Annotated in this window: 45 protein-coding genes (2 of these 45 only partly in view); 20 read left to right on the top strand and 25 right to left on the bottom strand. The window is 64.2% G+C overall.

Features of this window, described 5'->3' with window-relative positions; translation table 11 throughout:
* Window positions 1-331, bottom strand: partial view of a TetR/AcrR family transcriptional regulator gene (locus NEF64_RS08560; protein ID WP_249403404.1) — the 5' portion only. 284 nt of this gene lie to the left of the window's left edge; only the first 331 of its 615 coding nucleotides appear in the window; it begins with the start codon at window positions 329-331; its stop codon lies beyond the left edge, outside the window.
* Window positions 332-388: 57 nt separating this feature from the next.
* On the opposite strand from NEF64_RS08560, the gene NEF64_RS08565 reads away from it, so the two are divergent.
* The gene (locus tag NEF64_RS08565) at window positions 389-844 is read left to right on the top strand and encodes a nuclear transport factor 2 family protein (RefSeq protein WP_235516312.1); all 456 of its coding nucleotides are present in this window, start codon (window positions 389-391) and stop codon (window positions 842-844) included.
* Window positions 837-1,673 carry an NmrA family NAD(P)-binding protein gene (locus NEF64_RS08570; protein ID WP_056405790.1) on the top strand — a complete coding sequence of 279 codons (837 nt, stop codon included), beginning with the start codon at window positions 837-839 and terminating at the stop codon, window positions 1,671-1,673. The genes NEF64_RS08565 and NEF64_RS08570 overlap by 8 nt, the downstream gene beginning before the upstream one ends.
* Window positions 1,674-2,535: 862 nt before the next feature.
* Here NEF64_RS08570 and NEF64_RS08575 read toward each other — a convergent pair.
* From NEF64_RS08575 to NEF64_RS08590, 4 genes are read right to left on the bottom strand one after another with little or no spacing between them, the layout of a single operon-like run.
* Window positions 2,536-3,027 (bottom strand): hypothetical protein, encoded by a 492-nt coding sequence (locus NEF64_RS08575; RefSeq protein ID WP_056405789.1) that lies wholly within the window; start codon window positions 3,025-3,027, stop codon window positions 2,536-2,538.
* Window positions 3,024-3,818 carry a MobA/MobL family protein gene (locus NEF64_RS08580; protein WP_056405788.1) on the bottom strand — a complete coding sequence of 265 codons (795 nt, stop codon included), beginning with the start codon at window positions 3,816-3,818 and terminating at the stop codon, window positions 3,024-3,026. Before NEF64_RS08580 ends, NEF64_RS08575 begins: the two co-directional genes overlap by 4 nt.
* Before the next feature lie 31 nt (window positions 3,819-3,849).
* Window positions 3,850-4,572: a hypothetical protein gene (locus NEF64_RS08585; protein ID WP_252574840.1), complete on the bottom strand. Its 723-nt coding sequence runs from the start codon at window positions 4,570-4,572 to the stop codon at window positions 3,850-3,852.
* On the bottom strand, window positions 4,569-5,576 hold the full coding sequence (locus tag NEF64_RS08590) for a recombinase family protein (RefSeq protein ID WP_252574842.1): 1,008 nt from the start codon (window positions 5,574-5,576) through the stop codon (window positions 4,569-4,571). Before NEF64_RS08590 ends, NEF64_RS08585 begins: the two co-directional genes overlap by 4 nt.
* Before the next feature lie 420 nt (window positions 5,577-5,996).
* Between NEF64_RS08590 and NEF64_RS08595 the strand changes: the two genes are divergently transcribed.
* The 5 genes from NEF64_RS08595 to NEF64_RS08615 all read left to right on the top strand — a co-directional run bounded on the left by NEF64_RS08595 (window position 5,997) and on the right by NEF64_RS08615 (window position 13,396).
* Window positions 5,997-6,338, top strand: a complete 342-nt coding sequence (locus NEF64_RS08595) for a type II toxin-antitoxin system RelE/ParE family toxin (protein ID WP_031393557.1) — start codon at window positions 5,997-5,999, stop codon at window positions 6,336-6,338.
* A complete protein-coding gene (locus NEF64_RS08600; protein WP_031393558.1) occupies window positions 6,335-6,619 on the top strand; it encodes a helix-turn-helix domain-containing protein in 285 nt (94 codons plus the stop codon). The genes NEF64_RS08595 and NEF64_RS08600 overlap by 4 nt, the downstream gene beginning before the upstream one ends.
* Before the next feature lie 99 nt (window positions 6,620-6,718).
* Window positions 6,719-7,834 (top strand): metallophosphoesterase family protein, encoded by a 1,116-nt coding sequence (locus tag NEF64_RS08605; RefSeq protein WP_031393559.1) that lies wholly within the window; start codon window positions 6,719-6,721, stop codon window positions 7,832-7,834.
* Window positions 7,831-10,464, top strand: coding sequence for an AAA family ATPase (locus NEF64_RS08610; protein WP_056405783.1), 2,634 nt, complete (start codon window positions 7,831-7,833; stop codon window positions 10,462-10,464). The genes NEF64_RS08605 and NEF64_RS08610 overlap by 4 nt, the downstream gene beginning before the upstream one ends.
* Before the next feature lie 436 nt (window positions 10,465-10,900).
* The gene (locus tag NEF64_RS08615) at window positions 10,901-13,396 is read left to right on the top strand and encodes an AAA family ATPase (RefSeq protein ID WP_235516311.1); all 2,496 of its coding nucleotides are present in this window, start codon (window positions 10,901-10,903) and stop codon (window positions 13,394-13,396) included.
* A 552-nt stretch (window positions 13,397-13,948) separates the two neighbouring features.
* Here NEF64_RS08615 and NEF64_RS08620 read toward each other — a convergent pair.
* The 6 genes from NEF64_RS08620 to NEF64_RS08645 form a co-directional block, all read right to left on the bottom strand.
* Window positions 13,949-15,373 (bottom strand): DUF885 family protein, encoded by a 1,425-nt coding sequence (locus tag NEF64_RS08620; protein ID WP_056405782.1) that lies wholly within the window; start codon window positions 15,371-15,373, stop codon window positions 13,949-13,951.
* A 171-nt stretch (window positions 15,374-15,544) separates the two neighbouring features.
* Window positions 15,545-19,372 carry a LamG-like jellyroll fold domain-containing protein gene (locus NEF64_RS08625; protein ID WP_056405781.1) on the bottom strand — a complete coding sequence of 1,276 codons (3,828 nt, stop codon included), beginning with the start codon at window positions 19,370-19,372 and terminating at the stop codon, window positions 15,545-15,547.
* Between the two features lie 105 nt (window positions 19,373-19,477).
* Window positions 19,478-20,797, bottom strand: a complete 1,320-nt coding sequence (locus NEF64_RS08630; RefSeq protein WP_031393785.1) for an MFS transporter — start codon at window positions 20,795-20,797, stop codon at window positions 19,478-19,480.
* 24 nt (window positions 20,798-20,821) lie between these two features.
* Window positions 20,822-21,616 carry a 2-keto-4-pentenoate hydratase gene (locus NEF64_RS08635; RefSeq protein ID WP_056405780.1) on the bottom strand — a complete coding sequence of 265 codons (795 nt, stop codon included), beginning with the start codon at window positions 21,614-21,616 and terminating at the stop codon, window positions 20,822-20,824.
* A 73-nt stretch (window positions 21,617-21,689) separates the two neighbouring features.
* Window positions 21,690-23,129, bottom strand: a complete 1,440-nt coding sequence (locus NEF64_RS08640; protein WP_056405779.1) for a mannitol dehydrogenase family protein — start codon at window positions 23,127-23,129, stop codon at window positions 21,690-21,692.
* A complete protein-coding gene (locus NEF64_RS08645) occupies window positions 23,126-24,616 on the bottom strand; it encodes a UxaA family hydrolase (protein ID WP_031393788.1) in 1,491 nt (496 codons plus the stop codon). Before NEF64_RS08645 ends, NEF64_RS08640 begins: the two co-directional genes overlap by 4 nt.
* Before the next feature lie 94 nt (window positions 24,617-24,710).
* Between NEF64_RS08645 and NEF64_RS08650 the strand changes: the two genes are divergently transcribed.
* From NEF64_RS08650 to NEF64_RS08675, 6 genes are all read left to right on the top strand, one after another.
* Window positions 24,711-25,751, top strand: coding sequence for a LacI family DNA-binding transcriptional regulator (locus tag NEF64_RS08650; protein WP_031393789.1), 1,041 nt, complete (start codon window positions 24,711-24,713; stop codon window positions 25,749-25,751).
* A gap of 86 nt (window positions 25,752-25,837) precedes the next feature.
* Entirely contained in the window at window positions 25,838-27,280 is a 1,443-nt protein-coding gene (gene uxaC, locus NEF64_RS08655; protein WP_031393790.1) for a glucuronate isomerase, read from the top strand.
* A gap of 12 nt (window positions 27,281-27,292) precedes the next feature.
* Entirely contained in the window at window positions 27,293-28,135 is an 843-nt protein-coding gene (gene kduI, locus NEF64_RS08660) for a 5-dehydro-4-deoxy-D-glucuronate isomerase (protein WP_031393791.1), read from the top strand.
* Between the two features lie 122 nt (window positions 28,136-28,257).
* Window positions 28,258-29,013: a 2-dehydro-3-deoxy-D-gluconate 5-dehydrogenase KduD gene (gene kduD, locus NEF64_RS08665; protein ID WP_031393792.1), complete on the top strand. Its 756-nt coding sequence runs from the start codon at window positions 28,258-28,260 to the stop codon at window positions 29,011-29,013.
* A 41-nt stretch (window positions 29,014-29,054) separates the two neighbouring features.
* Window positions 29,055-30,062 (top strand): sugar kinase, encoded by a 1,008-nt coding sequence (locus NEF64_RS08670; RefSeq protein WP_031393793.1) that lies wholly within the window; start codon window positions 29,055-29,057, stop codon window positions 30,060-30,062.
* Window positions 30,049-31,629: a carboxylesterase/lipase family protein gene (locus tag NEF64_RS08675; RefSeq protein ID WP_031393794.1), complete on the top strand. Its 1,581-nt coding sequence runs from the start codon at window positions 30,049-30,051 to the stop codon at window positions 31,627-31,629. The genes NEF64_RS08670 and NEF64_RS08675 overlap by 14 nt, the downstream gene beginning before the upstream one ends.
* Window positions 31,630-31,631: 2 nt before the next feature.
* On the opposite strand, the gene NEF64_RS08680 is transcribed toward NEF64_RS08675, so the two are convergent.
* A complete protein-coding gene (locus tag NEF64_RS08680; protein ID WP_156360276.1) occupies window positions 31,632-31,976 on the bottom strand; it encodes a cupin domain-containing protein in 345 nt (114 codons plus the stop codon).
* Window positions 31,977-32,323: 347 nt separating this feature from the next.
* Between NEF64_RS08680 and NEF64_RS08685 the strand changes: the two genes are divergently transcribed.
* Window positions 32,324-35,326, top strand: a complete 3,003-nt coding sequence (locus NEF64_RS08685; RefSeq protein ID WP_244649266.1) for a TonB-dependent receptor — start codon at window positions 32,324-32,326, stop codon at window positions 35,324-35,326.
* Between the two features lie 77 nt (window positions 35,327-35,403).
* Window positions 35,404-36,396 (top strand): alpha/beta hydrolase, encoded by a 993-nt coding sequence (locus tag NEF64_RS08690; protein WP_056405777.1) that lies wholly within the window; start codon window positions 35,404-35,406, stop codon window positions 36,394-36,396.
* A gap of 16 nt (window positions 36,397-36,412) precedes the next feature.
* On the opposite strand, the gene NEF64_RS08695 is transcribed toward NEF64_RS08690, so the two are convergent.
* The gene (locus tag NEF64_RS08695) at window positions 36,413-38,026 is read right to left on the bottom strand and encodes a family 43 glycosylhydrolase (protein WP_056405776.1); all 1,614 of its coding nucleotides are present in this window, start codon (window positions 38,024-38,026) and stop codon (window positions 36,413-36,415) included.
* 113 nt (window positions 38,027-38,139) lie between these two features.
* Complete coding sequence (locus NEF64_RS08700) at window positions 38,140-41,019, bottom strand: TonB-dependent receptor (RefSeq protein WP_192003746.1); 2,880 nt, start codon at window positions 41,017-41,019, stop codon at window positions 38,140-38,142.
* 283 nt (window positions 41,020-41,302) lie between these two features.
* Here NEF64_RS08700 and NEF64_RS08705 point away from each other — a divergent pair, with 283 nt between their 5' ends.
* Complete coding sequence (locus tag NEF64_RS08705; RefSeq protein ID WP_031396690.1) at window positions 41,303-42,655, top strand: MFS transporter; 1,353 nt, start codon at window positions 41,303-41,305, stop codon at window positions 42,653-42,655.
* On the top strand, window positions 42,652-44,487 hold the full coding sequence (locus tag NEF64_RS08710) for a DUF8034 domain-containing protein (RefSeq protein WP_252574844.1): 1,836 nt from the start codon (window positions 42,652-42,654) through the stop codon (window positions 44,485-44,487). The genes NEF64_RS08705 and NEF64_RS08710 overlap by 4 nt, the downstream gene beginning before the upstream one ends.
* On the opposite strand, the gene NEF64_RS08715 is transcribed toward NEF64_RS08710, so the two are convergent.
* The 8 genes from NEF64_RS08715 to NEF64_RS08750 all read right to left on the bottom strand — a co-directional run bounded on the left by NEF64_RS08715 (window position 44,484) and on the right by NEF64_RS08750 (window position 53,403).
* A complete protein-coding gene (locus tag NEF64_RS08715) occupies window positions 44,484-46,046 on the bottom strand; it encodes a carboxylesterase/lipase family protein (RefSeq protein ID WP_056405774.1) in 1,563 nt (520 codons plus the stop codon). The genes NEF64_RS08710 and NEF64_RS08715 overlap by 4 nt on opposite strands.
* Window positions 46,025-46,915: a LysR substrate-binding domain-containing protein gene (locus NEF64_RS08720; RefSeq protein WP_234387677.1), complete on the bottom strand. Its 891-nt coding sequence runs from the start codon at window positions 46,913-46,915 to the stop codon at window positions 46,025-46,027. Before NEF64_RS08720 ends, NEF64_RS08715 begins: the two co-directional genes overlap by 22 nt.
* A gap of 31 nt (window positions 46,916-46,946) precedes the next feature.
* Window positions 46,947-47,885, bottom strand: a complete 939-nt coding sequence (gene kdgD / locus NEF64_RS08725; RefSeq protein ID WP_031395377.1) for a 5-dehydro-4-deoxyglucarate dehydratase — start codon at window positions 47,883-47,885, stop codon at window positions 46,947-46,949.
* Window positions 47,886-48,406: 521 nt separating this feature from the next.
* Window positions 48,407-48,835: a ribosomal maturation YjgA family protein gene (locus tag NEF64_RS08730; RefSeq protein WP_081877687.1), complete on the bottom strand. Its 429-nt coding sequence runs from the start codon at window positions 48,833-48,835 to the stop codon at window positions 48,407-48,409.
* Between the two features lie 36 nt (window positions 48,836-48,871).
* Complete coding sequence (locus NEF64_RS08735) at window positions 48,872-50,455, bottom strand: sensor histidine kinase (protein WP_252574846.1); 1,584 nt, start codon at window positions 50,453-50,455, stop codon at window positions 48,872-48,874.
* On the bottom strand, window positions 50,452-51,153 hold the full coding sequence (locus NEF64_RS08740) for a response regulator transcription factor (protein WP_192191698.1): 702 nt from the start codon (window positions 51,151-51,153) through the stop codon (window positions 50,452-50,454). The genes NEF64_RS08735 and NEF64_RS08740 overlap by 4 nt, the downstream gene beginning before the upstream one ends.
* A 32-nt stretch (window positions 51,154-51,185) precedes the next feature.
* Window positions 51,186-52,628, bottom strand: coding sequence for a DUF4153 domain-containing protein (locus tag NEF64_RS08745; protein ID WP_252574848.1), 1,443 nt, complete (start codon window positions 52,626-52,628; stop codon window positions 51,186-51,188).
* 580 nt (window positions 52,629-53,208) lie between these two features.
* Window positions 53,209-53,403, bottom strand: a complete 195-nt coding sequence (locus tag NEF64_RS08750; RefSeq protein ID WP_082446655.1) for a hypothetical protein — start codon at window positions 53,401-53,403, stop codon at window positions 53,209-53,211.
* Between the two features lie 138 nt (window positions 53,404-53,541).
* Between NEF64_RS08750 and NEF64_RS08755 the strand changes: the two genes are divergently transcribed.
* Window positions 53,542-53,883 carry a hypothetical protein gene (locus NEF64_RS08755; RefSeq protein ID WP_156360268.1) on the top strand — a complete coding sequence of 114 codons (342 nt, stop codon included), beginning with the start codon at window positions 53,542-53,544 and terminating at the stop codon, window positions 53,881-53,883.
* A gap of 115 nt (window positions 53,884-53,998) precedes the next feature.
* Here NEF64_RS08755 and NEF64_RS08760 read toward each other — a convergent pair whose 3' ends face one another.
* Entirely contained in the window at window positions 53,999-54,481 is a 483-nt protein-coding gene (locus tag NEF64_RS08760) for a DUF4142 domain-containing protein (protein WP_056405771.1), read from the bottom strand.
* Window positions 54,482-54,811: 330 nt separating this feature from the next.
* On the opposite strand from NEF64_RS08760, the gene NEF64_RS08765 reads away from it, so the two are divergent.
* Both NEF64_RS08765 and NEF64_RS08770 read left to right on the top strand, forming a co-directional pair.
* Complete coding sequence (locus NEF64_RS08765; RefSeq protein WP_056405770.1) at window positions 54,812-55,315, top strand: GAF domain-containing protein; 504 nt, start codon at window positions 54,812-54,814, stop codon at window positions 55,313-55,315.
* Between the two features lie 146 nt (window positions 55,316-55,461).
* Window positions 55,462-55,710 carry a DUF6894 family protein gene (locus tag NEF64_RS08770; protein ID WP_056405769.1) on the top strand — a complete coding sequence of 83 codons (249 nt, stop codon included), beginning with the start codon at window positions 55,462-55,464 and terminating at the stop codon, window positions 55,708-55,710.
* A gap of 973 nt (window positions 55,711-56,683) precedes the next feature.
* On the opposite strand, the gene NEF64_RS08775 is transcribed toward NEF64_RS08770, so the two are convergent.
* Both NEF64_RS08775 and NEF64_RS08780 read right to left on the bottom strand, forming a co-directional pair.
* Complete coding sequence (locus tag NEF64_RS08775) at window positions 56,684-57,010, bottom strand: DUF4113 domain-containing protein (RefSeq protein WP_031394501.1); 327 nt, start codon at window positions 57,008-57,010, stop codon at window positions 56,684-56,686.
* Between the two features lie 243 nt (window positions 57,011-57,253).
* Window positions 57,254-57,671: the final stretch of a PepSY domain-containing protein gene (locus tag NEF64_RS08780; protein WP_235516310.1), read on the bottom strand. The gene runs 1,055 nt beyond the window's last position; 418 of the gene's 1,473 nt are visible here — the last part of the coding sequence; its start codon lies beyond the right edge, outside the window; the stop codon is at window positions 57,254-57,256.

The raw sequence follows: 57,671 nt of genomic DNA on the forward strand, positions 1-57,671 counted from the left end.
GATGGCGAAGCACTCGGCGAATGGCGAACAGTGCTGCTTTCAGGTCGCCTTCCAGAGACCCCTGTTCCTCGACATCTGTGATCGTCAGGCCCACGCGTGATAGAAGGTCGCTGGCCATTGCAGCCTTGTCAGGCCATCGTCTGTAAAGCGCGGCTTTCCCCACCCCTGCCGATCGCGCGACACGCTCCAGGCTGAGACCTGAATAGCCGGCGCTTGCCCAGTCGTTAAAGAAGGCTCGGGTCAGAGCCTCAGTCACGTCGGTGCGCATGACAGCCGCACCGCTCGGTGAACGGGCACGATCGATTTTATCGTCGGAACGGTTGCGTTCCATCGCGAGGCCTTTATCTATGGATGGAACGGTAGCGTTCCGTCGATCGAGGCATAGTTCATGACCGAAAATATTGAAAGCTTCTCGTCACTGCTCCGTCAGACACTGGGCGACAGGATCGACGCTGACGCCAGCAGCTTCGTCGAAATGATGGCCGAGGACGGGGTAATGGAATTCCCGTACTCGCCAGCTGGGCTTCCGACACGCCTGGAAGGGCGGGCCGCCATTGCCACGCACTTGATGGGATTGAGCGAGATAATCGCCTTTGATCGCATGGGAGCGGCAGTCGTTCATCCATCAACCGATCCCAATGTCGTCATTATCGAGTTTGAGGGTTTCGGACGCGGCGTGGCGACGGGTGAGCCGTACGACCAACGTTATGTCTCTGTGATCCGCACGGCCGGTGGGCGTATCGTTCATTACCGGGATTACTGGAACCCGCTCGTCGTGTTGCGCGCAACCAAAGGTGCTGCGCTAGTGGATGCGCTCACGACCGGGGAGGGCGGGCATGCATGATCGGGTCTTGGTGACTGGCGGCACCGGCAAGACCGGACGGTTAGTCGCGGATAAGCTCACCGATCGTGGCATTGAGGCGCGGATCGCAACCCGGCGACCCTCGTCATCCAATCAGGTCCGGTTCGAATGGACGGACACGACGACCTATGGCGCAGCGCTGGATGGCGTGACGTCCGTGTATCTGGTTGCACCGACAGATCGTGCCGACCACCTCTCCGTCATGCTGCCCTTTCTTGAACAGGCAGTTGCCCGGGTATCAGGGCGATTGCTGCTGCTGAGCGCGTCTTCGCTTGCCGAAGGTGCTCCCATGATGGGTGAGGTACACGCCTGGCTTCATGCCCATGCTCCGCGCTGGACGGTTCTGCGTCCAAGTTGGTTCATGCAGAACCTTACGACCCAGCATCTGCCATCGATCCTGGACAGCGGATGTATCTATTCTGCGACAGCGGATGGGCGCATACCGTTTATCGACGCCGCAGACATCGCTGCCGTCGCGGTCGCAGCGCTGTGCGATCCGACGCTGGTGTCCGGCGATCATGTGCTGACCGGACCCGAGGCGCTTACCTATGACGAGGTGGCACGCGCAATAAGTCAGGTAATCGGTCGGCCGGTGCGGCATTACCGCCTTTCCATGCAGAAATTGACGGCTCGCTATATCGCTTCCGGCCTTCCTCAAGATTATGCGGCGGCACTTGCCGGCATGGACGAACTGATCGCAGGGGGTGCGGAGGATCGCACGACCAGGAACGTTTATGAGTTAACCGGTAGACCTGCGACATCACTTGCGAGTTTCCTTGTTTCGCAGCGCGCCACATTGAAAGGCATTTAGGTCTTTGGGCGGGGTGGATCCGTCGCTTTGGTATACGGATAGTCGGGGCGCAGGCATGCGGCATGACCCGTATTTCTCACATGAATGAATGACCGCAGTTGGGTGAACGAACAGACGTCGCGAATGTCTGCATGTGGGTCGGTTCCGCTGCGTCGTGAACGGTCAGTCGCCCGCTACTTCAGCTTGGGCAGTCATAGTTAGGCAATCTCAGAAAACGGGCGGTGTTGTTTTGTGTAATATCGCGCTTTTGTTGCGGATTTCAGAAGGGCGCGGTTCAAATAGATTCGATTGCTATTGCGATTGCGATGGCGTCTGGCCACACGATCTAGGCGGACCCGAACATGATCCGCCAACCGTAGCCTGCATCGACAAGTCGCTGCAGATAGTGCCAGAACTCCGCGCGCCTCCGGGTATATGATAACAGGCCCAGTTCATATGAGATGAAACCGCAATTCATCGAACCGGCTCAAGGACGACAAGATAATTAAAAGAGCGAACTTTGCCAAAAATACGATAGCAGCCCGAACGTCAATTGACCGATGCGTCATGCGTAAGGTGCATTAACCATGCGCCTACTTTTCCATGCCAGGCACATAGTTGTGCAAATAAGGGAAAGGAAAAATAGGAAGATGAGCGCCGCTCGGCAGCGCGGCCGACAATCCATGGTCGATGTTGCCCGAACGCCGCGTCTGAAAAGAAAATGTGCGGCGGGTCAGGCGCTTAACGGTTTGGTAAGGTCCGGATCGTATCCGCTTTAGCGGAACCCCTTCTTGTTTTCCCTTCCATTTTACACTTCGCTCTTTCTGATCTGCTGAAAGGGTGCGCCGGCGTGTAGCCGGCGCAGGTGAGGCAGGCGTGACTTTCAGGCGCGCAGGATAGCGCGCGTGTTGCGCTCGGTTCCGTCTACCGAGACCGTGCGTGCTCGAGCGATGAGCCGCTTGCGCGCGCGTTGGATGCCGGGCTGCAGGTCGGCGGCGCGACTGCCCTTGTGGAAGGCGAGTTCGCCGCCCGCGAACGCTTGATAGCCACTGTGGTCATCGGCACCGACGAGCGCGCAACGCCCGCTGCCGAGCGGGGCCCACAGCTCGCCCGCCGGGCAGATGACGATGACGTTGCGGCGCGGGACGATCGACTGGAAGGTGAGCGGTCCGTCGTCGAGATCGGCCCCGAAGTGCAGATAGACCAGCTCCTGCTGGCTTTCGCGCACGAAGGCGCAGAGCGGCTGAAGCTGCTGTTCGTCGAGCAGCGGACCGCCGCTGAAGTTGAGCATGGGCGCGGTGACATCGCCGACGAGCAGGTCGCGTGCGGCGCGGAGATAGTGCTGGAGGGTGAGCATGATGGTGCCTTTCTTCATTTTCCCTTCCCTTCGAAGGGACACTTCCGCTCCTCTCTGATCCTGCGGCTGGGCCGGCGCCGGATGCGCCGGGCGATGGGTTTTTTGGTCGTGGGGGCCGTGTTGCCGAACAGCTCGGCGAGCGCAGCGCAGTCGGGATGCGCGGGCGTGTAGGTGCCGGCGCGGTAGGGCGTGATCGCCGCAGCGCGCATCGCGTCCGGCAGTAGCGCCAGCCAGTCGGCGTGAAGCCGCGCCTGCATGGCGGGGCCACACCAGCTCGGCACGGTGTGGCCGTGGCGGGCGTCGTGGCGCCACACGCGGGTGGTCATGACGAGATGCGCGTGCGGCGGGACGCAACAGCCACCGTCGCCGTCAGGTTTGGCGTGGATCGCCCATGCGATGGCGGGACCATGCGCGGCAATGGTGGTCCGCGCGTAATTACGCACCATCGCGATCCAGTCGTCGGTATCGCAGGTCTTCGGCAGCGAGACGACGACGTGCCAGGCGCGCACCGCGTCAGGGGCGAGGCCGGCAGTCGCCGCGTCAGCCTCACGCCAGATGCGGCCGTCCTCCTCGGCCCAGCGCGGATGGTTGGCAGACAACTCGAGCCCGTGCGCGATAAGATCGTCACGGTGCCGGAAGTCGAGCGGGCCGAGCGCATCGCATCCGGCCTGACGTGTGACATACAGGTAGTTGGCGGTGACCGTCGCGTGGGTGGCGCGACGATCGGTGTCGAAGAGGCGGAAGCCCTTGGCGGAGATCGGACGGATGCTGACCGCACGGCGGGCGTGCAGCGTGGTGATGGCGTTCATGGGTGATGTTCCTTGGAGATGGTGGAGGAGATCAGGCATCGCCGGCGCCAGCGGCGCGGTCTGCCAGCGCCTGCAGCGCGACGCGCGCGGGGTGGTCGTGCCCGGTCCAGGCGGCATGCTGCTCGGCCCAGCGCTTCCACGTCGCCTGCGCGACGCGGATCAGCCCGGCCTCGGTTTCGTCAGGATCGGGGAGGAAGAACGCGGGCAGCTGGAGCAAGCAGTCCTCGCCCGCGCGGCACAGGCACGGCATGCCGAGCGCCGGCAGCGCCGCCACATGGCGCATCGCCGCGTCCGGCACGACGCGCACGCGTTCCGCACCATCGCGCACGAGTGCTGCCACGCGGGGATGGCCGACGCGGCGGTAAATACAGACGCCTTCGCGGCGCTGCCACTCATAGCCCGCGACCGGAACGCCCGCGGCGGCATGGTCGCCGGACGACGCGACCACCATCGGCACCGCAAGGCCGAGTGCCTGCGGGACAGACGGGGCGCTCGCGCCTGCGCACCATGCGTCGTAGGAGGGGAAGCGAGCCGCGGCATCGAGCGCGGCCAGTGCCGGTGCGGTCGCCGCCATCAGCTCCCGTTCGATTCCGGCGAAGTGCATCCCGAACAGCTTGCGCGTCGCGTTCAGCTGGTCGCCGCGCCCGCGCCAGTTGCCGGCGTTGATCTCGGCGGCGAAGCTCCGCCGCCACGCGATGATCGTCGCACGTGCCTGCGCGCGCTGCGCGCCGAGCTGTTCGCGTGCGACGGTCACTGCGCCTGCGTGCGCAGCGCGCGCTGCCTCATAGCCGGGACGTCGTTCCTGACCCGGCAGGTAGCGCGGTTTGCGCGTGACGATCTGCTCGGGCTTGCCCGGCCTGAAGGCGCCGAGCCGGTCGGCCCGCTGAAGCTGCGTGAGCGCCGCGCCGCGTGCGGCAATGCTCGCCGAGATCGCACGTTCGCCCATCGTGATCCGCGCGCCGTTGGTACCGTACCGGTATCGGGATTCTTGCGGTACGTCTGGCGGGCGTAAGCGCGTCTACCGACATAAAGTTGGTTGTTGAGAATGCCAGTACCACGCTCAGCGTTGCCGGTCAGCGTGTTGGGCGTCCATGCAGGTGGATTGCTCGACGTTGCCCGATCACGTCGACCGCTGCGCGGGGGCGGTACGCCTTCCTCGTTAAGGCGGCGGACTATGCTGCCGGGCGATATGCCAGCAGCATAGTCTTCGAAGATCCGTACGACGATAGCGGCTTGCGCCGGCACGATCTGCTGCAGACCCCTGGTACGTTCGCCGTACAGGTCGTAGGCGATGCGGTTCTCATAGCCATAGGCAGTGCCGCCGGGATTCTTTCCCATTGCGTGCCGCTTGATTAGAGCATCGCGAGTTTTCAAGCTGGTCGCGGCAATCTGTTCGGCGTTGATCGTTCCCATCATGCCGATTTGCAGCGCCCCGACCTCGCCTTCCTTGCGTGTGACAAGGAGGATGCCGCGGAACTTCAGTCTTTCGTACAGCGAAGCAATGTCCGCCTGGCTTCGCGACACCCGGTCCATCGCATCTGCGAACACTACGTCAACGCCCCCGGTTCCTACCGCGGCAAGTAACGCCTGTAGCCCGGCCCGGTAGATTGTTGCGCCGGACTTTGCACCATCTGTGTAGCATCCGACCTCGGTCCATTTTCGCTGTGCAAGTTCGCGACGGCACATCGTCAACTGCGTGTCGATCGATAGCGGATCTTGGAGATCCGTTGAATAGCGTGCATACAGCACTACGCGCATCAGCTTTCCTCAACCTCGTTTCGCTGAACGTTCCCGTCTACATTATAGCCTTCTGCTGTCCTGTTCAGAGCAGCTCGTCTTCGGAACTCGGTTCGTGCAAGATCGCGCGCCAGCAGCTTTGACAGCTCGATGGCCAAGCTGCTGGAGCAGCGGAGTGGGGGCGTCGGTCGCACATCACCTACATAGCCGCCAGCAAGATTGGCCTTCCCGTCCTACTCCCCTAGAGAAGAATCTGCCGCTAACCCGTCGCGGAGATTAGTGAAAACTGGTGGATAGCGGCCCGGCCGTTTTCGGGCGGCGATTGCGGTAAACAGACGTTCGTTCAGACTGTGGGGCAGGGGGCTACCGCCCGCGTTCTGGTGCCTCCCAACCAAATGCTACCCACTTGACTAACTACGGGTATCCCGTACATGCTGTCGTATGCAGTCCGTCATCGAAACCAGTGCCTACCTTGCGGCCGCGAAGGACGTTGGCATGAGTGCCGAGGAGCAGCAGATGGTGGTCGATCTGATCGCTGCCAATCCGGAAGCCGGTGAGATCATGCCGGGGTGCGGCGGGGCTCGGAAGTTAAGGGTAGCGCGACCGGGCGGCGGTAAATCTGGCGGATATCGGGTGATCACCTACTATGCGGGCATGAATGTACCGACGTTCCTGCTGACCGTCTTCGGGAAGAACGAAAAAGCTAACCTGACCAAGGGCGAGCGTAATGCTCTTGCCACTTTTACCAAGACGCTGACCGACAGCCTTAGGAGGAAAAAATGAAGAGTGCCTTCGACAAGATCGCAGCCGGCCTCAGTGACGCTATCGCTCATGCCAACGGGGAAACGGGTCACGCAAGGGTAGCGGCACCCATCGATGTGGCGGCGATCCGCAAACGTACGGGTAAGACACAGGATCAGTTTGCCCGCGCATACCATCTCCCGCTGGGTACAGTGCGGGACTGGGAGCAAAGCCGCAGCCAGCCAGATGCGCCGGCGCGAGTCCTATTGTCGCTGATCAAAGCCGAACCAGAGACCATCGAGCAACTCGTTCAGCGGGCGTAGCGTCCTGAACAAGAACGCAATGACGATGATGTTTGCCAGCAGAACGGCAAAGTGGCGGCAGCGTTCGGCACGTAGGCCAGAAGTTACCGAAAGAGCCCTATGCTACGCCTAATCCACACCGCAGACTGGCAGCTAGGTAAGCCGTACGGTCGCTTTGATAGTGATGTCCGCGCAGCACTTAGCGAAGCGCGCTTCGATGCGATCGATGCGATCGGCAAGGCCGCGGCCGAGCATGACGCTGCGCATGTCTTGGTCGCTGGCGACGTCTTCGATACCGAGGGTCCAGAAGATCGCGTCATTGTGCAGGCAGTGTCACGGATGCAGCGATATGCCTGCACGTGGTGGCTGCTCCCCGGCAATCACGACTTCGCCCGCAACAGCGGTCTTTGGGACCGTGTCCGCGCCAAAGGGGCGGCGAACATCCGCGTCATCACCGAGCCCGTGCCATGCGAGCTGGAACCTGGACACTGGCTTTTGCCGGCACCACTCACGCACCGGCACAATCTTGATGACCCGACGGCCTTGTTCGACACGATGGAGACGCCGGGCGCGACACTGCGCATTGGCTTGGCCCATGGTTCGATCCGTGATTTTTCGTCGCGCGGTGAGGCGCAAAACCAGATCGCTCCCGATCGCGCACAGCGCTCCAGCCTAGACTATCTGGCGCTCGGTGACTGGCACGGAGCGCTGCGGGTCGATTCACGAACCTGGTATTCCGGCACACCGGAAAAAGATCGGTTCCAGCGAGACGAACCGGGATATGCCTTGCTCGTGGCGCTGGAGCAAGGCGTGGAGCCGATCGTGTCACCGATCCGCACGGGCAAGTTCCAATGGCTGATGCGGAATTGGACGATCCCTGACGCGGACGGCTTTGCCGCCGAGTGCGATCGGCTGCTTGGCCCGATCGAACCGTCGGCAACGCTCCTGCAGCTGTCGCTTGCCGGCATCGTCAGCCTGTCCGACCGGATCACGATCCTTGGCAAGCTGGACAATGACCTACGCCATCGCCTTCGGCATCTGGCGGTTGCGGCAGACGACCTGGTGGGTCGGCCAAGCGAGCAGGACCTGGCGGATCTGCAGGTAGAGGGGATGATCGGAACGGCTGCCGCAAAGCTGATGCGCATGATCGAGGCCGGCGGTACCGACGGGGTCACGGCCAAGCGGGCGCTCGAGCGCCTCTTCGTGGAATATCAGCGCGGACAGGACGCAGCATGAGCCTCAAGATCCGGCGCATCGCGCTGGCCAACTTCCGTAAGTTCCGTGAGCCGTTCGTCCTCGACGGGCTCACTGACGGCTTGAACGTCATCATCGAGCCCAACGAGACCGGCAAGTCGACACTGCTGGAAGCCATGCGCGCGGCCTTCTTCATTCGGCACAACACAGCCAACCGGCTGGCGCGGAGCTATGCGCCGCACGGCGAGGCCGTCGCCCCGCAGATCGAGGTCGGCTTCGAGGCGCGAGGCGAGGACTGGCAGGTTAATAAGCGCTTCCTGAAAGGTGCGTCGGTCGAGGTGCGTGGACCAAACGGCCGTGCACAAGGCGAAGATGCTGAAGCTCAGCTGCAGGCATTGCTCGGCGCGCGCCGTGACACGAGCCAAGCCGGCGACGCGGCCGCTCACGGTGCGCTGGGGCTGCTTTGGGTAGGGCAGGCGCAGGCGCTCGAAGTCACGGCCCCGGGCGATATCGTCCGCGATAGCGTGCGTGCGACGCTAGAGGCTGAGGTTGGCACGATCATGGGCGGCGCAGCCTACCAGCGTGTCCGGCCCCGGATCGACAGCCAGTTCGCAGACTATTGGACTAACACCGGCCGGCCTAGCGGTCGCCAGACGACGGCACGTACCGAGCATGACGCTGCCGAGAGCGTTGCGACCGAGGCGGCCGCCCGGCTCGCCGCCCTTGAACAAGAGTTCTCCGATCTCGAGGCCGCTTGGGCTAGGCTGAAAGTGTTGGACCGTGATCTTGCCGATACGACGGACGCAGATCGGCGAAAGGCTCTCGTTGGTCAGATCGACGTGGCGCGGTCTGCTGCGCAGTTGCGCGATACTAGGCTGGCCGAGCGAGGCCGCCTTGCTGATCAGGTTAGGGGACTGGAGGACCTCACCGCGCGTCTCGCTGATGCTCGGAAGGCTGTCAGTGACACGGCCGCAGCACTTGGCAAGGCGCGTGAGAAACGATCCGGCCTGGAAGAGGAATTGACCAGCACGCGTGAGCAAGCGGGTACGGCGCGTGATAGGCTGGCGACGGCCCGCGACGATAGGCGCAAGGCGCATGCCGCACTTGATGCTGGCAACAAATGCGTTGCGGCGCGAGCACGTCAAATTGAGATCACGCAGGTACGCCAGCGGCATGCTGAGCTGCTGCCCCTCGAAGCCGAACTGGAGGCAGCGCGCGAACTCGGTACGACCGTGATCCCCTCCAGCGTCATCAAGACGCTGGAGGAACGCGAACGTGCCGTCGACAAGGCGCGCGCGGCAGTCGAGGCGGGCGCGACCCGGATCGAGTTCGCGGGCGATGTCAGCGGTGTTCGGATCGACGGAATGCCGGTCGAGCGCGGTGACCAGACGCTATCGCGTGAGACGCGCATCCAGCTTGGCGAGGCTGAGTTAATCATCCGACCGCCAGCTGGGCTGCAAAGCGCCGAAACGGCGCTCGCCAACGCCCGCGATGACCTGGGCGCCGCGTTGGCCGACTACGGGGTGACAAGTGTCGCTGACGCGCGGTCACGTAATGAGGTCGCACGTGATGCTGTCGCCAACGTGCGGACGCTTGAAGCGCAGATATCTGGAATCACGCCGGCCGTGGCGCTGCTCGGTCTCGACGCCGGTGCTTCGGCCCTGAAGACCTTCATGGCAGGATTGCCGGAAAGCACTGAAGGGGAGGGCAGTGAGAAAGGACCGGACGTCGACGAGTTGAGCGTGATCGCGGCGGAGGCGGATTGCGCGCTCGCAAGGGCGGAGGGCGTCGATGAGGCGGCGTCTGCGCAACTGCGCGAGCTGGAAGCGCGCAATGCGCCGCTGATGGTTCAGGCGGCTAGCGCAGAGCGTGATGCTGCCAACGCCGTAGCGCAGCTGGCTGCTTTGGAAGGCAAGCCTGAGGTAGATCGTCTGGATGAGGCTATGCTGGAGGCACGTCAGCGAGAAGCTGCTGCGCTGGTTCGTCTGCAGGATGCCGAACGTGCTGCGACAGCGCATGATGTAGCGGTGATCGAACGCCAGATCGGGGTGTTGGACAAACGTATCGAGGTCGCCCGGACGCAGCGGATCGATCTGGAGAAGGTGGTCGCCGGGCTCGAGGCCCGGATTGAGGCGGAAGGCGGCAAGGGACTGGCGGACCGCGCTGCTGCTGCGCGAGAAGAAGCGGATGCTGCGGCCGCCAACCTGGCGCGCGTGACGCAGGAGGCGGAAACGCTGAAGCTGCTTCGCGACACGCTGGAAGGTGCGCGTGCAGAGACCTCACGGACGTTCGTCGGGCCCGTCGCCCGGCGGGCGCGTCGGCACATCGAGCGGCTCCTGCCCGGCTGCGATCCTAGCTTTGGGGATGATCTAGGCCTGACATCAATCATGCGTAGCGGGCTAGGTGAAAATTGCGGTGACCTTTCCCGTGGCACCCAGGAGCAGCTTTCGGTGCTCACTCGGCTGGCCTTCGCGGACATGCTGCTGGAGCAGGGTTTACCAGTGTCGCTGATCCTCGACGACCCGCTCGTCTATTCGGACGATGCCCGCCTCGATCTGATGACCGAGATCCTGACCGACGCGGCGTCGCGAATGCAGGTGATTCTGCTGACCTGCCGTGACCGCGCGTTCCGACATCTTGGAAACAGGGTAAACCTAATCGGAGCTCGGTGAAAACGACGACTGGAAGCCCGGTGGTAGAGATTGAAGCGTCCGCTTTCCGGCAGCGATCGTGCTAAGCGGACGTCTGTTCAGACGGGGCCACCGTTACATTTTCGAGCGCTAATGGTAGATGGCAACGACTGCTTTTGAGCACGAACCGGCACACTCGGTGGTTTGCTCAAACTCCTTTGCTCGAGGCGCCAGTCCATCGGATCGATTTAGTTGAAACCTCACTTGCTTCGGCCACGGGACGCAATCATTCTGGCCGTACAGGGGAGGAGAAATGGCCAAGGATCTGATGAGTTGGGCTGCGGAGCAGCCTGACTGGGTAAATGACAGCCTTCGTCGGATCGCTGCGGCGGCAGATCATTCTATTGCGCAGACGGATGCCGACTGCATCCTCGACAACGTGCGTGCTGCGGCCGGTGCCAGCTCTTCACCCCACCCCATGACTGCAATCGACGCCTCGCAACTCGGTGGCCCCTCGGGCGAGACGCGGCGGACGGTGCTTGCGCAGCTAGGTCCCGTGCAGAACATAGACCGCCTAGCCGGTGGTCAGAAGTTGCGCATGGCCGGTGTGGGCATCACTCTAGTGTATGGGGAAAACGGGAGCGGGAAAAGCGGCTACACCCGCATAGCCAAGCGGCTGTGCCGGAGCCTAACGTCGGATCAGCTGAGGGGGAATGTCTTCGACGCCGGCGGCGGACCTATGCGGGTGCATGTGCGCTACCAGGTCGGCGACGATGCGGTGACCGAGCTCGAGTGGGATCCCGCGACACCGCCTCCATCACAACTCCGCCAGATCTCTGTGTTCGACAGTCATAACGCCCGGCTCTACGTCGATAGCGGCAACAGGATCGCCTATCTGCCCCGCGAGCTCGCAATCCTCGAACACCACGGCGAGCTGTGCCAGCGGATGGCCGCGAAATTTTTGGCGGACGAGAAGGTGCTCACGCCGCGGCTGCGCGTCGGGCTGCCGGCCGGATACACCCCGGGTAGCGTAGTCGCATTAACCCTCGCCAAGCTGGACTCCAGGGCCCCCTCGCTGCCCACCGAGGACGAGATCCGCAGACTGTCCGAGTTGAGCCAGCCGGACCTCGCTGAGCTTGCCCGCCTCGAAGCCGAGCTCGCCGCAGATCCGGTGGCGCTGGCGGCGACGCGTCGCCGCGCCGTCACTGTGCTAACGCGCGTAGGCCAGGTGCTGGCGACCCTCCAAGACGGACTCTCGGAGACGGTGGGCGAGACGCTCGCGTCGGCCCGGCGCGAGCTGGGCCAAGCGGTGGAGGCAGAGAGGATCGCAGCGACTGTTAGTTTTGGGGACGAACCTGTCGCGAATGTCGGCGGCGAGTCTTGGCGCATCCTGTTTGAGGCAGCCCGCGAGTTCGCTGCGGCTGGCGTGGAGATACCGCCAGAGCGCCTGCCCGAGACGACCGGCGACCTGTGCCTCCTGTGTCTCGAGCCGCTAACCCCGCCGGGCGCTGCGCGGCTCGCCCGGTTCAATGACTTCGTGAGCGGCGAAGCTACGAAGCGCGCCGACGGCGCGCGCGATACCCTGAAGAAGCTCTTGGCGCAGGTCGAGCAGGTCAAGGTGCCTGAGGCAACCGTCGTCGAAGAGACCCTGTCTGGATACGGACAGCTCGACGCGACCAGGGCTGCGGCCGTGGTCGACCTCCTCAAGGGGCTGGCCGGATTTGAGGCAAGGCGCGCTGCACTTCTGAACGAGACGGCGACGCCGGCACCTACGCCGGATGTTACTGGCCTCGTAGATACAGTCGCGGCGGAACTCACACGCCTCGAGGCCGAGGCTGCGTCGCTCCAGCGGAGCGCTTCGCACACCGAGGCGCTTGACGCCATGCGGACACGGCTGGCCGAACTCCAAGATCGGGCCAAGCTCGGGAATGACCTCGAGACGGTGCTCCAGCGACTGCGTGACGTCTCGGAGCAGAAGTTGCTGACGGTTTGTCAGGCGCGGGTAGCCACGCGGTCGATCTCGACGCAGATCACCGCCCTACGCAAGCAGCTCGTGACCGAGGAGCTCGAACGAAGGATCGCAGAGGAGATCGCCGCGCTCGGCCTGACCCACCTCCCGTTCAAGGTTAGCGACTCCAGCTCCGGTGGGAAGAGCCTCTTCTCAGTTGGCCTGCACGGCGCCGGCGCGGTGAAGAACAACCAGGTGCTGTCAGAAGGCGAGCAGCGGGCGCTGGCGCTCGCGTGCTTCTTAGCCGAGATCGGAGGCGACGACGCGCGCTACGGAATTCTTGTAGATGATCCCGTCTCTTCGCTTGACCATCTGCGTATTCGCAAAGTCGCGCACCGTCTCGTGACCGAAGCGAAGAAGGGACGGCAGGTGATCATCTTCACGCACAACCTGGTGTTCTTTAACGAGGTGGTATCGGAGGCCGCCAGAGCAGGAGACGGCGCACCGCTGGTTAAGTCAGTCGTCGCTAAGACCCAATCCGAGGGCTTCGGCGTGATCCGGGAGAACCGCGAGCCCTGGGTTGCCGACCTCGGCGCGCGGATCGAGACGCTGAGGCTACGCGCGAAGAAGCTTAAATCCCTGACCGACTTTGACACGGACGAATACCGGCGGCAGGCGAAGGACTTCTACTCTGATCTGCGCGAATCTTGGGAACGGGCGGTCGAGGAGGTGGTCTTCGCGAAGACGGTTGTAAGGTTCGTGCCGGACGTGATGACGGGTAGGCTTAAGGAGGTGACCGTCACTGACGAAGACTACCGGACGATCTTCTTCGCGATGAAGCGGGCCTCGGAACGTTCAGGCCACGACATGTCAGCCGGCCGCGACATCCCGCAGCCGTCCCCGGACGAGATGGAGGCCGACCTTACGGTGCTCGACAATTTCAGAATCGAGCTCGGCAAGCGGCGGAAGGCGACGTTTGCAACGCGTTCCGCTCTCGAGAATCCTGTAGGCGCGACGCTGCTATAGGTGAGGCACTTGTCCGCTGGAGTTATAGTCATCAGGACGGCGGGTTTTGCCACTCTGGTCTGAAATTTTGAATAAAAACAATCGCGGAGTGATTTGTGGCGACGCGCCCGAACTTGGCAAATTTGCGCGCAAGCTCGTAAGTGCGCGCCTACTGCCTACGTGTGAGGCTGGCGATGAATTTTCCAAGACGTCGCTCGATCCGAACTCAGCGTAGAGGACGCTTTGCGCATCCGTTAATCAGCGAACGAAACCCGCTGAATCGATTGCAGGAGTTTGCGGCGCCCAAATCACTACCTTGAACGAATGTCTGTTTTGGGCCGCACAAGTAGGCCCTGAATGATTGGGAATGGGGCCTGGCGCCTCGCCAGCAACGCTAACGCTTGGTGGATAGCGGCCTGCCCGCTTTCGAGCGGCCCGTTGCGGTAAGCTGCCATTCGTTCAGGCGGCCGGGCAGGGGCGCGAACGGCGGCTTCCTGGTAGAGAGCGGAATAACGTTCTCAGTTGGGACCTACAGCAGAGCGGATGTGTATTTTCTAATCTAGATCGCAAATTTCAACTTACGATAGTTAAGTTAACGCGCTTCCGTCCCGATAGCAGTAGGCTGCGATGATAGGCGGTAGCCCGTTTACGGCGGCCGTCGTCGGCAATTGCGAGCCAAGCCATCGCCTCAGCAACGCGAGTGCCCGGCTCGAGGGGAATCCGCGCCAACTCAATGTCGAACGGTGCAAAATAGGCGGGTTGACCTTGCCATTCGGTAAGGCGGTGCCTTGCTTGCTCGATCGACCAACCGTAAAGGTGGATACCAAGATCGACGAGCGCGCGGGCGACGCGGAAAAGGAGCCAGTGGGTGTGCCCGAGCGCATCGTGAGGATCGCCGTATGTGCCGGCTTTCTCCGCGAGTTGCTCAGCGTAGATGCCCCAGCCTTCGACAAAGGATGACGCGTATTCGATGCGGAGCGGGTGGGGCGGGGTGATACCTTCCAGACCCAGTTGGATCATATGGCCCGGCAGCAATTCGTGTGCCACGACGCTGGGGAACGTCCAGCGCGGGCGACGGCAAATATCCTTTAGATCGACGACATATGCGCCGGCGCGAGTCGGAGTTGGGATCTCTCGATAGCCGCCGCGGCCAGCGGCGATCTCCTCTGTGGATAACGCGCGGGCGCTGGCGTTCAGGCACCAGGGAGGGAGCTCGCCGAACGCCGTCGGGATTTTTGCTCGCGCGGTGGCGAGCATGCTGTTCATGTCGCCAATTGCGTCGGCACGGCCAGCGTTAGTGTCCGGATAGAGAAAGCGCTCGTTCTGCCAGAGTTTGGCATAGCGCGCCGCGACCGTCCCTTTGGGCGCGCCAATCCGATCGAACAGGTACGTGGCACGGGCGTGGAGGCGGTTCAGCTCGACAAAGAGTCGACGTTCCGCATAGGCTGGCGTCATGGTGCCGAGCGAGCGTTGCAGTTGTAGCGCGTACCAGTCCGCGCCGCCCTTGAACCGTCCGACCCCGGGAGCGGATGGTGCGATGTCGCGGAGACTTTCGAGCGCGGCGATCTGTCGTTCGATCGCGGGATCTGGGAGCGCCGCCCGGAGAGCGTCGACCGTGCGATCGAGAGACAGGCGGGGAGCGACGATGCCTGCTTTGGCGTCGGCGAGGATTGCGGTGGTGTCTGCGTCAATCCTGGCTTGAACCGGACGTGCCGCCTTCCAGGCGCCGGTCGTAGGGGTGACGCGGTAAGGGCTGCGTCCGGTGCGGCCGAACGTGGACCGCGCGATGGCGGCGTCGACCGCCAAACCGGCTCGCGTTGTGATCAGATCAAGGCGGCCACCGGGCTGCAAGGCGTGTGGGTCGAAGGGGGCGAGAAGACGGAGTGCTTCGTCTGGATCGGTCGCCGCGGCCGCGTCGAGCGCTTGGCGTAGAGACGAGGCGGTCTGGGCGTGCACGTTAGAAGGGAAGAACACTGATGACGCCAGCCCAGCGAGCATATTCCTGCGGTTTGGCGTCATCCCACATACTCGCGTTCGCCGTGAGCCAAGTCGAATGGCGTGACCCAAGGGAGGTGTGCTTCGACTTCGCTCAGCGCGAACGGGGTGGGAGCGGTCACGCTACCGACGGAGCAGGCGTCGGGAAATTGGCGAAGCGTCATGGAGTGCGCATCATCGGGTCAATGCCACGCTGTTGTTGGCTTGGGTGATCTCGGGCTCGTCTCCGGTAAGCGCGACGCGGATGGCCAGCGTCGCGGGATCGAGGCGGGACGGGACCGCAAGTTTCACAGTCGCGGTTTTGGGCTTGAGATCGAGCGGTGCGGCTAGCGGGGGGATGCGCGTGGTGGCGACGACCTTGCCCGTCGCGTCGATCAATTCCGCATGGCCGCCTTTTGTGTCCTTCGCGCCAAGGCTGTGGACGGTGATCGCTGCGCTCCGACCCCTCATGACCACGTCGTCCGTGCCGATGCCGAGGTCCGCGCGCTCGTCTACTGGAGTGCCCGGCTCGATCAGCGCGAAGTCGAACACCGTGGTGCCGGGCGCGAACGTCACGTCAGTGCTGGCGCTGCGTTCGAGCGTCATGGTCTGCGCAGCGCCGATCGGTGTGAGCGTCTTGCCGCCGTCGCCGCTGGTCGACGCCTGCATCGACCAGCGGCCGGCGGTGACGGTCCAAGTCGACATCGTCGCGCGCTGGGCGTGATCGGTGGTGTTGTAGCCGATCACCCGGAACCTGGTCGGTGTCGCGTCCGGGAGCAGGAGCGCAACGCGTGTTGCGGCGCCTAGCTCGGCGAAGCGCCAGCTTACGGTGTTGCCTGGCCAGCTCTGGTTGCGGCGCAGCGCGATGCCTCCGAGGCGCTCGCGTTGGAGGATCTCGCTTGGCTGGTCGACGCGGTCGCTCCACCAATGGCCTTCGGTGTACATGTCCATGTGCTGCGACTTGTCGGCGATCGCATCTGCGTGGAGTGCTTCCAGGGGGGCGGTGTCGCCGGTCGCGGCCCAGGCAGTGTAGCGGGCGAACGGGTCTTGCGATTTGGTGGCGGCTAACTTGGCACGGGCCGCGGCGCCACCGGGAAGTGCGTCGAACGCGTTCTCGTTGAACTCGGCGAGTGCCCCCGCACCCGCCTTGGCGAGGCGTGCTTCGATCGGACGCAGGTATTTCGCATCGCCGGTGTAGCGCCATGCGGCCCAGGTCGCCTGGAGCGAGGTGGTGATGCCGCCGCCGTCGCCGGTGCGCTCGGCGTCGGTGCGCCAGTTGATCTCGTTGGGATAGCTCCAGCTGCTGTCCGGACCCTGTTTGCCATGCGCCATCCAGCCGTCGATCACGCCGGTGACGAGCCCGCGTGCGAGCGGATTGGCGTTGTAGAGGCCGACCAGCATCGGGCCGTGCATAACGGTGAAGGCATAGGGCTTCTGCCATTCCCATGCGCCTTCGCGGTACATCTTCCGCCCGCCATACCAGTTGCTGGCGAAGTGCATGTGCCCGGCGGGGTTCTTGAGTATCACCGTCTGGAGGGCACGCGTGGTGTCCATCAGCCGCTCGATCGCCTTGGGTTCGCCCCAGTTCAGATAGAGGCGTTCGGCGTTGCTGTTCAGGCCCTCCTCGTACGCGTGGAGTTCGTCGGCTGTGATGTAGCCGAGGCCGTTAACGATCATGCCGTTCTTGTAGACCGCATCCGACAGCGCGCGGAGCGAGGCGTTGATCTTGTCGGGCTCGACACCCATCAACGCAAGGCCGGGCCATTGCTGCGTCAGGTCGGTGTCGTCAGAGAGGCCGCCGCCGAAATCACCGTAGGGGACTTGCCGTTCGTCGATCCACCACATGACGAACTCGCGGACACGCTTGAGGTCTTCGAGCTGTCGGAAGGCCCATAGGGGTACACCTGCGGGGGCCACTGGCTGAACGAAGGCGGGAAGGTTTTCTGGCCGATAATTGATGTCCGCCCAATAGGTGCGGGCGCGCGCGTTATCAGGGTCGACGCGAAGCAGGTCGGAGATGTCGGCGAAGAGGCGCTGGTAGAGGCCGGCGCGCTTCGACGCGGTGTGTTCCTCGACGAGAAAACCCCAATTGTCCTTCACTTGCGTCATCCGGTCGGCAACGTGTTCGGTAAGGGCGGCGGCGCGAGGTTTGAAGACGAGGCGGATCTTCGCGCCGTTCAGCGCGGCGGCATCGAAGCCCGGCTCAGCGCTGGCTATCGTCAGATACATGCTGTCGTTGGGCAGGATGCGGTCGCGCAGGTCGAGCCAGAGCGTACGTGCTTCGTTCGGGCGGACCGAGACGGAGAGGTCGATCACGTCGCGGCCCGGCCAGATCGGGTCCTTCACGCGGACGTTGAGCGCGATCAGGCCGGCGGCGTTGGGCTCGGCTTTCAGCGCGGGGATGTCGATCGCGAGGCCGTCGAGGCCGTCGTTGAGGTTCTGCCAGCCATAGTCGAACGCGCGTGCCAGCGGGCGGTCGGGAAGCGCGTCGCCGAAGCTCGCCGGGATGAGGATGTGGACGATCGGCGCGGCGTCCTTGCGGCGTACGGGGGCGCCGGATGCGCCGCCGGTGCCTGCGCCGACCGCGGCTTTGAGGCCGACGGAGGGCATCGCGACGACGGTGCTGCGCTCGTCCGAAGCGAAGCGGCCCGCGATGTAGGCGTTGAGGGGCGCGAGGGCGGCAAGGTTGGGAGAGGCGGTTGCGTCGACGGTGTAGGAGAGCTTGAAGCTACCTGCGGGTTCTGCGCCCGCGCCGATGTCGTAGGCCCAGAACTCCTGGATCGGTTGCTCCTGCATCGTGTTGGTGAAGCTGAGCGTGCCGCCGGTGCGGGGGGCGAACTGGTTTACGCTGCGGACCGTGCCTGGAGCACGGGCGCCGATCAAGGCAGTCTTGGTTCCGTCGCCCCAGTCGAGTCGGCCGTACGCGGATCCGCGGATCTCGACGCGGTTGACGCGCTCGCCAGGGGGGATCGTCAGATCGTAGCGCTTGCCGCCTTCGACATAGGTGTTCCAGTCGGGCAGCTCGAAATAATCGTCGCGGCCGGGCAGGCGGGATCGGTTGTAGACGCCGGGCCAGGTCGTCTCGGCGATGCCGTCTACGCCCTTCCACATCCATTGCTTCAGGTCCTTCGCGTCGACGAACTCGACCTTTCGGACGCGCGTTACGTCGGCATCGAGAACGGGCGGTGTGGTCTTGTCCCAGCCGTAGCGGTGAAGCCAAGCCGTGCGTCTGGCGGCGGGGCCGGTCGCCGGGGCGGGGGACGGTTCGCGCTTGTCGGCGAGCGCGGCGACGTCGGAGGCTGTGAGCATGTGGTCGTAGACGCGGATCTCGTCGAGGTCGGAACCGCGCATGAAATTGTAGCGGCTCTGCACTTGGTGCGGCGACATTACCCGACCGGCGAGACCGAACTGGTCGAGGCCGCTGTCGAGGTCGGCCTTCTGGTCCTTCCGCGCGACGAGCTTGCCATCGACGAAGAGCTGCACGCCGACCGTCTCGTCCCAGGCGAACGAGACATGCGACCAGGCGTCGGCGGCGAGCGCTTGCGGTATCGTCCAAGCGACCCGGACTTGTGAAAGGTTGGCGTCGGTGACGAAGGCGTCGAATCCGTGGCCGTTCCAGTCGATCCGCAAGAACGCCATGTCCCAGCTTGAATGGTCCGCGAACCCGGCGCGGAAGATCACGAATGGGGCTTTGCCCACGGGGGTGCGGGCGCGCCAGAAGAACGCGAGCGTGCCGCGGTCGGCGCGGATGTTGCCGGGTGCCTTCCACGCGACGTAACCGTCGTCCGCCCATCGCGCGGCGCCGCCGATCGCGCCATCCGGGGTGACGTCGACGCCGCTGCGGAAATTGGGGACGGGATCACCGGTCGCGTAGTCGGCGGTGAGGCTCTTGTCGGCGGACGCGCGGAAGAGGAGGCCGGTTGCGTCCTGTGCAGCCGCAGTCGTGACGCTGGCGACAGCTAGTGCGAGGACGGACGCCGTGGTGGAACGCTTCACTGCTCTCTCCTTGCAGCCAATCGGCATTGAGCGATCTGGCTAAATCTCACTGCGTCGCAAATGCGCCCCCGCGAACGCGAGGACCCATGCTCGGTCCCGTCCTTGCGTAAGAACAGGAGGGCGGGACAACCCTCAGTCGGCGTTCACTCTCGCCAAGCGCGGCGAGAGCAGGTGCACGACGGTGATCGCGATCAGATACGTGCTGCCCGCGACGGCGAAGATCAGCGTGTAACTGCCTGTGGTCTGGAGGACGTACCCCGTGAACTTGGCCATCATCATGCCCCCGATCGCGCCGACCGTGCCCCCGATCCCGACCACCGACCCGACTGCGCCACGCGGGAACATGTCCGAAGGAATCGTATAGAGGTTGGCTGAGAACGCCTGGTGCGCCGCCGTCGCCAGACCGACGATCCCGACCGCGAGCCAGAGATTGTCGACATATTGGGCGAAGAAGATAGGCATCACCAGGAACGCGCAGGCCAGCATCGTGATCTTCCGCGCGAAGTTGGCGGAATAACCGCGTTTCATCAGCTTCGACGAAGACCACCCGCCGGCCACGCTGCCGAGGTCGGAGAGCAGGTAGATCGCGACTAGCGGCGGTCCGAAGCTCTTGAGATCGAGATTATAGGTCTTGGCGAGAAAGTCCGGCGTCCAGAACAGGAACAGCCACCAGATCGGATCGATCAGGAACTTGCCGAGTGCGTACGCCCACGTCTCACGGTAGCCGAGCAGCTTGATCCAGCCGATCTTCTTCGCCGGGTCAGCCGGATCGCTCTCGATATGCGCCAGTTCCGCCGGCGACAGCTTGGCCACTTCGCGGGGGCGGCGGTAGATCGCGATCCAGGCGACGAGCCAGACCAGGCTGATCGCGCCGGTGATGATGAACGCCATCCGCCAGCCGAACGCGATCGTGATGATGGGCACGATCAGCGGCGTGATCACTGCGCCGATGTTCGCGCCTGCGTTGAAGACGCCGGTCGCGAAGGCTCGCTCCTTGGCGGGAAACCACTCCGACACGGCCTTGATGCCTGCCGGAAAATTGCCTGCCTCCCCTAGACCAAGCACGACGCGGGCGGCCGAGAACTGGAACGCGTTGCCGGCGAATCCACACAGCGTGTGGCCGAGCGTCCAGATCACGAAGGCGACTGAATAGCCGATCCGCGCGCCGAGCACGTCGACGATCCGTCCAAAACTAAGATATCCGATCGCATACGCGGCCTGGAACCAGAAGATGACGTCGGCATAGGTCGTCTCGTTCCAGCCGAGTTCGGCGGAGATGGTCGGCTTCAGCACGCCGATCATCTGTCGGTCGACATAGTTGATCGCGGTCGCAGCGAACAACAGGCTGCAGATCAGCCAGCGATAGCGGCCGATCTTGCCGCCTACTCCTGCGTCACCGATCGCGCCGTTCGCGTCGGGCGCGCCCACCTCCGGCATGTTCATGCTCGCCATTGGCTTCTCTCCTAAAGACAGCCTCTAGCGGGCCTTGATGGTGCAGTGGACGGCGAACCGTCCGTCGAAGCGCGCCTCGACCCGGTCGCCGATCGCGACCGGATGGACGCCGGTGACCGCGCCGGTCGAGACCCATTGTCCCGGCGACAATGCGATTCCGCGGGCGGCCAAGTGTTCGAGCAGATAGCGGACCGCGCCGAACGGCCCGTCTAGCATCGTCGCACTCGTCGCGGCACCGATCAAGGCGTCGTTGATCCACAGCTCGACCGGCCATGCGTTGACGTCGCCCTCGCGCCACCCCTCGGCATCGGCGCCGACGACCAGCCCGTTATTGTTGCCGAAATCGGACACGGTGACGGTCGGCCCGAGCGCGTTGATGCCGGGGAAAGGCGAACTCGCGATCTCGATCCCGACATGCACCGCGTCGACCATCGCGCGGGCTTCGTCGATCGTGTAGGTCGACTTGGCAGGGTAGGATGCGGTGCCGATCCTGAGCAGGAATTCGGCTTCTGCCGCGGCAAACCCTTGCGCGAACACCGGCATAGCGACCGGATCGGCGCTGGCCATGACGATTTGATCGGCGAAGATTGGGCCGGTCAGGCGGTCGATCCCGTCGAGCGGCGGGTTGATCCGTCCGACCTTCCAGCCCGCCACGACGCCGTCCGCGAGCAGCAGTGCCGCGTCCTGCACGGCATAGCCCTCATCGAGCGTGACCGGCACGTCGCCGGGAAACTCGAAAACGACGCCGCCGTCGCGGCGCGCGTCCACGAAGGTCTGGGCGATCCGTGTCGTGTTGGTCGTGTTCGGCTGTGCCGCCAAGAACCCCTCCTGTAATGTCGTTCGATTTTTTCGAAGCGTATGGGAAACCGGTGTCATTGACAAGTCGACTTGCTCAGCCCGCGAACAACGACGTCCAGTCTTCGTTGTGAGCGTCGTTCGCGGCGCGGCCGAGCGCGGCCATAAGCGCAGCGTCCTCAAGCACTTCGCGAGGGATGCCAAGGCCTTCGTCCGTCAAGCGCGCGACGATTTCCGCCGGGCTGCCCTCGAATGCGAGTATGGCCAGCCTGTTGCCGGCGGGGTCGACGATCGGCTGTCCACTGCGCGATCGGCGGATCAGGAACGCGGTCCAGGCGCCGAATGCCGCGACGACGTGCGTCGGCATGCGTCCGGCGCGGCGGTTGGCGATCAGCGTGTCGCCGAGGCGATAGGGCAGCTTCTGCAAACCGTCCTGTGCGATCTGGTCGAGCCGGTGGACGATTACCGGGTTGCGGAAGCGCTGCAGGACGGCTGCGCGATAGTCCTGGATGTCGAGCCCGTGGACGGGGGGCAGCATCGGGATGATGTCGCGGACGATCATCGCGTCGACGAACGCGGCGAGTTCCGGGTCACGCATCGCGTCGACGACGCTGCTCGATCCGCGCAACAGGCCGGCATAGGCGAGCGTGGAATGCGCGCCGTTGAGGATTCGCAACTTGGCCTTTTCATAGCCGCCGACATCGGTGGTGACGGCCGCGCCGACGCTGGCGAGGTCGGGGCCGAGCTGGCACCCGATGTCTTCGATGACCCATTGTGTGAACGATTCACGCTGGACCGCGGCGCGATCCTCGACGCCGAGCGTCGAGGCAATGTCGCCGTAGAGCGCGGCGTCGCTCGCTGGGGTGATCGAATCGACCATCGTCGAGGGTATTCGCACCTCGCCCGCGATCCAGTCCGCCAGCGAGGGGTCGGTTCGGGTCGCGAAAGCCACAAGTGCTGCGTGCAGCTTGGCGCCGTTGCTCGCCAGATTATCGCACGGCATCGGCACGAACGGGACGGTCCCGGCGGCCCGGCGCGCGGCGAGGCCGGCGACGATCCAGCCGACGACGCTGCGCGGAACCGTGGTTCCGGCCAGGTCGTGGACGATATCGGGATGGCCCATGTCGAGCGTGCCATCGCCCCCGAGACAATAGCCCTTTTCGGTCACGGTGGTCGTCACCAGCGCGACCGCCGGGTCGGCAAGCAGCGAGTGGGTCTCCGCCGCGTCCTCAGGCCCGAGGAAGCGGCGGTGCGCGCCGATCACGCGCATCGACGGATCGGCGTCGCGGATCGCAAGCGTATAGAGCCCGTCCTGCTCCGCGAGTGCGTCGATCGTACCGCGCGTCCGCATCGATACCGCCGCGATCCCCCAGCGAGGATCGTGCGTAAGCAGGTCGTCGACATAGGCCGCCTGATGCGCGCGGTGAAATGCGCCGGGGCCGAAATGGACGATGCCGACGCCGCCCGCTGACCGTGCCTCTGGGCTTTGTATGGATGCGGGCAGGGTGGAGAGGTTTGCAAACGACAACCGGTTCACAGCGTCACGCCTCGTTTCCAGATCGCGATCTCGCGTTCGCCGTTGCGTTCGGCGGCGGTCTCGGCGCCCGACGCGACGTCCACGATGCGCGCGAGCAGCGCTTCTTCGGTCGCCGGAAAGCCATCCTCCAGGACGGCGCCCGCATCGAAGTCTATCCAGCCCGGCTTGCGCGTGGCGAGATCGGTATTGGACGCGATCTTGATCGTCGGCACGGGGAAGCCGAGCGGCGTGCCTCGGCCGGTCGTGAACAGGATCGCTGTCGCCCCCGCCGCCGCCAGCGCGGTCGAGGAGACGGCGTCATTGCCGGGCGCCTCCAGCAGCGTGAGCCCATCGACCCGGATGCGCCCGCCATAGTCGATCACGTCCGAGATCGCAGCGCGCCCGGCTTTCTGGACGGCGCCGAGGGACTTTTCCTCGAGCGTGGTGATGCCGCCGACGACGTTGCCGGGCGAGGGATTCTCCGACACCGTCTCGCCGTGATCGAGGAAGTAGCGTTTGAAATCGTTGACGACTGCGACGATCCGGTCGAACACGGGCTCGCTGGCAGCGCGGTTCATCAGCATCTGTTCCGCGCCGAAGATCTCGGGGATTTCAGTCACGAGGACGCGGCCGCCTGCCGAGGTGACACGGTCGCTCATTCGACCGACCAATGGGTTCGCGGTGAGGCCCGACAGGCCATCCGACCCCCCGCATTTGACGCCGAGGACGAGCTTGTCGACACCCACGGTCTGGCGCGATGCCTTCGCCAGCGCAGCGAGTTCGGCGACCAGCGCGCAGCCCTCCGCGATCTCGTCGCCACTGGCCTGCGTCGTCAGCGTTCGGATCATGCCGCGGCGGGCCTCCGGGATCGTCGCGAGCAGCGCCCTGATCTGGTTCTCCTCGCAGCCCAGCCCGACGATCAGCACGCCGCCGGCATTGGGATGACAGGCGAGGCTTGCCATGATGGTCCGCGTGCCTTCCAGGTCCTGACCGAGCTGCGAGCAGCCGTGCGGATGCGTGAAGGCGTGGACGCCGTCGACCGTATTACCGACCAGTGCTGCGGCCTTCGCGGCGATACGCTCCGCGGTGCGCGCGACGCAACCGACGGTCGACAGGATCCAGATTTCGTTACGCGTGCCGACAACGCCGTCGGCGCGGACATAGCCTTCGAATGTCGCAGTAGATGCGACCGGCGGCGATGCAGAGTCGACCGGATCGAACCGGTAGGCGAGCGTGCCTTCGAGCCCGGTCTTGAGATTGTGCGAGTGGACGCACGCGCCGGGGGCTATCGGCTGCGTCGCGGTGCCGATCGGAAAGCCGTACTTGACCACCGGATCGCCCACTGCGATCGGAGCGAGCGCAACTTTGTGGCCACGCCCGATGTCGGCGGTCAGGATCAGGCTAGCGGCGTCGACGCCCTCGCCGACCGTCACGATCTCGCCCGCCAAGGCATCGTCAAGCAGTGTCGCGACGCCGTCGCGCGGATCGACCCTCAGAGCAGTCGCCATCGCATCCTCTTCTATCGGTAACCGGTGTCAGCATTATGCGACGGCCCAGGCTTTTCCGCAAGACGGCTGGGTCGGGTCGCGCTATGTCGTCTAGATGCAGAAAACCGGACAGCCGACGATCAACGACGTTGCCCGGATCGCCGGGGTTTCCAAGAAGACGGTGAGCCGGGTGATCAACCGATCGCCGCTGCTCAACGACGATACGCGCAAGCGGGTAGAGGACGTGATCGGCGAGTTGGGCTACATTCCCAACCCGCAGGCACGGGCGCTGGCGCTTCGGCGAAATTTCCTGATCGGACTCGTTCACGACAACCCAAACGCTCAGACCGTGCTGAACGTGCAGCAGGGGATGCTCGAGGCGTTGCAGGGGACCGAGTTCGAGATGGTTGTACGACCGCTCGATCGCGGATCGGCGACGATGCTCGACGACCTCCGCCACTTCCTCGAACGGCAGCGACTTTTCGGGGTGCTGTTGATGCCACCGGTCAGCGAGAATGATTCCGTCGCCAAGCTCTGCGACTCAATCGGCTGTCGGTATGTCCGGATGGGCTCTGCGGTGATCGACGATACCGATCACATGGTCGCGTCGAACGACCGTGAGGCGGTGCGCATCGCGACCGAGTATCTGATCGAACAAGGGCATCGCCGGATTGGTCTGGTCGCCGGACCGCATGGATTTCGCTCGGCGCGCGAACGACGCCTGGGGTTCGAGGACGCCTTGGCTGCAGCGGGGATCTCCCTGCCGCGCAGCATGATCGCGGACGGCAACTACACGTTCGAGTCGGGACTGGTCGCGGCGGAGCGGTTGCTTGACGTGATGCCCCGACCGACTGCGATCTTCTCGTCCAACGACGAGATGGCGGCGGGGATCATTCACGCTGCGCGGCAACGTGGGCTCGACATTCCAGGCGACCTGTCGATCATCGGCTTCGATGATACGCCGATCGCCGCGCACGTCTGGCCGCCCCTGACCACCGTGCGTTGGCCGATAGCATCGATGGCACGCTCGGCCGCTTTGAAGTTGATCGCAGGGGTCGGTGACGGCAGCGATCTGGTCGAAGAGCCGTCGCTGTTCCTCTCGACACTGATCCGGCGCGCCTCGGTTTCACCGCCGGCCGGCACCGAGACCCGATGAACTGACGGGATTGAATGTTGCGCAATCTGCTGACACCGGTTACCAAGTTGGGTGAGGATCGCGCGAAGCGGCAGGGAGGATGGACGATGACAAGGGCTCTGGAACTGCATCCGGACCGCCTTTTTCCGGTGGAGCCTGCGATGCGTGCGATTGCGCGGGCGTTGTACGCCGAAGTGGCGACGTTGCCGATCATCAGTCCGCACGGCCATACCGATCCGACGTGGTTCGCGGACAACGTCAACTGGACCGACGCGACCTCGCTGCTGCTCGCGCCCGATCATTATCTCTACCGGATGCTCTACAGTCAGGGCGTCGAACTGGATGCGCTGGCGATCCCGCGGTTGAACGGCACGCCCGCGACCGATCCGCGTGCGGCGTGGAAGCTGTTCGCCCAGCATTATGCGCTGTTTCGCGGCACGCCGTCGCGGTTGTGGCTCGATCACGTGTTCGCAGACGTGTTCGGGATCGACGTCGCGCTCGAAGCGTCGACCGCGGACCGGTATTTCGACATCATCAGCGAGAAGCTTGCGTCCGACGCTTTCCGTCCTCGCGAGCTGTTCGACCGGTTCGGGATCGAGTTCCTCGCGACCACCGAGGGCGCGCATGACGATCTCGCCGCGCATCGCCGCATCCGGCAGTCGGGCTGGGACGGGCGGGTGGTCACGACCTATCGCCCCGACGGCGTGATCGACGTCGAGCATGAGGCGTTCAAGCCGGCGATGGCGCGGTTCGCAGAACTGACCGGCGAGGACGTGTACGACTGGAAGGGCTATCTCGCTGCGCACCGCAAGCGCCGGGCCGACTTCCGTGCAGCGGGTGCCACTGCCACCGATCACGGGCATCCGACCGCCGCGACCGCGAACCTATCGAACAGCGAGGCGGAGGCACTGTTCGCCAAAGTGACGCGCGGCGATTGGACGTCGGCCGACGCTGAACTCTTCCGCGCACAGATGCTGACCGAGATGGCGGCGATGTCGGTCGAGGACGGCATGGTGATGCAGATCCATCCCGGATCATCGCGCGACCATAATGCCGGGCTGTTCGCGAGCCATGGCCGCGACAAGGGCGCCGACATCCCGACGCGGACAGATTACGTCCATGCGTTGAAGCCGTTGCTAGACCGTTTCGGCACCAGCACGCGGCTGTCGATCATCCTCTTCACGCTCGACGAAAGTACGTATGCACGAGAGCTGGCGCCGCTTGCCGGGCATTATCCGTGCCTCAAGCTCGGGCCGTCGTGGTGGTTTCACGACAGTCCTGAGGGGATGCGTCGGTTCCGCGAGATGACGACCGAGACCGCCGGGTTCTACAACACCGTCGGGTTCAACGATGACACGCGGGCGTTCCTTTCGATCCCGGCGCGGCACGATGTCGCGCGGCGGATCGATTGCGGATTCCTAGCGCGACTGGTCGCCGAGCACCGCCTTGCCGACTGGGAAGCCGCAGAACTCGCGCATGAGTTGACCAGCGGCCTCGTGCGTCGTGCCTACCGTCTCGACGAACCTCTTTTCGCTGCGCAAGCGGCCTGACCGGAGTCCCTTATGTACGACCGCACCTACTACGCCACGCATCCCGACATGATGGAGTGCGTCTCCAACGACGAACTGCGCGACCGCTACCTGATCCAGGACCTGTTCCGCGATGGCGAGTGCGTACTGAACTACACGCATGCCGAGCGCTTCGTGATCGGCGGCGTCGCCGTTGCGAGCGGTAGCGTGAAGCTGCCCGACCAGGCCGAGCCGGCGTCTGCGGCAGGACACCCGTTCCTCGAGCGGCGCGAACTCGCCGTCGTCAACGTCGGCAAGGTCGGCGGCACCGTCACGGTCGACGGCGAGACGTTTACGCTCGGCAACAAGGACTGCCTGTACGTGACGATGGGCGCGAAGGACGTCCAGTTCTCGGGCGACGGCGCGCGCTTCTATCTGGCGTCGTGCCCGGCGCACAAGGCATTCACGACGCGTGTGATCTCGGTTGGCGATGCCACCACGCTGGAGCGGGGCAGCCTCGAGGACTCGAATGAGCGGACGATCTATCAGATGGTCATCCCCGGGATCTGCGACAGCGCGCAGCTCGTCATGGGGCTGACGGTCCTGAAGCCCGGCTCGGTTTGGAACACGATGCCGCCGCACATCCACGAGCGTCGCAGCGAGATCTATTTCTACTTCGAGCTCGACGATCTCGAGAAGGACCGCGTGTTCCATTACATGGGCGAGGGCGAGGCGACCCGGCACATCGTGATGGCGAACGAGGAAGCGGTGATCAGCCCGCCCTGGTCGATCCACATGGGCTCGGGCACCAAGGCCTATGCGTTCATCTGGGCGATGGCGGGCGAGAACCAGGATTATACCGACATGAACGTGCTGGATATCTGCCAGCTGGCGTAATGAATTCCCCCTCCTGCGTGCGGGAGGGGGCTGGGGGTGGGTGCCCACTCACCACCATCGATCCGCTTAAGGAAAGCGCGAGCCCACCCCGGCCCCCCTGTAAGCGGGGGGAGGAGAAGAGCATGACGAATCCCTTCGATCTGACCGGCACGGTCGCCGTCGTCACCGGTGCGAACACCGGCATCGGCCAGGCCATCGCGGTTGCCCTTGCAGCCGCAGGCGCCGACGTGGCGTGTGTCGGACGCACGCCTGCCGAGGATACCGTCGCGCAGATCCGCGCGCTGGGGCGCAAGGCCGAGATCGTGTCCGCGGACCTTTCGACGATCGAGCCTGTCCAACGCGTCGTCGACGAGACGGTGAGCAAGCTTGGCAGGCTCGACATCCTCATCAACAACGCCGGGATCATCCGTCGCGCTGACGCAGTCGATTTCACCGAGGCGGACTGGGACGCGGTGATCGACACCAACCTGAAATCGGTGTTCTTCCTCTGTCAGGCGGCGGGGCGACACATGGTCGCGAATGGCGGGGGCAAGATCGTCAACATTGCGTCGATGCTGACGTTCCAGGGCGGCATCCGCGTACCGAGCTATACCGCCTCCAAGTCGGGCATCGGCGGTCTCACCAAGCTGTTGGCGAACGAATGGGCGAGCAAGGGCATCAACGTCAACGCGATCGCGCCGGGCTACATCGCCACGAACAACACGGCCGCTTTGCAGGCCGACGAGGAGCGCAACGCGTCGATCCTGGGGCGCATCCCGGCGGGCAAATGGGGCGACGCGTCCGACCTCGGCGGGGCGGCGGTGTTCCTTTCATCGGCCGCGGCGAAGTATGTCCAGGGTCATATCCTGGCGGTCGATGGCGGCTGGCTGGCGCGCTGAAGATCCTCCCCGGTACTGGGAGGATTAGGTGAAGGGGTGATATGAGCAAGTTTCTGGCGTTCGGCGAGATCATGCTGCGGTTGTCGCCACCGGGGCGCGAACTGCTGCTCCAGACGCCCAAGCTCGACGTGTGGGTTGCCGGCGCCGAGGCCAATATCGTCACGCAGCTAGCGCGGCTCGGCCACGATGTCGGCATGGCGACGATGGTTCCCGACAACGACCTTGGGCGTGCTGCGATCACCACGTTGCGGGGACACGGGGTCGACACGTCGACGGTGACGCTCGGCGGCGAACGGATGGGGCTGTATTTCGTGACCTCGGGCGCAGGGTTGCGCGCGACCGAAGTGATCTACGACCGTGCCTGGTCGTCATTTGCCGAAGCACCGGTGAGCGCCTGGGCCTGGAACACGCTGCTGGCCGGCGTCGATCGCTTCCACTTGTCCGGTATCACGCCGGCGCTTGGCCCCGTCCCTGCGGAAAGCGCGCTCGCTGCCGTCGAGGCCGCGACCGAACGCGGCATTCCGGTGTCGTTCGACGGAAATTGGCGTGGGAAATTGTGGGAGCGGTGGGATTCCGATCCGCGCGCGATCCTGACCAAGCTTGTCGAGCATGCCGACCTGATGTTCGGCAATCACCGCGACATCGCGCTGCTGCTCGGACGCGATTTTTCGGGCGACGCGGAGGATCGGCGACGCGAGGCGGCGGTGGCGGCATTCGAGGCCTTTCCGCGGTTGCAGACGATCGCGTCGACCGCGCGGCATGTCGAGCATGTCGACCTCCACCGGTTGTCTGCCCGCATCGATACGCGTGCAGAGCATGTCCAGACTGACGAGGTCGTGCTGGCCGGCATCGTCGACCGGATCGGTGGCGGCGACGCGTTCGCGGCGGGCGTGCTGCACGGGCTGCGCACCGGTGCGGACATCGGCGAGGTTGCGCGGATCGGCCTTGCGCTCGCGGCGCTGAAGCATTCGCTACCTGGGGACGCCAGCCTGTTCCGGCAGGCGGATATCGATGCGTATCTCGCTGGTGGCCTCGATGTCCGCCGTTGACGGCTGGACGCGGCGCTCGGCGCTTGGTGCGGGCGCGGCGACTTTGATCGCGGGCGCCGTGCAAGCCACGGTGCCGCTTGCGCCCGTCGAGGTACGATGCGCTGCCGGCGCGTTCGTCGGGATGCCACTCGGGCCGGGGAGCGACGGCGTCACGGCGTTCAAGGGCATTCGCTACGGTCGCGCCAAGCGGTTCCGCGCGCCCGAACCGATCCCGCGCGCCAGCGAGCCGGTATCCGCCTTTGCGTTCGGTGCGGTATGTCCGCAGTCAGGACCGTACGGGCCGCAATCCGAGGACTGCCTCTTCCTCAACATCTGGACCGCCGCCGCCGACCCGCGCGCGAAGAACCCGGTGATGGTCTATATCCACGGCGGTGCCTATTCTAACGGTAGCGTCACCGATCCGCAGAACGACGGGCAGGCGCTGGCGGCACGAGGCGACGTGGTCGTGGTGACGGTCAACCACCGCCTTAACGCGCTCGGCTATCTGTATCTCGCGCGGCTCGATTCCCGGTTTCCTGATAGCGGCAATGCGGGGCAGCTCGATCTGATCCTCGCGCTCAAATGGGTGCGCGACAACATCGCGGCATTCGGCGGCGATCCAAGCCGGGTGATGGTGTTCGGTCAGTCGGGCGGGGGCGCGAAGATCGCGACGATGATGGGCATGCCCGCCGCTGCCGGCCTGTTCCACCGCGCGGCAACGATGAGCGGCCAGCAGGTGACCGTATCGGGTCCGCTCAACGCGACGGCCCGTGCGCGCGCATATCTGGCGAAGCTGGGCGTAGCCGAGACCGATCTGTCGCCATTGCTGACACTGCCGGTCGAGAAGGTGGTGGAGGCGCTGGGCGCTACCGATCCGATCATGGGCGGAGGGGTGTATTTCGGCCCGGTGCTGGACATGACCTGGCTGACCCGCCACCCATTCTGGCCCGACGCGAACCCGCTCGGCAACCGCATTCCTATGCTGCTCGGCAATACGCATGACGAGACACGTGCGTTCATCGGCATCGATTCGCCAAAGGTTCGCGGGCTCGACTGGAGCAACGTCGCGACGCGAATGGCACCCGAGCTACGGATCGACATCCTGCCCGAATGGGTGGTGGCTCAGTACCGCGCGCAGTATCCGGATTGGTCGCCGACCGACGTCTTCTACGGAGCGACGACCGCCGGCCGCAGCTGGCGCGGCCAGGTCATCGAAGCCGAGGCTCGCGCCGACGCGAAGGCGCCGGCCTGGGTCTACCAAGTGGATTTCGCATCGCGGACCGAGCCTCGACGCGGGGCGATGCACACGATGGACATCCCCCTGGTGTTCGGCACGCTGGGTGCAGAGGGATCGCAGACGGGCACGGCAGCGGATGCGCGCGCGGCATCGAAGGCAATGCAGGACAGCTTCGTCGCGTTTGCGGTCACCGGGAATCCCAACCATGCGGGTGCGCCGAAATGGCCGATCTACGATCGTGCAGCGCGATCGACGATGATCTTCGACGCGCGGTCTCGGGTCGAGGCCGATCCACGCTGTTGGGAACGCGAGCTGTTTGCGCGCGTGCCGTACATACAGCCGGGGACCTGACGCTATTTGCGGGGGATCGGATAGGCGATGATCAGGACGAGCGGACCGGCGCCGGTTTGGCGGATGCCGACCGTCTCGCCATCGAACAGATAGGCCGTCATGCCAGTCCGCAGGTCTTGCGTAGCCCCGCCGGAAGAGACCGCGCCGGCGCCAGATACGACATAGTAGACCTCGTCGTGCGCGATCCGGTGCAGTCCGATCGCGCTGCCTGAGTGCAGGATGCGTTTGCGGAACTCCATCGTCCGGCCGGTCACTCCGTCGCTGATCCGGTAGGCGGTGCTGAATCCGATTGCACCGTGTGGCGTGGGCTCCTCGCGCATCGTTGCCGCCTCGTCGACGATGACCATCGCGCGGGACGCAGGTTTCTGGGCAGCACTCGCCGCGCAGAGGAAAGCGCTGATCGCGATGGCTGTGATTGCTGCCCGTGACATCCATGCATCTCCTGTTTCGTACGATGTGGGACGCGGCATGTTGACACGTCAAAATTCATGCGACATTGTTCTGACACCGGTTACCTAGGCACGCAAGGGACGGGGGAAGGACCTGCAAGAGCTGGCCTTTCGGGAGAGGATCGGGTGTCCCCGTCGCACGATACGGGTCCAACTCTCCAAAACAGTCAGGTCGGCGGCGCAATGACGACACGTCGACCGCGCAACCGGTGTCATCGGCAACGGCCGAATGGGGAGTGGAAGCAATGGAAGTTCAAGCATCGGCAGCGATTCGGCGAATGGGCTGGCTTGGCGGCGTGTCCGCCGGCAGTTTGGTCCTCGCGCTCGTACTGCCTTCGATCGCATCGGCGCAGGCCGCACAGATTCCCAACAGCGTGACGCCAGGAACGCCTGCACAGGTCGATCCGTCGCCCGCGCAGACCGCGGTCGTGCCACAGGGCGACGTAGCCGATCCCGCAGCAACGACTGCACCGCAGACCGGACCTGAAACGGTGCCCGCCGAAGGCCAGACCGCCGAGATTGTCGTCACGGGCTTTCGCAAATCGCTCGACGCGGCGCTCAACGTGAAGCGCCAATCGGTTTCGGCGGTCGACGCAATCGTCGCCGAGGACATTGCCAAGTTTCCCGACCAGAACCTCGCTGAATCACTGCAGCGCATTCCCGGCATCTCGATCCAGCGTGACGCGGGCGAGGGGCGCGCGATCACCGTTCGCGGCCTGGGCGCTCAGTTCACTCGCGTTCGGGTCAACGGCATGGAGACGGTCGCCACCTCGACCGACGGCGCGAGTTCGAATCGCGATCGTGCGTTCGATTTCAACGTTTTCGCGTCCGAGCTGTTCAATTCGATCGTGGTGCACAAGACCGCCGAGGCCTCGCTCGACGAAGGCTCACTCGGCGCGGTGGTCGATCTGAACACGGGCAACCCGCTCGGCGGCAAGATCGGCTTCACCGCGGTCGGCTCCGCGCAGGCGAGCTACAATGATCTCAGCAAGAATTTCGGACCGCGCCTCGCTGGGTTGCTGTCGTGGAAGTCGGCTGACGGGACGTTCGGCGTTTCGGCGTCGGCAGCGTATTCGAAGACAAACAATTTTCAGCTCGGTAACAACAGCGTGCGCTGGGCGCAGGGCGTGTTCGACTCGGTCGACGGAACGCGCTGCTTCACCACACCGAACCGCGGCGGCGTCTATGTTCCGAGCGCCGCCTGCACGAGCGCCGCGCTCGCCTTCCATCCGCGCATCCCACGCTACGGGACGATCCGCCACGAGCGCGAGCGGCTGGGGATCACCGGCAGCGTGCAATGGTCGCCGACCGATGCCACCAAGATCTCGATCGACGGCCTCTATTCGCGGTTCAAGGAAACCCGCGAGGAGAAGTGGGGCGAAGTCCTGCTGCGCTCCAACGAGCGCTCGATCGACATCAGCAACTACGCGATTGATGCGAACAACAACCTGATCAAGGCGACGCTAAACGACGCTTGGGTCCGCACCGAGCATTATGTGCGCGATTCCAAGACAGAATTCTACCAGATCGGCGGCAGCTGGGATCAGGATGTCAGCGACACTTTCCGCTTCACGCTGATGGGCGGCGTTTCGAAGTCGGATGCGACGATCCCCGTCGAGACGACGTTCGTCTTCGACGACCGCGACGCGCAGGGCTATAGCTACGACTATACCGACATGAAGCGGCCGACGCTCACCTTCGGCACCAGCGTCACCGATCCGGCCAATTTCCAGCTCGCCGAAATCCGCGATCGTCCATCGCAGACGATCAACAAGTTCCGCACCGCGCAGTTGCGGACCGAATGGGACGTGACCGAGGGGTTCCAGATCAAGGCGGGTGGGCTGTACCGCAAATTCACCTTCGATACGGAGGGCTTCTCGCGGGACACGGTCGTCTGCCCGAATGCCGGCGGACGCGATCTGGTGCTGGGAACGCTGACCTGCTCGCCCTCCACGCAGTTCGGGCCTACCGCGGTGTACGGCTTTCCGGCGGGGAATCTCGGCGAGCTGTTCAACATCGGCAATTCTGGCCAGCCCGCGGGCACTACGACCAGCTTCCTGATCCCCGATATCGATAAGGCAGCGGCGTTTACTGGTCTGTACGGGCGGACTCCGACCGTGCTCGTCGGCGATACGCGCAGCGTGTCCGAGCAGGTGACCGGCGGCTACACCGAGTTCAACGTGAAGGGCGACATGTTCGGCCTGCGCTACGCCGCAAATGCGGGCGTGCGCTATGTCCGCACCAAGCAGCGCTCGACCGGGCTGTCGTCGGCGACCGCCGCCGGCGTCACCGTGAACACGCCGGTGACGGTCGGGCGGAGCTATGACGATTGGCTGCCCGCGATCAACGTGGCGCTGTTCCCAACGGAAGACGTGATCATCCGCGGGGCGATCTCGAAGGTGCTGACGCGGCCGAGCCTGGGCAGCCTGACCCCGGGTGGGTCGGTCGACGGCTTCAACTACCGCGTGACCTTCGGCAATCCGCAGCTTGATCCGTTCCGCGCGACCGCGTTCGACATCTCGGCCGAATGGTATTTCGCGCCGCAGTCGATCTTCTCGGTCGCGTTGTTCAAGAAGAATGTCGAGAGCTTCCCCGTCACGCAGACGCGGAGCGGGACGTTCGCGTCGACGGGCCTGCCGCTTTCGGTGATCCCGGCAAGCTCGCCAGCCGCGCAGCAGCCCGAATTCCAGGAATGGCAGATCAACTCGCCCGTCAACGGCACGGGCGCATCGCTCAAGGGCATGGAGATTGCCCTTCAGTCGACGTTCCGCTTCCTGCCCGGGTTCCTAAAGAATTTCGGCGTGCTGGCGAATGCGACGTTCGTGGATTCGAGTGCCAGCTACTCCCAGGGCGGTCCGGCGACGACGATCACGCAGCCGGGCGGCGCGCTCGGCTCATTGCCAAATACGACCCGCACCGCGACGCTCTATGGCCTTTCCAAGCGCGCCTATAACGGCACGCTGTATTACGAGGATGCCAAGTTCAGCGCGCGCGGATCGATCAGCTATCGTAGCCCATATATCGATGGGGCATCGGCGACTGGGAACCTGTTCGAGGGGTATAATTCGTCGCTGAACGTCGATGCGTCGATGCGCTACAAGCTGACCCCGGCGTTGGAGCTGTCGGTCGAGGGCACCAACCTGACCGACAATTTTCGCAGCCGGTATACTGATCTCGACGCAAACCGGAATTACGAGAACAATCACTTCGGCCGTACCTTCCTCGTCGGCGCACGCTTCAAAATGTAAGCCGCGCCGGGCATGGTCTCTTCTCTCCTCGGGCGCATTCCTCACGGAGTGCGCCCTTTTTTAATGGGCCGAAGCGTATGATCGATCGTCGGAGTGCAATCCTGGGTTCGCTGGCCGTCGGTCTGTCGGCCAGCGGCGATGCGCAGACTCCGCCGCCCGCCCAAGTCGGTGGCCGGGGGCCGCGGCAGCCGGACCCGACCGAAACGATCGACCTCTGGCCAGCCGGAGCGCCGGGTGCGCCGCGGAACTTGCCGGTCGAGATCGTCGAGGACCGGGCGACCGGTGCCGCGGCTACCGATCGCGCCGTCCACGGTATCGCCCGCCCGCGCATGGTCGTGTTCCGGCCCGCCAAGCCGAACGGATCGGCGGTGCTGGTGATGCCGGGCGGCGGTTATGTCCGGATCGTCGTCGACCGCGAGGGATACGAGATCGCACGCCGGCTGGCGGATCGTGGCTGGACGGTGTTCGTACTGTTCTATCGGTTACCCGGCGATGGCTGGGCGGCTGGGCCGGACGTTGCCTTGTCCGATGCGCAACGGGCGATGCGGCTGATCCGCGCACGCGCCGGCACATACGGGATCAAATCAGATCGTGTCGCAGCGATGGGGTTCTCGGCGGGAGGCCATGTCTGCGGTGACTTGGCGACGAGGTTCGCGCAGCCAACCTACACGCCCATCGACGCTGCGGATCGAACCAGCGCACGGCCCGATGTCGCGGCGCTCATGTATGCGGTGCAATCGATGACGCTGCCGCTCGCGCATCCCGGATCGCGCGCGCTGTTGCTCGGAGCCTCACCCACGCCGGCCCTGGAGAACGCGCATTCGACCGCCTCGAACGTGACGTCGGCGACGCCGCCCTGCTTACTAGTCCACGCCGAAGACGACCGGAGTGTCGTCGTCGAGAATACGTTGGCGTTTCGAGCGGCTGCGATCAAGGCCGGCGTGGCGGTCGAAACACACCTGTTCGCGACCGGGGGGCATGGCTTCGGCTTGAGCAGGGCGGTCGGCAAGTCAGTCGCGCTATGGCCGACGCTGTTCGAGGAATGGGCGTGCGCGCAAGGCCTTGGGTGAGCGAAGCGCGCCGAGGTCAGAGCGCCTCGTACCGGAAGTCGCGAAAGCGCGCCTCGCCGCTGCCGGCCGAATACAGCCCGGGGCGCAGCATCAGGAACCCGCCACGGACATTATGGTGATAACCCGACACCTCCATGCCGCGATCGAACCGGTGCCAGCTCTTGCCCGCATCGCCGCTGGTATGGATTGCGACGATGTGACGAGTATTCGTGATGCGGATCCGCATGCGGCGTCCGTGCGGATTGGCTGGCCGCCCACGCTCGTTGCCATATTGATGCGTGACGAACCGCCGTTCGTCGAAGCCAAGCCCGCAATACAGCCTATCGTCGTAGAACAGCACGAGCCCCGCCGTGCCACCGGGCGCGGTCTCGACGTCGCATTCGAACCGATACGCCTGATCTCCTGCGATCAGCATCAAAGGCGATGAATCGACTGGCGCCGTGCCGGTGGCCTGGAGAATCAGCGCACCGCCCTCGACACGGGCTCGACCGCGTTCGGCCGGGCCGGGCCGGAAGAAATTCCATTTACTGCCGACTTGCAGCCTGCGAAAATCGTCCGAAAGCGGTTGGCCGTGGGGCACCGCTGCGCCCCCCTTCGGCTTGGCCAGAGGCTTTGACAGATCCCCGCCGGTCATCGCGAACCAGCCATTGGCGGTCCAGCGGATCGGATCGAGCAGCGCCTGCCGGCCGAGCGTCCAATAGCCGTTTTCGAAACCGTGATAGATCGACCACCAGCTGCCGTCGGGCGCCTCGACGAGGCTGGCATGACCGCGCGACCACCATTTCTCGTCTGTGCTGACGGTTCGCACGACCGGGTTGGCGGGGTCGTTGGTCCAGGGCCCGTGAATCGAGCGCGAACGTGCGACGATCACCATGTGCCCGGTCGGTGGTCCGGCGGTGCCGCCGACCGCGGTGATCATGTAGAACCAGCCGCCGTGACGGACGATCTTCGGCCCCTCGGGACTGAAGCCCTCGACGTCCCATGTGTCCGGATACCGCCACGGATCATAGACATGCTCGACCTTGCCGACCGTCGACAGACCGTCGTCGGCGAGCCGGATGCGGTCGCCCCCGGAAAGGAACAACCAACGCGATCCGTCCTCGCCGACCGCGTGGCAGGGATCGATATGGTCGGGCAGCCCGAGGTCTATCGGGTCGGACCAGGGGCCGTCGATATGATCGGCCCAGATGACGTGGATCGCGTTCGGCTTGGCCTTGACCGGGATATACAGGAAATACCGACCGTCATGCTTCTCGAGACTGACCGCCCAGACCGAGCCGATGTTCTTCGTCAGCGCGGCCTTGCGCGGTTGCCAGTTCACCAGGTCGCGGCTGTGCCAGATCGTCAGCCCCGGATAGGAATCGAAGCTGGAGAAGGTCATGTAATAATCCGCGCCATCTTTCAGGATGGCGGGATCGGGATGGTCGCCGGCGATCAACGGATTGAGGAAGCGGCCATCCCCGAGGTCGGCTACGCGCTGGCCTTCGAAACCGCGCCGCCAACCGTCGTCGAAGCGCGACACGCACGCGCCCTGCTTGGGCAGTTCCGCAACGGCGGGCGTAGTCGGAACGAGCGCAGCCGTACCGCCCGCCAATGCCAGTCCAAACGTCTCGCGGCGATTATAGGTCATGCGCTCGTCCTGTTCTGATTTGGCGTCGTGACATGAATGTCGAGACCGGTCGTTCCAGCATGATGCTGCCCAGGTCGATGGTTGTCACCATCCAGCCGGACAGCACCGAACCATCAGAACGAGAAACGCATTCCCGCCGTGAACTGACGGCCGCTATGCGTCAGCACATTCAGGCGGTTGGTCTCGTCGACGAACTGATCGTTGACCTGATCGGTGAGGTTGATCGCCTCGATGCTGAACTTGAGGTTGTCGGTCAGGTTGTACGACATTTGCGCGTCGACGTTGGTCGTGCCGCTCGTGCCGTTATACGCGTTGCCCTCGGTGCCAGGCACCGCAGTCAGATAGCGCGATCGATAGGCGATCGAGCCGCGGATCTGGAATTTTGCGGTTTCGAAATACAGCGTGCCGTTAGCGGCATGCCTCGAAAGCCCGATCAACGGCGCGATCACCGATGCACCACCGGTCGCCGACGTCAGGTATTGGATGTTCGACGTCACGTGCGTGTAGTTCGCCAGCACGCCGAAGTTGGACAGGAAGCCCGGCAGGAAGCTGAAGGGCTGTTGCACGTTGACCTCGAAGCCCTTGAGCCGGCCACCGCTCGAGTTGACCGGCTGGCTGACGATAAACAGATCGGTCGGTGATGCGCTCGTACCGGCCAGGAGCGAGTCCGGCAGGCCCAGGCTGCTGAACGGAACGGTGGTGCTCAGCGACTGTACGAAGGTGCCGATGTCCTTCTGGAACGCCGACACCGCATAGATCGCGCCGCGCGTCGGATACCATTCGACCGAAACGTCGAGATTGTCCGATTCCGTCGGCGTCAAATCGGGGTTGCCGCTGCTGAACGTACGGTTGCCGCCCGAAACGCTGAGGTTGCCACCCGGTGCGATCGCCGAGATTCCGGCGCGCGCGAGCGTCTTTGCCGCTGCGAGGCGCACCAGCAACGTATCGGTGACGTCCATCACCAGGTTCCCTGACGGCAACCAGCGATGATAGCTCCGGTCCGCGACGACGAGGTTGGTCGCGACGCCCTGTCCTGCGTAGCCGGTCGAGCGCTGGTCGGTGTTGGCGTAGCGCACGCCGACATCGCCGCGGATCGGCAGCCCGCGATCGGCGAAGTTGAACTCCGCCATGCCCCAGCCGCCGATATCGTCCTCACGCACCGTGATGAACGATCCGCGTGCGCTGGCATTGTTCACCCCACCGGTCGCGTAGAGTGGGTTCGAGTAGATCCCGTAGAGCTCGGCGAACTTGGCGAGATCGGGGACGACCCATGCCGTCGGCGTACCGGCTGGTGTGTCGAGCCCCTTGCCGAAGCCTGAGAAGAGCGTCGTCGCCGCGGCGAGCTGTGCGGGCGTCAGCGTCTGCACGACCGACTCGCCCGACAGACGCCGCTGCTCGGTCGAGCTGTAGTCGAACCGGCGCCAGTCGACGCCGACCTTCAGCTTTAGCAAAGGATTGACCGTCCACTCGGCAAACGTCTTGGCGTTGGTGAAGCTGTTGTTGACGGTCTGCGGACGGATGCGAACTTCCGACGTGCCGTTGACGAAGGCGAAGCTGTTCGGGTTGGTCAGGTCCACGCCGGGCTTGATCGTCGGAAACCGCGTGCGGAAATCGTAGAAGAAATTGGGCGTGTTGGCCGCATCGATCGTCACGGTCGACTGGATCGGGTTGCTGAACGCCGAATCCGCATAGCCGACGACCGCACCGATCTTGAAATTCTCGCCGAACTTCTGGTCGAGCGTACCGGTGACCTGGTAAAAATCGGTGACCAGCTTGTCGTAGCGCGACTGGGTGCGCAGATCGACGTTGTCGAACGTGCCGCTGATGATGTTGTTGTCGCCGTCCACCACGCCGTCGCGGATGACCGTCTGTGGCTTGCCAGTGCCCGACCGGCTGAAGCTGATCGCCTGCAGCTGCGATTCCTTGCGCGTGCCGTCGAGCCGCGAATAGAGCGCGTCGAGCGAGATCAGCGTCTTGGGGGTAGGCTGGAACTGGACCGATCCTGCCGCACCCAGCCGCTTCTGGAAGATGTCGTAGCTGACGAGGCCGGGAATACGCGGATGGTACAGCCCGGTTACGGGGTTCGGATCGTTGATCTGTGCGAGCGTCTTGCCCGGCAACCGCGACGCGGCGTTGAACCCGGCGTTGAACCCGCCATACGTCCAGCGCGTGATGTTCGCGCCTTCCTCCTTGATCGCACGCTCTTCATACGCGACCGACAGCAGGACGCCGAACCGGCCGTCATCCGACGTCTTGGTGATCAGTCCCGAAATCTTTGGCGTCACCTTCTCGCGCAGGTCGTTGTAGCTGGCGCTCGCCGAGATGACCGCGGTGGCCTTCTTGTAGTCGAACGGGCGCGACGACTGCAGGTCGACGGTGCCGCCGAGCGAACCCTCCTCGACGTCGGCGGTGGCGGTCTTGCGGACCGCGATGCTGTTGAACAGGTCGGACGAGAAGATGTTGAAATCGAACCCGCGGCCACGGTTCACGCCGCCCGAATTATCGGTACCGCCGGTGGTGCCGATCGCCTCCATGCCGTTGATCCGGACACGCGTATAGTCGGGGCCGAGGCCCCGCACTGAGATGTTGCGGCCTTCGCCGTTGACGCGGCTGATCGAGACGCCGGGGATGCGCTGCAACGATTCCGCCAGGTTGAGGTCGGGAAACTCGGCGATGTCTTCCGCCTTGATGACGTCGACGGTCGCGGTCTGCGTGCGCTTGATGTTGATCGCGCTGTTCAGGCTCGCGCGGAACCCGGTCACGACGATATCCGGCGCATCCGCAGCGAGCGGCGCACCGGTCACGTTCTGCTCGGGCGGCAGGGCAGGGGAAGCGGGGGGAGTGTCGGTATCGGTGGTGTTGCCAGCGGCGCGCGCTTCCTTCTGCGCGGTCGTTTCCGGCACGCTCTGGGCGTGGCCCATCGTCGCCAGAGAGCAGGCGACGATCGCGCTCGACATGGCCAACACGGATTTGAAGCTGCGGATCCCAGTCATACTCACTCCCCTAACTCCGGCACGATGTGCCCGCTGCCGGCTTCGTTGGAGCCGGTCTGTCGCAATCTGTGTTAGGCCGGGTGCGGTCGCCTAAGCCAATCTCATTCCGACATCGATCGATGCGAACGATGCACTGATCGAAGACCCGCATAACGCTTCGTTCTCGGATCAAGTCATGGGTTGGCTCGATCAACCCGTTTTAGGACTTGGACCGACCCCATTCTGGTCGATACACCGAACTCGAACACTCGCGCAGATCGAGTGCTGGACTGGAGAGCGAAGCATGACGATCGCCGCATCATCCCCCGCCGAAGATGCGGTCGCAGGAGGCGTGACCGGGCGTCCGACCGCGGTGCGATACCGCGTGATCGCGCTCATCTTCCTGATCACGTCGATCAACTATGCCGACCGTGCGACCTTCTCGATCGCGGGGTCTGCTGCATCGACCGAACTCGGGCTGTCGTCGGTACAGACCGGCTTTATCCTGTCCGCCTTCGCCTGGGCCTATGTCCTCGCGCAGATCCCCGGCGGGCTGCTGCTCGACAAGTTCGGTACGAAGCGCGTCTATGCTGGTGCAATCCTCGCTTGGTCGCTGTTCACGGCCACACAGGGGCTGACCGGGGTGATCGCGGGCGTGTCCGCAGTTGCCATGCTGTTTGTGCTGCGGTTTCTCGTCGGCCTTGCCGAGGCGCCGTCGTTTCCTGGCAACGCCCGCCTCGTCGCCGCCTGGTTTCCCGGTGCCGAGCGTGGCACCGCGTCGGCGATCTTCAATTCGGCGCAGTATTTCTCGCTCGTCGCCTTCGCCCCGCTGATGGGCTGGCTGGTGCACAGCTATGGCTGGCGCGCGGTGTTCTGGGTGATGGGCGCGATCGGCCTGGCTGCGACGGCACTGTTCGTCCGCTACATCCACAGCCCGGTCCGCCATCCGAAGATCAACGCCGCCGAACTCGCGCATATCGAGGCGGGCGGCGGGCTGATCCGGATGGAGGATGCTGCCAATCGCCCGCAGGCCTTCTCGTGGACGAACCTGCGCCAGCTGCTCGCGAACCGGATGCTGCTCGGCATCTATCTCGGCCAGTATTGCATCAACGTGCTGACCTATTTCTTCGTCACCTGGTTCCCGATCTACCTGGTCAAGGAACGCGGGCTGAACATCATGGAAGCCGGCTTCGCCGCCGCCGCACCAGCGCTGTGCGGCTTCGTCGGCGGGCTCGTCGGTGGCTACACGTCCGACCTGCTGCTCAAGCGCACCGGCTCGATCGACATCGCGCGCAAAGTGCCGCTGGTGTTCGGGATGCTGCTGGCGACGCTGATCATCGCCTGCGTGTTCGTCGAGGGGGAATGGCTGGTCGTCACGCTGATGGCGGTTGCGTTCTTCGGCAAGGGCGTCGCGTCGCTCGGTTGGGCAGTGATGTCGGACGTCGCGCCAAAGCAGCTCGCCGGGCTGACCAGCGGGGTGTTCAACATGTTCGGCAACGTCGCCGGGATCGTCACGCCGATCGTCATCGGCTTTATCGTCGGCGCTACGGGCTCGTTCGATTGGGCGCTGGTGTTCGTTGGCGCGCATTGCCTGCTCACGATCTTCTCGTTCCTGGTGATCGTCGGTCCGATCCGCCGTGTCGAGCTGGCCGCATGACCGTCGATCGACGTACGCTGCTCGGGGGTGCCGCGGCCGCACTCGCCACATTGCCTGCCGCCGTTCGTGCGGCGCCAGCGACGTTGCGGGTTACAACGCCTATGGCAGCGCCGGAATGGGCCGTCCTGCAACGCCGCTTGCTCACTGCCAATGCCGAAGCCTGCGAAGCGTTCTACGCAAAGTATATCGACAGTCGCGGCTGGCTGCGCGTGTTCGAGCGCTGGGGTGCGAACGATGGTCCCGACGATGCGGCGGAAGCAACGAACGACTGGGCGATCCTGCACGCGCTGGGCGGTCCCGATCGTATCCGCGACCTGTACGCACGGGCGTGGGAGGGTCACCTCAAGCAGTTCACCGCCGCGCGCACGGTCGACGTGCCGATCGCACGCAAGGGGATGTATTTTCGCGAGTTTCCTGTCCAGATGGACTGGCAGCACAATGCGGAAGGGCTGACGACCTTCAACATGATGGGGCTGTCCGGCCCGCGCGACCTGAAGCTGATCGAGCGCACGCGTCGCTACGCCGACTTCTACACCGGCCGCGATCCGACCACACGCAACTACGACCCCAAGCTGCGGATCATGCGCAGCCTGATGAACGGAAGTCGGGGGCCGATGCTGCGCCGCGCGACCGAGCTCGACTGGGCGGGCGATCCGTTCGCCGCCGGCGAACGCTTCCACATGGAACACGGCGAGACGACGTACGCGCAGACGCTCGCGCATTATGCCGACTATGGCGACGTCGTCGGCGACAATCCGCTCAACCTTCAGGCGACGACGATAGGGCTCAACGCGTATGCGCTGGGGGCAGGGGATCGATACCGGACCTGGGCGCTCGACTATCTCGACGCGTGGGTTGGCCGGGCAAAAGCGAACGGCGACATCATCCCCAGCCGCGTCGGTCTGGATGGCATCGTCCCGCGCGACTGGTGGAGTGGCGTCTATGGCTGGGGCTTCTCGCCGATCGTGCCGCAGACCGGCAAGCGCGAGAACCGCAACCGCATACCCCGTTCGATCACCGCGTTCATGACCGGCACGCTGCTGACCGGCGATCAGCGCTATATCGACGTCTGGCGCCGCCAGACCGCGCGGATCAATGCACAGGCCAAGACGATCGGCGGTGTGCTGTCTACGCCGACGATGCACGGTGCGGACGGCTGGTATGGCTGGCAACCTGGTCCGTTCAAGACCAACGGCTTCGAGATATGGTACATTTCGCAGGCGCCCGCCGACCGCGCGGCTGCCGGCGATCATCCGTGGGTGAGCTTCCTCGAAGGCAAGAACCCGAGCTACGCCGTAACCGCGTTGCGCGCGGACCTGAAGGCCGTCGCCGACCGGGTCGCTGCGCGCGTGTCCGATCCGACGACGCCGGAAACCCGGCTCGCAGACTGGCCGATCGACATTAACCCGGCCAACGTCACCAGCCTAGTCCAGCTGATGACCGGCGGCCTGCACATTGCCCGCCCGTCCTGGTCGAAGACTTCGCCATCGCAAGGCGGCGTCCCGCTCCACTGCCGGCTCCGCTATTTCGACGCGGATCGCAAACGCGCCGGCGTGCCGGAGGACGTCACTGCGCTCGTGCATACGCTGGGCGACACGACGACCGATGTGACGCTGGTAAACCTGAGCAACAGCCAGCCGCGGACGGTGGTGGTGCAAGGCGGCGCCTATGCCGAGCACCGGATAGACGCTGTGACGATCGACGGCCGCACGACCGACGTCGCCGGCGCCGCGGTCACGATCCGGCTCGAGCCCGGCGCCGGTGCGCGCTTGAGCCTGCGCATGCGCCGCTACGCCAACCGCCCGACGCTCGCCTTTCCGTGGGACCGCTAGCCGCCCGGCTTGATATACGGCGCAACCGCGAACAGCAGGCGTTCCTCGCGCCGGGGATCGTCTTCCATCCGCACTGCCCGATCGAAGATCATCGTCGAGCGTCGCACCAGATCATAGTGACGCCAGATCGGCACGCTCGCACAGTTCGGATCGCCGGTCCGCGCCATCGCGATGAACGCATCCGCCATCCGCCCGGCCAGCCGTCTCGCCTCCGGCCCATCACCCGTCCGCGCGCTCGGCTGCTGCGTATTGTCGAACACTAGGCCGATATCGAGCGTATGGAACGCGCCGAGCACGCCGCCCGCCTCCGGCGAAGGAAAGTCGAGCTGATACATCCAGGTCGGCGCACCGATCTTCGCGCGTTCCTCGGCCTGGATCAGATGCCCGGGCCAGGACCGACCCGCGGTCGATGCCGCCAGCAGGATCTGCCCCGGCGTCCGATCGGGATAGAGGTCGCGGTAGCGCGCGATGACGTGATCGGGGGCGAGGTCCTTGGTCATCTCCCGCACCAACCGCGCGGGTAGGTTCTCCCAACTCGTGTCGCCGCGCTTCAGGATTTCCCCAATCCACAACCCGGTCTCGTCATGCGTATTGCCGACGATCAGCGGGATATGCGCCGCCTCGCGCGGGGCGTCGGGAAAGAACGGATGACGCGTCAGCACATGATGATCGAGCGTTGAGGTAAAGCTGATCTCACCCTTGCCTTCGATCGGATCGGTCGTCGCCATCGCCTCGACCAGCCGATTGATCGGCAGCACCTTCAGCGTCGGAAAGTCGCTCGCGCCCGCCTTCGCCATGAACGCCCGCGACCGGATCGTCGCGTGGTTCGGCCCGGCCGCCGTAACGTGCTGGCCGCTCATCGTCGCGGCGGCGTGAAACAGCGGGCGCGCCTCCGCCATCGCCATCAGCGTGACGATCTTGGCGCCACCACCCGATTGGCCAAACAGCATCACTCGCCCCGGATCGCCGCCGAACGCCGTGATGTTGTCGCGCACCCATTGCAGCGCGAGGACGATGTCGAGATTGCCGACGTTCCCCGACTCCGCCGGCCCGCCAAGCTGCGCGAGATACGCGTAGCCGAGCGCCGCCAGCCGGTGGTTCAAGGTAACGACCACCACGTCGCCGCGCCGCACAAGATTGCCGCCATCGTACAGCGGATCGGACCCGGACCCGTGCGCATGCGCGCCGCCGTGGATATAGACCATGACCGGCCGGCGCGACGCGTCGAGCGCAGGCGTCCAGACGTTGAGGAACAGGCAATCCTCGCTGGTCGCCTCGGTCGCCTTGGTCTGTGGCGAGGCTGCGCCGTAGTGCGTCGCGTCGGCAATGTCGTTCCACGGCGTCGGCGGCACCGCATGCGCAAACCGCCGCGCCCGCGTATCCGCGCCGTAGCGCACCCCGCGAAAGACCAGCACGTCCCGGTCGACCGTCCCGCGCACCCGCCCGTATCGCGTCGTCGCGACGGGGCTCGCCGGTGTACGCGCAGCAACCAGCGCCGGTGTCGCTACGAGCCCGGCGAGCACCGCGCGCCGGTCGATCACGCCGCGGTTTCGGCGCACAGTCGCCGCATCGGCTCCAGCGCCGGGTTACCGTTGTCGCGCCGCCACGCCATGTGCAGCTCGACCGGCTTCTCGGGCTCGGTCGCAAGCCGGCGGAACTGCACGTCGTTCATGTGCAGCCCCGATGCGGATTCCGGCACGATTGCCGCGGCGAGGCCGGCATGGACGAGCCCCAGCATCGAATGGATCTGCGTCACGTGCTGGACATAGTGCGGCGACACGCCGGCCGCGTCGAACAGCCCGATAAGCATCTGGTGGAAATACCCCGCGCCCTGCCGCGCATACATGATCAGCGGCAGGCCATCGAAATCACCCAGTTCGAGCACCGCCTTCGCCTGTCGCGGATCCCCCGCGGGTAGCGCGACGACGAGCGGCTCGACCTGTACGCAGACGGTGTCGAACTCGTGACGATCGAGCGGCGGCCGCACGAAGCCGATGTCGATCAGCCCGGTCAGCAGCGCATCGACTTGGTCGGTCGTCACCATCTCGCGCAGTTCGAGGTCGATATTGGGCAGGCTCGCTCTCGCTTGCGCGACGATCTGCGGCACCAGATTATACCCCGACACCGCGGTGAAGCCGATCGCTACGCGTCCCGCATCGCCCTTCGCCACGCGCCGCGCCGACAGCGCCGCACTCTCCGACAGCCGGACGATCCGCCGCGCCTCGATCAGGAACACGCGACCGGCGGGCGTCAGGCTCACCTGCCGGCTGGTGCGTTCGAGCAGCGTCACGTCGAGGATCCGCTCGAGCAGCTGGATTTGTCGGCTGAGCGGCGATTGCGTCATGTTCAGGCGCTGTGCCGCGCGCCCGAAATGGAGTTCCTCGGCGGCGGCGACGAAGCAGCGAAGCTGGCTGAGTTCGAACATCATCGCCGCACTATCCGTCGGTTTTCGCCCGCTGTCACGCCGCCTTGGCAAGAGCGGTGGGGGCGACCTTCTCGATCAGCACGCGGAGCCGCTCGTCCTCGGCTGCGGACAAATCGGTCAGCGGCGAGCGCACCGGCCCGGCATCGCGGCCGACGACACGCATGCCCGCCTTGACGATTGACACCGCATAACCGCGGCCCTGGTTGCGCAGCGTGATGTAGGGCAGCACGAAATCGCGCAGCTGGTTCAGCACCTCGACCCGGTCGTCGGCGCGCACGGCCTTGTAGAACGCCAGCGCCCATTCGGGCAGGAAGTTGAAGATCGCCGACGAATAGGTCGTGACGCCCATCGTTAGATACGGCGTCGCGAACGTTTCGGCGGTCGGCAAGCCGCCGATATAGGTCAGCCGGTCGCCCATTCGCGCATAGACGCGCGTCATCAGCTCGATGTCGCCGACGCCGTCCTTGAAGCCGACGAGGTTGGGATTGCGGTCGCACAGCCCGGCCAGCGTATCGTCGTCGAGGATCGCATTGTCGCGGTTGTAGACGATCACGCCTAGCCCGGTCGCCTTGCAGACCGCCTCGACATGCGCGGCAAGCCCCTCCTGCTTCGATCCGACCAGATAGGGGGGCAGCAGCAACAGGCCGTCCGCGCCGGCCTTCTCCGCATCGCGTGCGATCCCGGTGGCGATCGCGGTGCCGTAGCCACAGCCCGAGATCACCGGCAGACGTCCGCCGGCTTCGGCCACCGCGGCGCCGACGACCTGCGCGACTTCGGCTGGCGTCAGCGAAAAGAACTCGCCCGTGCCGCCCGCCGCGAACAGGCCGGACAGTTCGTGCTCGAGCATCCAGGCGCAATGCTTTCGATACCCGTCCTCGACGAACGCGCCGTCGGCATCGAAATGCGTGACGGGAAACGACAGTAATCCGCCGCCAAGGCGCTGCGCCATCTCAGTCGGGCTCATGGTCGTCATAACGTGCATCCCCTCGATCGTTTGGTCCGCGCTCGTGTCGCAGCCATGTCGAGGATCTTGGTAGGTTGCGTGGCCGTGCGGGTCCAAACCAAAGGCGCGCTCGATCAATGCGCGTAGTAGCTCGATCTCGTTGGGGCATGATCTTCCTACCGCGCGAGGCTTGGTAGTATGTGAATTCGATCGCAATCTTGACACTATTTATCGGTGGAATCGAGACCGGACGACAACCCACGGATGGTCGGGCAATCGGCGTTCCCAAATATGTCACTTCACGACTGCCATGGCTGTTTGTCTTCCATGTGGACCGTACAGAAAGCGGAGCGAGTTGACGTCCAACCAAATAAACGAATGGCCAACGTAGGAAAGCGGGAAAGACCGCGCGAATGTCGGTGTAATCTTGTTTTGAGGACCGCTGCCGCCTTTCGTACAAATATGAACCAGCGTCCGAAGTTGGGAAGTGAGGGAAGAGGCCTGAACGTCTGCTTGTGGGTCGAAGCCGATAAAGCCGTGACGTTTCCGGTCTAGCGAGGCTGTTGACCGGCCGGCCCAATTGCTCCCAATCGCGGCTCATTCTGGCGCTCAGCAGGTGGCAGGCGCTGCATACTGGACCAGATCATATGGTCCGCCATAACGCCGACGATGATTGCAACCGCGTAGGCGACCAGGTCCCATAGCGAGAACACGCGCCCAAGGAGCAGCTTGCCGGGCAAGGTCAGCCGAAAGGCGTCGAGCAGCGGCGTGTGATAGAGCTTGAAGACTTCGACGCAAAACGCGATCGCGCTCGATACGAGAGCGCTGCGCATGAGCTGCCAAAGCGGGCGAACGGACGAAACGATCCAGTAGATCATGAGCGCCCACATCAGCGATCCGCCATGTTTGACGAAGGCGTGCGGGAGCCCGAGCGGCGCCAGCCTGATCGTGAGACCAGTCGCGATGGTGGCGACGATCATCAGCGCCGATAATGCGACCGGCCTTCCTCGCACGATCTACGCCTTCCGCGTTGGCACGGCGGCGCATGCCGGCAGCGTGACGAGGAAGCCCGCGCCTCTGCCGTCGTCCCGGTCGAGCAATATCATGCTGTGATGCGCATGGAGCAGCGAGCGGATGATTGGCAGCCCTAGCCCGGTGCCGCCCGATGTACGACGGCTGGTGAAGAAGGGTTCGAAGATGCGGTCGCGATCGCCGGCAGGAATGCCTGGGCCGTCGTCCCGGAACGCCAATTCTACAAAACCGCCCGCTGCCCGTGCCGCGATTGAGACCCGGGATGCGGCAGCCTGTCGGCTGTTCTCGATTAAGCCGGTTAGCACCGTCTCGATCACCGCCGACGGCACAGCGACGCTCGGCAGCGCCGCGGCCGGTTCCGGCACGACGTTGAAGTCGGCACCAGTGAAGGCATCCGCCACACGGCGCATGACGTCGGACAGGTCCGTGGCGGCGCCCTCTACAACCTCGGCCATATCGGCGCGGGCGAGGTCGAGCAGGCGACTGACGAGCTGGTTCAGGCGCGCCGCATCCGCGCCGATGTTGGCGAGGAACCGTTCGCGATCTGCTGCGCCCATGTCGGAATGGTCCTGGAGCAACTCGACCGCACCGCCGATCCCGGCCAAGGGCGTCTTAAACTCATGGCTGACCGCGTGCGCGAAATCGCGCAGGTAGCGGGAGCGCCGTTCGATTGCCTCGGCCATTACGCCGAAGTCTTGGTAGAGCGCTTGGATCTCGACGGCGGCGGTGGTCGGGGCAGGCGGCACCGAACCCCCGCCGCTCGCGACCGCCCGCGTCGCGTCGCCCAGCGCCTCGACTGGCCGGACGATGCCGCGCGAAAGCAGCCCGCTCAGAACGACCAACGTCGCGAAGATCAGCACGATGCCGAGCGCGATCTTGCCCCGATCCTCGTAGATCCCAGCAAGCAGCACGCGCGGGGAGCGTGACAGCAACAGCACGCCGATGACGCGCCCGTCGGCGACGATCGGGTGGGCGTGGTGGATGCGCAGGTCCGACGCCCGGCTCAACCATTCGAGCACGTAGTGCTGCCGGTAGGCGCCATTGCGGCGGAGCGTCGTCGCCCGCTGGCCGTCCAGCGCCGATCGCACCTCTGGCAGATCGGCGTAGGAGGCTCCCGTCTGTGAACCAACGAGGATGCGGCCGTTCGCGTCGAGCAGCAGGATCGATGCCAGCGTAGTGCGCGAGGTCAGCTGCAGGACTGGCCGCATATGATGGCCCCAGACGAGCGTTGCGCGCCCCTCCGGTCCTGCCGAGGGCCGGGGCTCGGGTCGCTCCGGCAGGATGCGCGTCATGCGCAGATCGACCGACGGCGGCTGTGGGACAATCTGCTGCGGCAGCGCGCGCGCGTGAACGCCCGGCCATTCGACGATCGCCGCAGCCGCCAGTGCCGCGCTCTGGCCGACCAGCTCCGCTTCCGTCTGGCGAACGAGTGAGTTCTCGTAGACCCGCAGGAACAGCGCGCCGACGCCCGGCAGCGCGGCCACGAACAGGAAGGTAAGCAGCAGGATCGTCCGCAGACGCAGCCGTGGCCAGTGGTGGCGGACGACGCTTTTAACCCGCTCGATCATCCGGCGCCGCACACCCCGAGACGATAGCCAATGCCGGCGCGCGTCTCGATCACGTCCTGGGCGCCTACGGCTGCGAACTTGGCGCGCAAATTGCGCACGTGGCTGTCGATGGTGCGATCGGTGATGGCAAAACCAGGGCCATGCAGCCGGTCGATGAGCGCATCGCGGCTGAACACCTTGGATGGCATCGTCACGAGCGTGCGGAGGATGCCGAATTCGGTGGCGGTCAGCGGCACCGGCTGATCCGCCCAGCTCGCCTGCCAGCCATCCGGGTCGAGATGCAGGCGGCCATGGCGGAGCGGCGGGGCGGCATCGGCGACCGCCGGCGGACGCCCCGCCGTGCGGCGCAGGATCGCCATCACCCGTGCAACGACCTCGCGTGGGCTGAACGGCTTGGTCACATAATCATCCGCGCCGAGCTCGATGCCGAGCACGCGGTCGAGCTCGTCGTCGCGGCTGGAGAGGAACAGGATCGGAAGGTCGCTCCGCGCGCGTAAGCGGCGGCACGTCTCGATCCCGTCCATCCGCGGCATGTTGATGTCGAGCACGACGAGATCGGGCGCATGGCTCTCCACCGCGGCCAGCGCTGCCTCGCCATCCTCAGCCTCGATCGTGTCAAGCCCGGCCTTGGCGAGCGCGAAGGCGAGAAGCTGTCGGATGTGGGGATCGTCGTCGGCGATCAGGATCGTGCGGGGCATGGGACACTGGATCATGGCTGGCGCTCGCGCGGTCAAGGCTGGGCCGGCGGTGCCGGATGTTCGATCGAGCCGTCGCAGTTGCGCCATGCAGGCTGCTCCACCGCCAGCGGTCGAGCAGGGTTGGGCCCGAGCATCGCCGTCGCCCGGGCCAGGCGACGCGCGCCACGGGGCGTCCACTCCGTCCAGCTGTCCTGCCGGGCCGACAGGTCGGTGAAGATCAGATCGCGAGCGTAGCGCACGCGGTCGCGTGTCACCGCATCCATTCGACGGTGCTCCAGCGCGATCAGCGGCAGCAGCGCCCCATCGCCGACCTGACCGATATAGCAGAGGTCGATCGCTGCCGGTGCCTGCTGGCGAACGTTCCACGATGCCGCGAGCGCGCCCAAGTCGACGAAGCTGCACACCGTCAGCACGACCGCAGCGGCGAACGCGTTCCAGTTGATCAGCCACCGCGCGCTGCGCCCGCGCAGGATGCGCCAGCAGATCAGCACCAGCCCAAGCGCCACCAGCGCCATCCATGCAAACGCGGCGATGCGCCACGCCGTCAGCATCGAGGCTTCGATATAGTCGATCGTCCGCAGTATGCTGGAGGCGACCAGAACCAGATTCTGCACCACCCACAAGGTCACGAGCCGTCGTACCCAGGGGTGGTGCGCGCTCGCGCTGCCCGGGCGAAGCATCGCCAGCGCCATCACGCCGGCGATCAGTGCGGTGCCGATCAGCGGATAGGCGCCGCGATGCACGTATTCGGTCTGGGTCATGCCGGCAGGCAACGCTCCGCCACTCCACAGGAACGCAATGTCCAGCGCGTTCTGAACGGCGAAGATCGCGTTGAATAAGGCAAGCGCGATCAGAACCGACGGCAGCGACGTTCCGGGCAGCACCGGCTCCGGATCGGGCAGTCGAGCCGCCAGACGCATCACGGAGCGATGCGGCCGCAGGCTCGGCCAGACGCAAACCGCTACAAAAATCCACAGCAGGATTTGCCATACCGACGGCAGTCGAATCGCCGCAAGGGTCTGCGCGATCAGTGGATTAGCGGCGGCGAACAGTGTGACGAACAAGGCGCCGCCCACCAGCGGCAACCCTAGCACTGCCATGACGGAGCCAGCATTGGCGCGCTTGCGTTGCCTGGACCGCCCGAACCGCCGAAGATCGGCGAACGGCTTGCCGATCCCCCCAACTGCATGGATCACTAGGCGCGCACCCCAATGCCAGGCATCGTCGAAGCCACTGACCTTTGGCAGCAGCACGGCGACGGAGAGCGCACACCAGAAGAGGGCCCAGGCAAGCGGCCCCGGATCGTCGAACAGCGACCCCGTGAAGAGCGCCGCGACCGCAAGTGCGATCCATGCGCGCTTGTTCCGCCTGACATCGCCCCTGCCCAGAACGAGGCCCATCAGCCAGACGCCCGCGAACCCACCGATGCGGGCGCCCGAGAAGCTATCAGGGAACAGCCGATCGAACAGCACCACTAGGGCGATGACGATCGCAATCTTGCAGAGAAAACTAAAACGCACGATCCGCTCCTGCCGTTTGGAGCGGTTGATCTAAGGGGAGGGTATGGAAGGATGATCGCGGCTATCGGGAGTCCTGAGGGAGAAAATGTGCAGAACCAGTGCAGCAGGTCGGTCATGATGCCGGTCTTTTCTGCCGGCGAAGTTAATCCGAACGACAATGAGGCGGGTGATCACACCGGGCAATGATGGAACCTAAACAAAAGTCCGGTTTCGGCAAGCAGCCAAGGCGCGCTGAACGTCCAGAATTGGGTCGTCAATATGGGTCAGCCCCGCCGGGCTGCTGGCGTCGGCTCCCGACCAACATACGCCGTTCGTTGGGAGGTGCGGGAACATCGGCTTGTGCCAAGATCCGCCGTTAGGCGGACATCACCCTTCCGGGCTGCAACGCACACCAATTTCAGTCGTTCGCCGCCGACATTCTCAATCCTGAGAACTGCCGATCGTTGATGTCGCCACCACGCGGACAATGGTTGTCAAGTACCGGCGAAAAACTGACCTTGCGAGCGCGGGTGTGATCACCCGCGCTCGTCTCACCTCAGACAGGCTTGGCGCCAGCCGTGCCGCATTTTGCAAACTTGCCATTCGCGCTCTTGCAACGGGCCGGCTTGGCCGGTGCTTTGGGCGGGCATTTCGTGAAGCGTCCCTTGGCGTCTTTGCACGGTGCGGCGAATGCAGGCGCCCCACCGGCAATTAACGACAAAGACGCGGCAGCGACGAGCAGGGTACGCATGTGGCCAATCCCCAAGCCCTTGATGGGCAAGGCGATGCTATGCCGACCGCGGTATCGGTCAACTAACAAAGCCTTCATCACATTCGCGGAGCTTTCTGCCGGTTGTGCGTTGGTCACCAACAACACTGAGAGGTTGCCATGACTGACGAGAGCACGCCGAAGCCTAACGAAAATGTCCGGGTAAAATCCAAGGACGCCAACCCAGCCGACGACGGTTTCGGTAAAGGTGATGGTTACTCGGGCGACGAGTACGATAGCATGGACCATGCCGCGGAGCGTCACCTACAGAACCGGGACCGTGCGCCTGGTGTCGAGTCGGTCGAAAGGGATGACGGCAGGGATATTCCTCGCGAGGCTGGTAAGCGAGCATATATCGACAACAAAACGGGTGAAGTTCACGGCAGTGGGGCAAGCGCAGGTGGCGGTAATCCGGGTGAGGACATTGACCTCGACATGTCGCGAAGCGGGCCTGAGGAATAGCTATCCGACAGTATCTTAGGGACTAGCGACGGCAGCGCTCAGCGCTCCGTCGCGCAATTTTGCAGTCAGGCATCACCAAAGATCTCGACCCGCCGAAACGGGTCGAGGTTTGTCTTTACATGGACGCCAGCATCTCAATGTGATGCTGAACGGTTGGCGCGATGGTCGACGCGACCTGCTTTAGCGCGGGAGCCGAACCGGACGTGGCAAAACCCTGGTGAAGGGCAAGTGCCTGCTGGTGAGCAGTCTTCTGCTGCTTGACATAAAGTGCATCACGGGCTGGTCCTTTGGACGCCTTGAGCGCCGCGATATTCTTGCGGCCCATCGGGTCGAGCATCGGGGGCTTTGGCGTCAGGCCGGACTGCGTAGCTGCGGCCTTCACATCGGCAGTGCTTTTGTTGTGGTCGCTTACCATCATCGTAGCGAACTGCTTAAGCTCGGCGTTCTTCGTAGTGGCCATCACGAGATTGCTTGATTGGATCTCATATTGGTCCGACGCGCCAGCTTTCATGACATAGGTAGCAGGGGGTGGCACGCTTTGTGCCGCTACCAGTGTGGGGGTAGCGATCAGCGCTGCCGTGAGAATAAGCTGCTTCATAATCTTCTCCTACGCCTTGTATTTGCGTAAGTTGATAAGGGATCAGTCGATCATAGTGTTCCCTTATCGATCGACATCCCGTCCCCCTCTTAATCTTGATTTATACGATTCGAGGGTTCACGCCGATCACGTGACCGATCAGGCCGCTGGGGGTGCCGCGGATCTGAGTAATTCTTGCGAATGATGGCATGTTAGAACTGTGGTCTATCTTCTATTTTCTAGCTCAAAACGTGAAAATTCGCTGTGGGCAGAACGGCTAAGTGCGCTTGCGACTAAGTAGGATTCGTCAGGCCTATCATATGTGACTACGACTGGGTTGGGGGATCACATATGATCGACGAACTGGCTGCGGATGCTGCGCGCTTTGGCGATGATGACGAAATACGTCGCATTCTCGAGGAAGTGGCGGCACTCACGAGAATGGGATTTGTCGCGGTCGCGCGCGTAACGGAGGCGCGTTGGATTGCGTGCCAGGTGCTCGACCAAATCGACTTCGGTATGTCGCCGGGAGATGAGTTGCGCATCTCGACGACGATCTGCAACGACATCCGCGAGTCCGGCAATGCGGTAGTGATCGACGACGTCTCCGCCGATCCGCGTTGGAACAGTCACCCGGCGCCCGCGCTCTATGGCTTCAAGAGCTATGTGTCGCTGCCGATCATCCTTTCGGACGGCACGTTTTTTGGAACGCTGTGCGCGATCGATCCCCATCCGCGCAAGCTGGCGCGGGCGGACATGGTACCGACGCTCAAGCAATTCGCGGACCGCGTCGCGGGCATAGTGTCGCAGTGCCCTGCAATTCAGCCCCAAACGCCACGGACCATATCTACGTGAGAATGGGATCGTTGATTAACGCACCGCCGGACGCGGAGCGGGACGACGCACGATAAGCTGCATGCTGATCCACGGCAGCACATCTCATGTGAAAGGTAGCAACTTTACCTTCCTGTGCCCGTTTGCGAGCCCAGAGGAACATCACGATGGCACGATACTTCTTCAATACGGCTGACAACCGGCATGAGCCTGATAGTGAGGGGACCGAGTTGGCTGATCACGCGGCAGCGAGGAAGCATGCTATAATTTTTGCCGGCCAGATCATGCACGGCGAACCAGCTGTCTTATGGGACGGTCGAGATTTTGTCGTCGACCTGACGAACGAGCGGGGTCTGATGCTCTTCAGACTCACAGCTTATGTCACCAATGCGCCAGCCGGAGGCGATACGAAATAGCTAGTAGGCTGCGTTCGCAATTGCTGGTTTCGGGCGAAAAGTTGACCATAAGCCACTGCGTGCTGGCCGCCTGTGACACGAACGAACTGGTGGCGCCAATACACCCGGAGGTGTAATTGGCCGGACCCGGCAGACTGCATGACAATGAGGTAGCCGGTGTTTCCAACGCGCAAAGTTGATGCCATTATTAGTAGGGTCAAATAGACCGATCACAGAATGACATAATAGATGGTGGGGATTGTCATGAATCGGTTGAGCGTAGCTAGATTTTCGGCGGCATGCGCGATCACCCTCTCAGCTTCTTCCGTTGCCGCGCAGTCGGGAACCGACTTACGGCATGACAAAGCTGACATATTCGTAGCGAGGTATGCAGATTGTATTATACGGGACAAAAAGACAAGACTGGTAGCTAGCCAATTTGTCAAATCAATACCCAATACGGCAGAATACGTTGATTTGGCGTCAAAGGCGTCAAATTCTAAATGCCTTTCGGTTGACGCTAGCAGACCGGGCTCTGTTACGATGATGATAATCCAGCCGGACGTTTTTCGGGGTGCCCTGTATCCTGCACTATACCGCCTTCAATTCCGGAAGGCGCCAGATCTGGGCCTTATAAAAGACCTTCCCCCCCTCAAGTTAGCTGATGAGTTTAATGGTCCTGTTGCAGCACTGCCGGCCAGTTACCGCCCGGAACGTGCGCTCGGCGATTGCGTCGCTCGATCGTCACCGGTTGCTGCTCACGTTCTGCTAATTTCACGTCCATGGAGCTCGCAAGATACCGGTGCCACTGAGCAATTGAAGCCGGCAATTGCGTCATGTCTCGGTGAGGGCAAGACGATCAGCTTAACGCGGCGCGCGCTAAGGGCATATATTGGGGAAGCGATGTTTAAGCTCGTGTCCGCCTCCCCGAAGGCTTGAGCTTTCAGAAGCCGCAATGCCGAGCGACGCCACGCGGCAGTCTCCATCTGATCCTCTATCGCGCAGAGACAATTGGCGCTTCAGCAATGTCCGTCGTCCACGCCGGCGATCGCATCTCCGACCGCATCTTCCACTCGCGCTTGAAGCCCTGCGACGCCGTCACCGCAGTCCACGTCACGAATTTGCCATTGATTGCGTCGAGTGCGCCCATCAGCCGGTCTCGCTTGGCCGTATCCTCTTCGAACAGCGTGCGCGGCCATTCGTCCTCAGGAAGCATATCGTCGAGCATGATGCCGGCCTTCGTGTAGGCGTAACCATCCCGCCACGCCTTCTCAGCCGCGCGCCTGGCGGCCCCGATTAGTTCGAAGCTGTCGTTCGTCATGGGATGTAGGGTAGGCGCGGACACCGATATAAGGCTGCGTATTGTCGTACCGGGCGCGGGTGTAGGCAAGGCGGCCAATATTGCATCGTTCGGGATGACTTTCGGAAGCCATCGATTTCCAGGCAGTCATTTCGAACGACCGCTTAAACGGAAGGCAAGCGCTGCCGTGGAACCCGATGAATGAACGGCGGAAGTTGGGAGGCGGGGAAGGGCACCCGAACGGCGACTTATGGGTCCGCCCAGTCATCGGATAAGTCTTTTCCACCCAAGCCAGATACCGCTTATTGATGTCACCACACCGGCGATCGAGAACATCCAGATCAGTCCATCCCAGGCTGGCCGGTGCAATGTCAGCGTGTTCAGATCCCATTTGTGAAGGAGGTCGAATACCCAGCGGTACGCCCTCTGTCGTTCATCGACCTTCCGGAGAACTTCCCCGGTAGCGGGATCGATATAGAACCAAGTCTGTGCCGGATCGGCAAAACGCAGCCGCAACACTGGCAGACGCGGTAGCATGCCGACCGCATACCAGTATGCATCGGGCATCGTCAGGAGATCAACTGAGAGTAGCGGCGCGGGGCCCTCCAGATGACGTGCGGCCCTCACGATGGCCACCTCTGTAGTTTGGGATGGCGCGAGTGTTGCCGCATTCAACACTACT

This window comes from Sphingomonas aerolata (assembly GCF_023935825.1).
Classification (GTDB): Bacteria; Pseudomonadota; Alphaproteobacteria; order Sphingomonadales; family Sphingomonadaceae; genus Sphingomonas; species Sphingomonas aerolata.

Bases quoted from the DNA above. Each gene is read 5' to 3' on its own strand.
- NEF64_RS08625 (WP_056405781.1), bottom strand. From the start codon at position 19,372: ATGCCGATTGGCTGCAAGGAGAGAGCAGTGAAGCGTTCCACCACGGCG.
- NEF64_RS08740 (WP_192191698.1), bottom strand. From the start codon at position 51,153: ATGCCCCGCACGATCCTGATCGCCGACGACGATCCCCACATCCGACAG.
- NEF64_RS08680 (WP_156360276.1), bottom strand. From the start codon at position 31,976: ATGGTCATCGTCGACGAGGCGGCAACGATGCGCGAGGAGCCCACGCCA.
- NEF64_RS08750 (WP_082446655.1), bottom strand. From the start codon at position 53,403: ATGCGTACCCTGCTCGTCGCTGCCGCGTCTTTGTCGTTAATTGCCGGT.
- NEF64_RS08630 (WP_031393785.1), bottom strand. From the start codon at position 20,797: ATGGCGAGCATGAACATGCCGGAGGTGGGCGCGCCCGACGCGAACGGC.
- kduI (WP_031393791.1), top strand. From the start codon at position 27,293: ATGTACGACCGCACCTACTACGCCACGCATCCCGACATGATGGAGTGC.
- NEF64_RS08765 (WP_056405770.1), top strand. From the start codon at position 54,812: ATGATCGACGAACTGGCTGCGGATGCTGCGCGCTTTGGCGATGATGAC.
- NEF64_RS08565 (WP_235516312.1), top strand. From the start codon at position 389: ATGACCGAAAATATTGAAAGCTTCTCGTCACTGCTCCGTCAGACACTG.
- NEF64_RS08730 (WP_081877687.1), bottom strand. From the start codon at position 48,835: ATGATCGTCGCCACCATCGCGACTGGTCTCACGATCAGGCTGGCGCCG.
- NEF64_RS08705 (WP_031396690.1), top strand. From the start codon at position 41,303: ATGACGATCGCCGCATCATCCCCCGCCGAAGATGCGGTCGCAGGAGGC.
- NEF64_RS08575 (WP_056405789.1), bottom strand. From the start codon at position 3,027: ATGAAGAAAGGCACCATCATGCTCACCCTCCAGCACTATCTCCGCGCC.
- kduD (WP_031393792.1), top strand. From the start codon at position 28,258: ATGACGAATCCCTTCGATCTGACCGGCACGGTCGCCGTCGTCACCGGT.
- NEF64_RS08615 (WP_235516311.1), top strand. From the start codon at position 10,901: ATGACTGCAATCGACGCCTCGCAACTCGGTGGCCCCTCGGGCGAGACG.
- NEF64_RS08580 (WP_056405788.1), bottom strand. From the start codon at position 3,818: ATGAACGCCATCACCACGCTGCACGCCCGCCGTGCGGTCAGCATCCGT.
- NEF64_RS08620 (WP_056405782.1), bottom strand. From the start codon at position 15,373: ATGCTCGCTGGGCTGGCGTCATCAGTGTTCTTCCCTTCTAACGTGCAC.
- NEF64_RS08650 (WP_031393789.1), top strand. From the start codon at position 24,711: ATGCAGAAAACCGGACAGCCGACGATCAACGACGTTGCCCGGATCGCC.
- NEF64_RS08775 (WP_031394501.1), bottom strand. From the start codon at position 57,010: ATGACGAACGACAGCTTCGAACTAATCGGGGCCGCCAGGCGCGCGGCT.
- NEF64_RS08690 (WP_056405777.1), top strand. From the start codon at position 35,404: ATGATCGATCGTCGGAGTGCAATCCTGGGTTCGCTGGCCGTCGGTCTG.
- NEF64_RS08735 (WP_252574846.1), bottom strand. From the start codon at position 50,455: ATGATCGAGCGGGTTAAAAGCGTCGTCCGCCACCACTGGCCACGGCTG.
- NEF64_RS08610 (WP_056405783.1), top strand. From the start codon at position 7,831: ATGAGCCTCAAGATCCGGCGCATCGCGCTGGCCAACTTCCGTAAGTTC.
- uxaC (WP_031393790.1), top strand. From the start codon at position 25,838: ATGACAAGGGCTCTGGAACTGCATCCGGACCGCCTTTTTCCGGTGGAG.
- kdgD (WP_031395377.1), bottom strand. From the start codon at position 47,885: ATGACGACCATGAGCCCGACTGAGATGGCGCAGCGCCTTGGCGGCGGA.
- NEF64_RS08675 (WP_031393794.1), top strand. From the start codon at position 30,049: ATGTCCGCCGTTGACGGCTGGACGCGGCGCTCGGCGCTTGGTGCGGGC.
- NEF64_RS08670 (WP_031393793.1), top strand. From the start codon at position 29,055: ATGAGCAAGTTTCTGGCGTTCGGCGAGATCATGCTGCGGTTGTCGCCA.
- NEF64_RS08570 (WP_056405790.1), top strand. From the start codon at position 837: ATGCATGATCGGGTCTTGGTGACTGGCGGCACCGGCAAGACCGGACGG.
- NEF64_RS08600 (WP_031393558.1), top strand. From the start codon at position 6,335: ATGAAGAGTGCCTTCGACAAGATCGCAGCCGGCCTCAGTGACGCTATC.
- NEF64_RS08590 (WP_252574842.1), bottom strand. From the start codon at position 5,576: ATGCGCGTAGTGCTGTATGCACGCTATTCAACGGATCTCCAAGATCCG.
- NEF64_RS08685 (WP_244649266.1), top strand. From the start codon at position 32,324: ATGGAAGTTCAAGCATCGGCAGCGATTCGGCGAATGGGCTGGCTTGGC.
- NEF64_RS08645 (WP_031393788.1), bottom strand. From the start codon at position 24,616: ATGGCGACTGCTCTGAGGGTCGATCCGCGCGACGGCGTCGCGACACTG.
- NEF64_RS08710 (WP_252574844.1), top strand. From the start codon at position 42,652: ATGACCGTCGATCGACGTACGCTGCTCGGGGGTGCCGCGGCCGCACTC.
- NEF64_RS08605 (WP_031393559.1), top strand. From the start codon at position 6,719: ATGCTACGCCTAATCCACACCGCAGACTGGCAGCTAGGTAAGCCGTAC.
- NEF64_RS08770 (WP_056405769.1), top strand. From the start codon at position 55,462: ATGGCACGATACTTCTTCAATACGGCTGACAACCGGCATGAGCCTGAT.
- NEF64_RS08760 (WP_056405771.1), bottom strand. From the start codon at position 54,481: ATGAAGCAGCTTATTCTCACGGCAGCGCTGATCGCTACCCCCACACTG.
- NEF64_RS08720 (WP_234387677.1), bottom strand. From the start codon at position 46,915: ATGATGTTCGAACTCAGCCAGCTTCGCTGCTTCGTCGCCGCCGCCGAG.
- NEF64_RS08695 (WP_056405776.1), bottom strand. From the start codon at position 38,026: ATGACCTATAATCGCCGCGAGACGTTTGGACTGGCATTGGCGGGCGGT.
- NEF64_RS08700 (WP_192003746.1), bottom strand. From the start codon at position 41,019: ATGACTGGGATCCGCAGCTTCAAATCCGTGTTGGCCATGTCGAGCGCG.
- NEF64_RS08755 (WP_156360268.1), top strand. From the start codon at position 53,542: ATGACTGACGAGAGCACGCCGAAGCCTAACGAAAATGTCCGGGTAAAA.
- NEF64_RS08595 (WP_031393557.1), top strand. From the start codon at position 5,997: ATGCAGTCCGTCATCGAAACCAGTGCCTACCTTGCGGCCGCGAAGGAC.